Source organism: Yoonia sp. (genome assembly GCF_965660735.1).
GTDB lineage: Bacteria > Pseudomonadota > Alphaproteobacteria > Rhodobacterales > Rhodobacteraceae > Yoonia.
This window is the reverse complement of the sequence record NZ_CBFIBD010000016.1, coordinates 1-54,377: the sequence shown is the minus strand read 5'-3', so window position 1 is coordinate 54,377 and position 54,377 is coordinate 1. Positions and strand designations below refer to the sequence as shown.

Sequence of the window (54,377 nt, the reverse complement as noted above, 5' to 3'; positions counted from 1 at the left end):
CCTATCTTGAGGCCACGACAACACAGATCTTCGACCGGGCCGGATATATCGCGGCGGTTCTTGGCAATGGCGATGAGGGCTGACACATGATGGCACGATTACTCCCGCACCCCCTGCTCAGCGGCACGCTTGTGCTTGTCTGGCTTGGGCTGGTGAACTCTTTCTCGCTTGGGAACCTGATCCTTGGTGTTGTCTTTGGGCTGGCGATCCCGATGCTCACGGCGCCTTACTGGCCCGACCGGCCCCGCATCGGAAAACCACTGCGCATCGTGGAATATCTGCTGATTGTGCTTTGGGACATTATCGTTGCCAACGTTCAGGTTGCTGCCATCATCATGTTCAAGCGCGAAAAAGATATTCGATCGCAATGGATTGCTGTGCCCGTCGAACTGACCTCTGCCGAGGCGATTACCGTGCTTGCGGGCACGATCACCATGACCCCCGGCACCGTTTCGGCAATGCTTGCTGCCGACGCCGGCAGCATCCTTGTGCATTGTCTGCACACGGATGATCCCGATGGGGTGCGCGACGGGATCAAGTCGCGCTATGAACGCCGCCTGAAGGAGATTTTCCAATGATCGAAGCCGCGCTCGTCTTCACCGCAACGTGCTATGGTCTCGGGCTTCTTTTGAACCTTTGGCGGATCACGGTCGGGCCGAACGCGGCTGACCGGATCCTTGCGCTGGATACCATGGTGATCAACATGATCGCGCTACTGGTTCTTTATGGCATCTGGCGTGGCACAGCGATCTACTTCGAGGCCGCGATGCTGGTTGCGATGGTCGGGTTCGTATCAACCGTTGCTTATTGCCGCTTTGTGCTGCGCGGCGACATTATTGAATGAGGTGACGATATGAACTTTGTCGCAGAGCTTTTGATCGCTGTCTCGCTGGTAATCAGCGGCGTATTCGGGTTTGTCGGCTCTTACGGGTTGGTCAAATTACGCCAGACCACCCAGCGCCTGCATGCACCGACGAAGGCAACGACACTGGGTGTCGGGGGCGTGCTGATCGCGTCGATGATTTTCGCCTTCGCGACGCACGGCAGGATTTCCGTGCATGAATTGTTGATCACGCTTTTTCTGTTTCTGACTGCTCCGATCACCGCGCATTTCATTGCGAAAACTTACATTGCACGAAATCTGGGCCGCCCCTCGCTGCCTGCAAGCAAGAGCGCAAGCGGTTGGTCCGTATTTGACGATCCGCCATCACAAGAGCCCGACAGCTAAGGATGCAGACCTACCACCCCACAAGCGCAAGGGTGATCGCGGGGAACGCGACAAGGATCGCAACACGGACCAGATCGGACGCCACAAAGTAAGTGACCGCCTTGTAGGTCTCTACCATTGGGGTCGTTCGGTCCATCGCGTTGATCACAAACAGATTCATGCCCACGGGTGGTGTGATCAACCCGACCTCGACCACGATCAGCACAAGAATACCGAACCAGATCGCCGTTTGTTCGGTATTGATCCGGTTCAATGCACCATCCGACACGCCGCGCAGCCCCAGTTCGCGCGTCATGTCACGGGTCAGTTCCTGCCCGCCGGCCAGCAACGCCTGTGCCTCTGCGATCAGCGCGGCCGGAATATCTGCACCGCTTGCGATCAGTTCAGACAGGCGCACGGATTGCAGATCAATCATGGTTACAAATCCGAAATCAAGTTCCTGCATGATTGGCCAGAATATCGGGACCGTCAAAAGGATCATCGACAGGCTGTCCATCAGGCAGCCCAGCAAAAGATAGAACACAAGGATCACAACCAGGATCATGATCGGGCTTAGCCCGCTTTGCCCGACCCACAGCGCGGCCTCTTGTGGCAATTGGGTCAGCGCCAGAAACCCGTTATAAAATGCAGCCCCCAGAACGATGAAAAAGATCATGGCCGATGATCGTGCCGTCACATAAAAACTTTCCGCCAGAGAAGACCGGGTCAGCCCGCCGGAAAACCATGCGATGACGCCGGTGCCAAAGGCCCCGACAGCCGCGCCCTCGGTCGGGGTGAACCAGCCCAGATATATTCCTCCGACGACAAGGCTGAACACCACCAGCACCGGCCACACGGCGACAAGTGCGACCAGCCGTTCCCGGTATGGCACCCGCGCCCGGGTTCCCGCCGCATCCGGATTGATCCGCACATAAACCGATATCGCGATCATATAACCGATGGCGGCAAGGACACCGGGCAGAAAGGCCGCCAGAAACAGCTTTGCGATATTCTGTTCGGTCAGGATCGCATAGATCACCAACACGACCGACGGCGGGATCAGAATGCCAAGCGTGCCACCTGCTGCCAGCGTTGCCGTCGCAAATCCGCCCGCATAGCCATAGGTTTTCAGTTCTGGCAGGGCCACACGGCCCATCGTCGCCGCAGTCGCCAAGGATGACCCGCAGATCGCGCCGAACCCCGCACAAGCCCCGACCGCCGCCATTGCCACCCCGCCGCGCCGGTGGCCCAGCCATCCTTCGGCGGCCTTGAACAAGGCCTGGCTCATGCCGCCCAGGGTTGCGAAATGTCCCATCAGCAAGAACATCGGCACGATCGACAGGGCGTAGTTGGAAAAGGTCGTGTAGGTTTCCGATTTCAGCCGCGCAAAGGGGACCGTCGTATCGCCGGTCACGATGACCAGCCCCGCCAAACCGGCAAGAAACATCGCCAGCCCGATTGGAACGCGCAGAAATATCAGCACCAGCAGGGCCGGAAACGACAGCACCCCAATCACAAGATCGTTCAATGTTCTGCCTCCGCATCCGGGGGCAGCAGGCGCTTGCCGGTGATCATCGCGACAAGCCGGGCAAGCGCAACATAGACCCCGATTATTGCGGCAGCCACCGCACCTGCCAGGCTGGCGGCATAGGCCCACCACAGCGGAAGCTCTAACAGAAAGGTCGTCTGGCCCGCGCTTTTCTTGCTCAGCAGCCCCAGAAACAGCTGCCACGCGATCAGGATCAGTGCTGCGGCAAAGGCAAATTCGATCACCATGTGCAGCATCTGGTTTACCCGCTCTGGCAGTTTGGCGGTAAAGATATCGACAGAGGCGTGTGATCCCCGCAACTGACACAGCGGAAGAAACGCAAAAATCGTGAACGCCATCCCTGCCTCGACCAGTTCAAAGTCACCCGTGATCGGGCCAACGCCAAGGCCAAGCAGCGCATTTGCAGCACCCGGCGCAATCGACTGCACAAATTCCCCATGCAAAATGGTGTTGAGCGACCGCCCCGCAATGGAAAGGCAGGTCAGGATGATCAGACCAGACAGGACACACCCGCCCAAAATGGCAAAGCCGCGCGCAAGTTTGTCGAAAACGCCGTGCATCGATCCCCCTTTACACCACCGCAGCACCTGGGACGGATGCAGCCTTGGCCAGGGCGCGGCTATTGCTGCGCGCCGGCACCCTTGCAGTCTCCGTCCATCAGGCTCCGGGCTTCGGCGATCAACGCCCGACCAGCCAGCCCGTTGGTCTCGACATCCGCGATCCAGCTCTCATAAATCGGACTGACCAGGGCCTTCCAGTCGGTGTTGTCGGTCACGGTGATGATCATGTTGCCGTTTTCGATGGCAAGTGCGCGGGCCGGCGCATCGGCATCGGCCTGCGTGCCACCGGCAAAGATCGAAAATTCCAGCCCGGAATTATCGTCGATGACCTGCTGCAAATCGGCAGGCAGGCTTTCATATTTTTCCTTGTTCATTGCCAGAACAAAGGTCAGCGTATACAGGCCCGGGCCCTCAAATTCGGTGTGGTTGCCAACCAGATCGGCGATTTTCAGCGAGGTCGTCACCTCCCACGGGATCGTGGTGCCGTCGATGACACCTTTGGACAAACCTTCGGGCACAGCAGGCACGGGCATCCCCACCGGCGTGGCCCCTGCCGCCGTCAAAAGGTCATTCACCAGGCGGGATCCGCCTCGGATCCTCATCCCTGCGAGGTCAGCCGGTGTTGTCACCGGATCGGTGGTGTGGATCATGCCCGGTCCATGCACCCATGTGCCAAGCACTTTGACATCCTTGAATTCGCCATCCGCCATATGCGCAGCGGCGATTTTCCAATACGCGCAAGAGGCGGCGCGCGCATCCGATACCATGAAGGGCAATTCGAAGACTTCGGTCGTCGGGAACCGGCCGGGAGTGTATCCGACGACCGTCCAGATCACATCGGCAACGCCATCAATCGCCTGATCCATCAGCTCGGGTGGGGTGCCACCCAGTTGCATCGACGCGAAACGGTCGATCTTGATCCGGCCTTGCGATGCCTCTTCGACATTGTCGGCCCAGACATCCAGCACCAATTTGGGAACATTCGCCTGCGCAGGCAAAAACTGATGCAGTTTCAGCGTGACATCCTGCGCAAAGGTTCCGGTTGCCAGCCAAAGGGCGGCAGCCCCAGTCAGCATCGTCCTCGTGTATCGTGTGTTCAGCATGATGGCGGTTCTCTTTGTGCGTGCGCGCCCCGTCCGCCGCCATGTTCCGGGCACTGTCATGGCCACGGACAATCGCAAGGCGGAGCGTCAGGGCGCAGGGTTCGCACAGCAAGGAATAATTGTCATCAGATTTGTGGTTTTTGCGACAAGATTTCGCGCCGCGCACGTCACAAGACGCCGCGGGCGCTACAGATCGGACAGCACCTGTTCGATCCGGGGCACCGGCAGGTTGGTCAGATCCTTGGCGATTTCCAGCAAGATCCTGCCTTGCAGCTTGTCGCCATACTCTGCGCGCAAGGCCCCAAGCGTTTGCGGGTCAGCCACAACAACCAGTTTCTGGAACCTGTCAGCAGCGGCCCAATCCAACAGATGTTCAGCCAGTTCCTTGGCAAAACGCCGTTCTTCAACCACGTGCCAATCTGTTTCCTGCAACGCGCTTTTACCGCGGGCAGCATACGCACCCTGCACTTTCACACTGTCATGCATCCGGCCCGGCCGATCCGAGGATAATTCATGCGCGGGCGGGTTTTCCATTTCCGCTTTCTGCAAGACGTGCAGATCCATGAATTCCTTGTCGCCCTGCTGGCGCAGCACAAGATATTTCGTGCCATCCGCAACGACGACCCATGTGTCAAATGTCAGTTCCAAGATCGCGATCCTTTCGGGTTTTGTCGGCCTTGTCCGGGGCGGCACCCGGACGGTTGTTTCTTTTTCAGTGTCTTTTCTTGACCTTGGGGTCATAATTCAGCGCGCCTATCTTGCGCACCGTGCTGGCCTGCGGGCCAATGTCGCTTTCATCGGTCTGGACCACCAATTCGACCGTATCGCGCGGTTCCAAAGCGTCAAAACTGCCATCGACCACGCTGTTCTTGTGGAAATAAACCAGGCGGTGATCGGTGGCGATGATCTGCCCATAGCCTTCGTCATGATGAATTTCGACCACGCGGCCCTGCAACGGGCCATCATGCACCTTGACCTCTCCGGCGACGGCATCTTTCCAGCGTTTCACCTTCCGTGCCATCGCGCTGAACGCATCGCGCAAGGCCACGCGCAAGTGCTCGTGTTCGGCCACGTCATGCTGATTGTGGCGCACGGCCAATTCTTCGCCCGGCACAAGAACATAGATTGTCACTTCAAACAGGTTACCCTGTTTCTGGCTTTGGTGGGGGGCCTGAATGATCACATGGCAACTGATGATGCCGTCATAGAAGGTTTCAAGATGCCGGACCTTTTCGGCGACCAACGCCTTGATTTCATCCGAAGGCGTGACATCGCGAAAGGTGATTTCCAGAGGTGTCTGCACGATCGGTTCCTTTCCTTGCCTTGGCCCCTTTTCCGTGAAAATCCGGACATGGGCGCTGAACCTGTCCTGCCATTTGTGCCGGTATCGCGGCGCCCTGCATTGACCGCTGTCAATTGTGATACCCGCGATCACCGATGGGGGGCATGACCAAGGGCAGCCCCGCCCCTTGTCATGCCCTGCAACCATCAGCCCATCGGCTGATCATCTAGCAGAAAAGTGATGTTCGCGTTCACCCGGTAGCTTACGATCTTGTCGCCTTCGACCTGTGCATTCATTTCCTTGATGTAGATGGATTTGATGTTCCGCACGCTTTTTGCAGCCTGCGCGACAGCGGCGCTTGCTGCGGCCTCGAAGCTCTTGTCGGATTCGGCCAGTACCTCGATCACTTTGAGCATGGACATGGTGTGTCTCCTTTCACGTTGCTTGTGATGCATGACTGCATCGACACCTGAGCAGGCTGACCGATCCGGCATTCGCGCGCATTTACCGCTGTTAATCGATACACCCGGCCAGGACCTAGCCGCTGCGCGCCGTATCACTCATGTTCTGGGCGATGAACGTCGGCTCGCCCATGCGTTCCAAAAGGGCCAGTTGCCGTGTCAGCCAATCCTGGTGGCCTTCCTCATCCAGCACCAGTGCCTCGAACAGCATCCTTGTGCCCACGTCCATGTCATCCGAGGCGGCGCGGGCGGCGGCGGAATAAAATGCAATCGCGCTCATCTCATCCTCCAGGTCGGCACGAAACATGTCCTCGAGCGTATCTGCCCGTTTCGGGGTCTTGGCCGGTTTCACTTTCGGATCGCCGCCCAGAAACAGGATACGGTCGATGAAACGCCCCGCATGTCCCAGTTCTTCGGTCATTTCCTGGCGCATCTGTCGCGCCAGAACATCAATCCCCCAATCGTCAAGAACATGGGCGTGCAGCAGATATTGCTGGACCGCCGCCATTTCCATGCTCAGGGCCTCTTGCAAGTTATCAACGCTTTGCGTTTGGTCAGACATGAATTTTCCTTTCGTCTTGACGCTGTGGCAACCTTCAGGAAAAACGCCCTACGGCCTGCCGGACAGATTTGCCCAGATCATCCCATGCGCTTTCGATCCCGGATTTGAGATCTTTCCAGGCAGCGCCTTGCGCATCGCGCAACTCGGCCAGCTTTTTCTGTGCCTCCCGCTGTTTTTCGTGAAGCTCATCAAGTTGTTTTTCATATTTGATCTTGGCGTCGGCTGTGGCCTCATCCGCCTTGGCCTGAAGCTTGTTTGTTTCGGCGCGCCACTGGTCAAGCTTTGCCTGAAGTTTTTCGGCATATGCGTTCTTGTCGTCCATCCGTCTTTCTCCTGTCTTGTGCGGTCGTGTTGAAAACTGCAGTGGTCACACCGGCATGGCGTGCTTTTTGGTGCTTGCCTTCAATTGATCGGCAGTTTTTTCGATGGTCTCTTTCTCGACTTCGAGTTCGGCACTTAGCGTATCACCGGTGCAATGCGCACAAAGCTCGATCCATTCGCGGGCATCCTCGGACATGCGCTGCATCGACCCGTGCATCCAATCCGCCATGGCGGATGTCACCGCCGATGGATCCGACGCGCCATTCCCTGTCATCGCGTCGACCACATCCAGCGCGGTATCCACTGCATCATGCCGCCGTGCGAACCACCCGGCCGTAAATGTTTCAGCCTCTTGCAGGAATTTTTCCTGCGCCGTCCAGAACTGGACAATCTGCGGGTGGATCATCGGGTTGACCACCATCACCGCCCGCACCTGTTGCACCAGATCGGTAAACAGGGATTCTTCTGACTTGGTCATCGTGCGATCGCCTTTATGAACATATTCGGTCACGGACATGGTGAAAGCCTGCAAAGCCCGCCGCATTAACCCCGAGCAAACATCAGGCATTGTCGCACCCGGCGATTGAGCCGCATCAACCGCGACCGCATCACACCTGCTATGTCGAAGTTGCGTCATCAGACGTGAAACTGATCAAACAGGGGCTATCGATGAATAAAATTGTCCGTCCGATCATAGCGGCTCCACCCGGTGCACAGCCGCTTTGGCAGCTTCCCGACGTTGCGGTGAACACCTCTTTGGAACAGCTTTTGAAAACCTACAAACGCGGCTATCAGGCCGGCAGCCTGATCGAGTTGGACAGTAGCGGAACCAACGTCACCTACTGTGTGCTGTCGGGATGGGTGTCGCTGTCCAAATCAATGCCGGACGGGCAGCGCCAGACAATCGACTTTGCGCTGCCTGGCGATATTCTCAGCCAGATTTCGGCCCATATCGCAACACGCGCCTTGCAGATGGAAACGGTCACCTATGCCACCATCGCGATGATCCCCGGTCCGGTGTGGGCCCGTCTTGGCAAGGAATTTCCACAGCTTGCACAACTTGAAAACCGCCGCGCCGCCGAAGCGCTTTCGCGCTTGTCGGACCGGATGCTGCGGCTGGGCAAGTGCAGCGCCGAAACCCGCATTGCGCATGCGCTGATCGAACTGTGCAGCCGCTTGCGCAGCATCGGACAGGGCAGCAGCCTTGGTTTTCAGTTGCCCCTGACCCAACAGCAACTGGGCGAATTTACCGGCCTGTCGTCCGTGCATGTCTGCCGCACCCTGCGGCGGCTATCCCAGCACGCCGTGATCAAGATGGGTGACCACATGACCATCGAGATTACCGACATGGACGCCCTGGCCGATCTCGCGGGGGTTGAACCGACAACCCTTACCGAAAGGTGTCATTGATCGCCCGATGGCTGACTGCGGGTTTTTATCTGCGTACCTGCGCGCCCTTCCAGCAAGGCGCAGGCATCCTCCAGCTTACCGATGACAGCCACCCGATCAGGGTGGCTGTCGGCAAACCGGCCCCCGGCAGCCACCTTTGGCCCCATCGACCCCGCAGGCAAGTCCATGTCAGCCGCTTGCTGCGGCGTCATTTGGTCGATCAGTGCCGCATCCGGCGTGCCGAAATCGCGAAAGACACCGGCCACATCGGTCAGCAACAGCAACCTGTCAGAACCCAGCGCCAGCGCCAGCAACGCGCTGACCGCGTCCTTGTCGATCACCGCCTCGACGCCTTTCAGGCTGCCATCAGATCGCGCCATGACCGGGATGCCGCCGCCACCACCGCAAATCACGATGGTGCCATGCAACAAAAGTTGCCGGATCACCTTGAGATCGGGAATATCCTGCGGCGCGGGCGATGCGACGACCCGCCGCCAGTGGTCGCCATCCTGCGCGATCTGCCAGCCATGGTCGGCTGCCAGTGCGTCGGCCTTGGCCTTGTCATAGACCGGACCTACGAATTTCGTCGGCTTCTGAAACGCCGGATCGTCAGGATCGACGCGCACCTGCGTCAGCAGCGTGGCAACGGTGCGGCTGTGATCCAGCGCGTTTTCCAGTTCCTGTTCGATCAGATAGCCGATCATGCCTTCGGTTTCGGCCCCCATGACATCCAGCGGATAAACCTCGTCCGGCTTGTAGGCCATCCCCTGCAAGGCCAGCAGCCCCACCTGCGGGCCGTTGCCATGCGTGATCACCAGATCATGCCCGGCACGCACGATATCCGCCAGCGATGCCGCCGCAACCCGCGCATTTTCGCGCTGGTTTTCCGCCGTCAGCGCCTGCCCGCGCCGGAGCAGCGCATTTCCCCCCAAGGCGGCTACCACGATCATGGCTATCCCCCCAGGGTCGCGACAAGCACGGCCTTGATCGTGTGCAACCGGTTTTCAGCCTGATCGAACACGATCGATGCGTGGCTTTCGAACACGGCATCGGTGACTTCCATTTCAGAAATCCCGAATTCCTTTTCGATCTTTGCGCCAAATTCCGTCTCCGCGTTATGAAAGGCGGGCAGGCAATGCATGAAACATGTGCGCGGATTGCCGGTGTTGACCATCACATCGGACGTCACCTGAAAGGGTTTCAACTGTGCGATCCGTTCGGCCCATTTTTCAGCCCCCTCGCCCATCGACACCCAGACATCAGTATAGATGAAATCGGCACCCAGTGTCGCCTCGTCGATGTTGTCGGTGATCAGTATGCGCGCGCCGGTGTCCTGCGCGATGGATCGGGCCTCGGCCTCGACCAGCGTTTCGGGCCAAAGGTCGCGCGGGCCGCACAGGCGCACATCCATCCCCATCTTGGCCCCGCCGATCAGCAGGCTGTCACCCATATTGTTGGACACATCGCCCATAAAGGTGAACGCAACCTCGCGCAGGGGTTTTTCGGCATGTTCCTGCATGGTCAGAAAATCGGCAAGCACCTGTGTCGGGTGAAATTCATCGGTCAGCCCGTTCCAGACCGGCACTCCGGCATATTGCGCCAGTTCCTCGACCACGGTCTGGCCAAAGCCGCGGTATTCGATCCCGTCGAACATGCGCCCCAGCACGCGCGCGGTATCCTTGACGGTTTCCTTGCGGCCCAGATGCGTGCCCGACGGCCCCAGATAGGTGACGGTCGCGCCCTGATCATGGGCGGCCACCTCGAATCCCGCGCGGGTGCGGGTGCTGTCCTTTTCAAAGATCAGCGCCAGTTCCTTGCCTTTCAGCACCGGCTGTTCGGTGCCCGCGCGTTTCGCGGCCTTCAGATCGGCGGACAGACGCAACAGATAGGCGATTTCAGCCGGCGCAAAGTCACGCAAACTTAGAAAATGGCGGTATTTCAGATTATAGGCCATGACGGTTTCCTTTCATGCCGGATCACGGATGGTGGGGCAGCTCATGCAATGGCTGCCGCCCCTGCCCCGGCCCAGTTCCGCGCCGGGAATGTCCAGAACCGTGATCCCTTCGGCACGCAGAGCGGCGTTGGTGTCATCGTTGCGGTCGTACCCCATGACCACGCCGGGACGCAGGGCCAGCACATTGTTGCCATCGTTCCATTGCTCGCGGGCGGTCTCGAACGTGTCATTGCCACCTGTGGCGACCACGCGCAGCGCCTTGTAGCCCAGTGCATCGGCAATCACATCAAACACAGGCTGGTCGATCCGGCGGATATCCAGCGGCAAGCGCCCCTCGCCCGGGCGCAGATCATAAAGCGACATTTCGCCGGCGACCTCGGTGAAACTGGTCACCACGTCATCGCCGCAAAAGGTCAGCACCGTGTCCAGATGCATGGCGGCACGCGATTTGGGCAGCTGGCAGGCCAGCACGCGGGTGGCGCGGCCCTGATCGAACAGCGCCTCGGTCAGCAGGCCCACGGCCTGCGGCGACGTGCGTTCGCCCATGCCGACCAGAACCAGGCCATCGCCAACGGGCATCACATCGCCGCCTTCCAGCGTGGCAAGGCCATGATCGCGGGTCGGATCGCCCCACAGGACATCGGCGCGGCCCGCGAATTTCGGATGGAACCGGTAAATCGCCCCCGTCAGCAGGGTTTCCGGCCGCCGCGCCTGCCAATACATCGGGTTCAGCGTCACACCGCTATAGATCCATGCGCTGTTGTCACGGGTAAAGATGGAATTTGGCAAAGGCGGCAGCACGAACCCCAGCCCCCCCAGATACGATCCGAACATGCCCCAGGGCGCGAACGGCAGGTCATTCACCGTCAGCCCCCCGATCAGGAATTCCGCCAGTTGCGCGCCGGGCAATTCACCCAGCCATTCGCGCAAATCACTCAGCATGCCGACACCGACGTCTTGTGGCGTGATACGTTGATCCAGCACCCAATTACGCGCGTCGGGCAGATCAAGGATGTCCGCCAGCAGATCGCCGGTATCCAGCACCTCGACGCCCTCGGCGCGCATCTGGTCACAGAACACGCCATGATCCTTGATGGCCTCTTTGACCCAGAACACATCGTCAAACAGCAGATCATCGCAGTTATCCGGCGTCAGCCGCCGATGCGCCAGCCCCGGCTTGCACACGATCACCTGTCGCAGCCGCCCGGTTTCGGAATACACACCCAAATCGGTCATAGCGCACCTCCGCCCGCTTGCAGCATTGCGACCACGGCCAGCGTGCCCATGATGAACACCGTCAGAATGACCAGCAGCGGCCAGATGAACACGATCCAGCGGTCATAGCCGACCCGCCCGATGGCCAGCCCGCCGATGACGACCGCAAAGGTCGGGTTGATCAGGTTCACCAGCCCGTTTGCCGATTGATAGGCCGTCACGACCAGATCGCGCCCCACCCCGGCAAAATCAGCCAGAGGTGCCAGAATGGGCATCGACAGCACCGCAAGCCCGGAAGACGACGGCACGAAAAAGCTCATCGCGACCTCAATGGCGAACATCGTGGAAATAAACGCGATATGGGACAAATCGCCCAGCGTTTGCGCGGATGCGTGCAGGATCGTATCGGCAATCAGCCCCTGTTCCATGACCACGACAATGCCGCGCGCCAGCCCGATCACCAGCGCCACCCCCAAAAGGTCGCGCGCCCCGTCGATATAGGCCCCTGTCAGGCGTTTTTCGCCCAGCCGCCCGATCAGGCCGATCAGGATCGCCGCCCCCAGAAACAGCGCGCCCATCCGCGCCATCCACCAGCCCTGACTGGACACCCCCCAGATCATCACCGCAAATGTGGCGCCAAAGATGATCAAAATGACCTTCTGAGTGCCGGTCAGCGCATCGTCGGGAGTGTCACTGTCGGATTGTTTCAAGAAATGCCGCTCATGTGCCGACCACTGTCCCGAGACAACGGACCGGTCGCGGTCGTCCTTTACGCGGGCGGCATAGCGCATCACATAGGCGATACAGATCGCCAGCCCCCCCAGCAGAATGACGAACCGCGGGATGATCCCGTTCGTAAACGGGATTTGCGCCGCATCGGATGCGATGATCGTGGCAAAGGGGTTGATCGTGGACCCCAGCACCCCGATCCCCGCCCCGATCAGGATGATCGCCACCCCGGTGACGGCATCGTATCCCGCGCGCAGCACCACGGGCAGCAGAATCGCGTAAAACGCCAGGGTTTCCTCGGCCATGCCATAGGTCGTCCCACCGGCGGCAAACAATGTCATCAGGATCGGGATCATCCAGATTTCGCGCCCCTCCATGGCGCCCATGGCCGCCCGGATCCCCGTATCAATGGCACCGGTGGCGTTCACGACCCCCAGAAACCCGCCCAGCAGCAGCACGAACAACGCGACGTCGATCGCATTGGCAGCATAGCTGTCAGGGTCGTAGAACCCCCCGATCGGGGCCATCAGCACATCAATCGGACCTTGCGGGTTCGAGGGAACGGTCTGGTATGTGCCGGGCACCGCGACTTCGCGGCCGATCTCTTCGTTCATGGCGCGGTCGTATTGCCCGGCGGGAATGATCCAGGTCAGCACCGCGACCAGCACGATCAGCAGGAACAGAATTGTATAGGCCGTGGGGAAACGCGATTGCAGGTCAGCCTCCGCATTCTCATCGTCATTTTCAGTTTGTGCCTTTGTCATGGTTATCGATCCGATCCTGTCTGATGTGCCCCGGGGCCCTGCCCAGAGTGTTTCGGCTTGGACCCGCGGGCGCATTAATCTGCGTTAACAAAAGGGTTGCCGGATTTCTTGGCGGCATTTGACGGGGATCAATGCCTTGGCGGCCCCCTGCCCTAGGCTGCGTCCAACCGAACGAATGAAAGCAGGTTCCAGATGTCGGCATCGGATGCGCATATCGGCCATATCACCGCCATTCTTGGTGGCATCGCTGATGTGCGTTTTGACGATCACCTGCCGACAATCGGCACCCGTCTGGTGACCCTGACAGACCCCGAAATCGTGATCGAAGTCGCAAGCCTGCCAGACGCCAACACCGCCCGGTGTTTGGTGCTGAACCCGACACCGGAACTTCGACTTGGCCTTGCAGTGCGCGACACAGGCGGGCCGATTACCGTGCCGGTTGGTGATCCGGTGCTGGGGCGGATGTTCAATCTGTTTGGTGACACGATCGACGATGGTCCCCCGTTGAAAGACGCCCCACGGCGGCCGATCCTGCGCGCGCCTGTTCCGCTGTCACGGCGGCGTGCCGAAGGGGCGATCTTTGCAACCGGAATCAAGGCGATTGACCTTCTCAGCCCGCTGGAGCGGGGCGGAAAAGCGGGGTTATTTGGCGGCGCGGGCGTGGGCAAGACCGTGCTGATCACGGAAATGATCCACAACATGGTGGCTGAATATGACGGCATCAGTCTGTTTTGCGGCATCGGTGAACGCTGCCGCGAGGCCGAGGAACTTTACCGCGAAATGCGTGATGCGGGTGTGCTGCAAAACACTGTCATGGTCTTTGGGCAGATGAACGAAAGCCCCGGCGTCAGGTTCCGGGTCGGCCATGCGGCACTGACAATGGCGGAATATTTCCGTGATGAACGACAACGCAATGTGCTGGTGCTGATCGACAATATCTTTCGCTTTGTGCAGGCCGGATCCGAGGTGTCGGGCCTTTTGGGCCGCATCCCCAGCCGTGTCGGTTATCAGCCGACGCTGGGCACCGAACTTGCCGAACTGGAAGAACGGATCTGTTCCACCGATAGCGGCGCGATGACATCGATTCAGGCGGTTTATGTGCCCGCAGATGATTTCACCGATCCCGCAGCAACCCACACCTTTGCGCATCTGTCGGCATCCATTGTGCTATCCCGCAAGAAAGCATCAGAGGGGCTGTATCCCGCAATTGACCCCCTACAGTCTTTTTCCAAGATGCTGACGCCCGGCACCGTCAGTGCAAAGCATTATCGTGTCGCGCGCGATGTGCGCAACACCTTGGCCGAATACGAAGATCTGAAGGATATCATCGCAATGCTGGGCCTTTCGGAGTTGTCCGAAAATGACCGCGCAACCGTACGCCAGGCGCGCCAGATCGAAAAATTTCTGACCCAGCCGTTCTTTTCCACCGAAGGCATGACCGGCAATGCGGGGGCTTTCGTGCCACTGGACCAGACGGTTGACAGCTTCGCACGCATCCTGTCGGGCGAGTTCGGCGACCGTGACGAAGGTGATTTCTACATGATCGGTGCGGTTGACGATCTGGACAGAAAAGACAGCAAAGATGCAGCTTAGGATCGCGACACCGCAGGCCATCTGCATCGACCGTCCGATTGTCCGGCTGGTGGCCGAAACACCGGGCGGCTTTCTGGGGATTCAGCCACATCATGGCAGTTTCGTCACACGGCTGGTGCCGGGTATCCTGGTCTATGCGGCGCAGGACGACGACACCGACCGCTTCGTCGCGATCAATTCGGGCACGCTGGTCAAATGCGGTGAACAGGTCCGGGTGGCCGTGCATGGTGCAATCGAAGGGGGTGATCTTGGTCTTTTGCAGCAACGCGTGGAAACCGAATTTCGCCGTCAGGACGAAAGTGAAAGGGTCGCGCGCTCGGCCCTCGCTCGGCTGGAAGCGACGATGATCCAACGTTTCCACGCGTTGGAAAAGGCCTGACCATGGGGCAACGCGATCCGGACGAAACCGATACGATCACGCGCAAGGCCGCGCAGATGGCCAAAGCGCGCAAGCAGCGCCAGCAAAGCGCATGGTATGGACTGGGTATGTTCGGTCTGGTGGGGTGGTCCGTCGCGGTGCCGATCGTTGCGGGCGCGGCACTTGGGATCTGGATCGACGAACGCTGGCCAAACGATACCTCTTGGACGCTGATCCTGCTTTTGGCAGGGGCCGCACTTGGCTGTCTGAACGCCTGGTATTGGATTCAGCGCGAGGCGCACCATGACTGACGCGGCGCATGACAACGGCATGTTGATGCTGCTTTTAGGGGCGGTTGCCCTGCTGGCGATCCCCCTGCGATCACTTCTTCGGCGCATTTCCTTGCCGGGGTCGGTGGCGTTCATCCTCTTGGGTGTTCTGCTGTCTTTCGTGGATCACAACAATGCTGTCCTGCCCCCCGGCAAAAGAGATGCGATCGCGGTTTTTGCCCAGATCGGCATCGTGGCGCTGCTGTTTCGCGTCGGGCTGGAAAGCGACCTGGGCGCCCTGCTCGGTCAATTGCGCCGCGCCGCATTGATCTGGATTCCAGATGTGACAGTCTCTGCCGCTCTGGCATTTACCGTGGTGTGGTTCTGGCCCGGTCTCGGGCTGATCCCGGCCATCATCACCGCAATCGCCGCCAGCGCCACAAGCATCGGGGTCTCGGTCGCGGCATGGGAAGACGCGCGCATGATCAACACGCCCGAAAGCGCCTTGCTGCTGGATGTTGCCGAACTTGATGATCTGTCAGCGGCGTTGTTGCTGGGCGTGGTCTTTGTGATCGCCATTCAACTGAAAGGCGATACAGGCACCTTTGACGTCAACGCCGCCACTGTCAGCGCGGCAATCCAGATCGCAAAGATCGTCGCCTTCTGCGCAATCTGCTTTGCCTTTTCGCGTCTGGCAGAACGGCGTTTGTCGCGCATGTTTGCCGGGTTTGACCGCGATCTGGGGCCATTCATGTTTGCGGCCGGGATGGTTTTCGTGATTGCGGCGCTGGCCGATGCGCTGGGGTTCTCGATGGCGATTGGCGGGTTGTTTGCCGGGCTTGCCTTTAGTCGCGATCCGGTCGAGCGGCGTATCGATATGGCGTTTGGCTATGTCTTGGCGCTCTTCGGTCCGTTCTTTTTCATCTCGATCGGGCTATCGGTGACAACGCAGGGGCTCATGGCGGCGCTTCCACTGGCAGGCGCCTTGCTGGTGGTGCTGTCCTTGGGAAAACTGCTCGGCGCCGGACTGCCCGCAGCCTTGCTGGCTGGGCAGCGCAGCGGTGCTCTGCTCGGTGTCAGCATGATCCCACGGGCTGAAATCTTTCTGATCGTTATGCTGGGTGGGTTGCAGTTGGGCGAATGGGCCGTGCCGCACTCGCTTTATATGGCGGCTGTTCTGGCCAGTCTTGGCACCTGCCTGCTGGGGCCATTTCTGGTGGTCAGGCTGCTTGCGACACATAAAAGAAAGGAGCAGGAAGCATGATTTCAAACATCGGAAACCTTGTCGCAGGGCTGGTAATCGGTGCGGCGTTTGGCGGTGTATACCTCGCCCTTTTATGGGTTGCGGTGCGGCGGCTGCCTGCATCCGGGGGGGGGCTGCTTTTCATGCTGCTGGCCCTGTCACGGGCGGCCTTGGTCATCTTGGCGCTTTGGCTTGCCATTTCGCTGGATCTGGCAGTGCCCGCAATGCTGGGCGCCGTCGCGGGGTTTGTCGCGATCCGGGTCATTGCGACGCGCGCGGCCGATTTGCAGACAGGACATGCGACATGGAAATAAGTCCGGACAACTGGGTCATTCTTGCGTGGAACGGATGGCGGCTGAACGCGACGATCGTTTTCACCTGGGCGGTGATGGCGCTGATGGTGGCAGGCGCATGGTTGGTCACAGCCCGGCTGAGCGGCGGCGAAACGGTGTCGCGGTGGCAGGTCATGCTCGAGGTGGTCGTCACCACGATCCGCGACCAGATCGCCGAGGTGGGTGCCGACGATCCGGACAGATACCTGCCCTTCATCGGCACGCTGTTCCTGTTTATCGCCACAGCGAATATTCTGGGCGTCGTGCCCGGTTATCAGCCACCTACCGGGTCGCTGTCGACCACGGCGGCACTGGCGATGTGCGTACTGATCGCAGTGCCGCTTTTTTCGATCACGAAACGGGGGCTGCGCGGCTATCTGAAAACCTATGTGCAGCCCAGCCCGATCATGCTGCCCTTCAACGTGGTTGCGACGATGTCGCGCACCATCGCACTGGCCGTGCGCCTGTATGGCAACGTCATGAGCGGGACCGTGATTGTCGGCATCCTGATCAGTATCGCCCCGTTTTTCTTTCCGGTGCTGATGCAGTTGCTGGGGCTGCTGACGGGGCTGATCCAAGCCTACATCTTTGCCATCCTTGCGATGGTTTACATCGCCTCTGCCAGCCGGGTCAGCCACGACAGCCCGGCCGATACCGACACCCAAAACGACAAGGGAGACTGATCATGGATCCGTCAACATTGATTGCCATCGTATCCATCCTCACGGCGGGGCTGACGATCGCCATCGGCTCGATCGGGCCGGCGCTGGCCGAGGGGCGCGCAGCCGCACAGGCGCTTCAGGCGCTGGCGCAACAGCCCGACGCGGCGAACATGATCACGCGCACATTGTTTGTCAGCCTTGCGATGATCGAATCGACGGCGATTTATTGCTTTGTCGTTTCGATGATCCTGATCTTCGCCAATCCGTTCCTGAATTTGGTGCAATAAACCGCGCAAAGGAGAACAGGATGCAAATCGACTGGCTGACCGTCGTGGCGCAGATCGCCAATTTTCTTGTTCTGGTCTGGCTGCTGCAACGGTTTCTCTACCGTCCGATCACCGACGCCATGAAACAACGCGAGGAGGTAATCGAATCCCGCCTGGCAGAGGCCCGGTCAGCCCGCAGCAAAGCCGAGGAAGAGGCCGAAAAACTGCGCGACGAACAAGACGCGCTTGACGCTTCGCGCGACGACATTCTGGACAAGGCCCGTCAGCAGGCGCAGGACCTGCGCAAGAAGCTGGAGGATGACATCCGGACCGAGATGGAAAACCGCCGCGACACATGGCGTGAACATCTGGCCCAGGAACGCGACGATTTTGCCGATACCCTGCGGCGTCGCGCCGGGCATCAGGTGATCGCCATCGTGGGTGACATGCTGGAAAGCTATGCGCAGACTGATCTGTCGGACGCCCTTGCCACAGGTTTCGTCAACCGAATCGAGGACCTTGATGACAAAATGCGCAAGACGCTGTCCGATGCCGCCGCAAATGCCGATGGCGCCGCTCTGGTCGAGACCAGTATGGAATTGCCCCCTGCCGTGCGCAGCAAGATCACCCGCGCCGTGCACAAGGTATGCGACACCGATATCGACACCCGTTACGCACAAGATGCAGACGTGGTTCTGGGGGTGCGGCTGACAATCGGGGAACAGACACTGGAATGGTCCGCCGCGCAGCACCTGCGCCAGCTGGATACGGCACTTGATGAAGCAATCGACAGTGCCGGCCCCGCACCGACCATGCAGGGTGGATGATCATGGGCGTCTTCAATACGCTGTCCGACACCGTTTTCGCCCCGCTTGAAACCGCGCGCCGCAACATCAAGGCAACGGTCGAAATGGCCGAAATCGCACATATCCTTTCGGTCGGGAACGGCGTTGCGCAGGTGGCCGGGTTCACCGACCTGCACGCAGACGAACTGGTGGCCTTCCCCCAGGGTGTCATGGGCATTGCCGCCAATCTGCAGAAGGGGCGGATCGGTGTCATCGTGCTGGGCGAAACCGACCAGTTGCGTCCCGGTGACAGGTTGCGACGCACCGGTCGCGTCGTGGACGTGCCTGTGGGGCAGGCGCTTTTGGGGCGGATCGTGGATGGTCTGGGCCGGCCGCTGGACGGCGGCGGCCCGATCGAGGCCGATGACCGACTGCCCGTCGAACGCCCCGCCCCGCCGATCATGCACCGCGCACCTGTCGACGTGCCGCTTCAGACCGGGATCAAGGCCATCGACGCGGCCATTCCCATCGGGCGCGGGCAGCGCGAACTGATCCTTGGCGACCGGCAGACCGGCAAGACCACGATCGCGGTCGATACGATCCTGAACCAGACCGACGGCGATGTCATCTCTGTCTATTGCGCGATCGGACAGCGCGCGTCGGCGGTGGCACAGGTGATCGCCAGCCTGCGCAACCATGGCGCGCTTGACCGCACCATCGTCATGGTTGCAGGCGGTGACGACGCGCCGGGTCTGCAATTCATCGCGCCCTATGCCGCAATGACCATGGCCGAATATTTCATGGCACAGGGCCGCGATGTGCTGATCGTTTTTGATGATCTGACCCGCCATGCACGCGCCTATCGCGAATTGTCGCTGCTCTTGCGCCGCCCGCCGGGACGCGAGGCGTATCCCGGTGACATTTTTTATATTCATTCCCGCCTGTTGGAACGCGCAACGCATCTGCGAGATGAACACGGAGGCGGATCGCTGACGGCGCTGCCGGTGGTCGAAACGCAGGCGCAGAATATCTCGGCCTACATCCCGACCAACTTGATCTCGATCACGGACGGGCAGGTGTATCTGTCGCCCGACCTGTTCGAAAAGGGGCAACTGCCAGCCATCGACATCGGTCAATCCGTCAGCCGGGTCGGCGGAAAGGTGCAGCGTCCGGCGTTCCGGGCCGTCGCGGGCAGTCTGCGGCTGATGTATGCGCAGTTCGAAGAACTGGAAACTTTCGCCCGCTTTGGCACCCAACTGGATGAGGAAACCCGGCGCAAGCTGACACGGGGCCAACGCGTCCGCGAGGTATTGAAGCAACACGAACACCACCATCTGGATGTTCCCGCACAGATCGCGGTGCTCTTGGCGGCCACCGAAGGGCTGTTTGACCAGATCGCACCCGACGATCTTGCGGACGCCCAAGGCGTGGTCCAAGAGGCCGTGCGCCAGCAGAAACCCGACCTTTGCGACGACATGGCCAAGGGAAAGGAACTGACCCCGGACGACCGCGCGGGCCTGATCGCGACGATGCGCGACGCCTTGAACCCGGATCAGAACGAGGCCACAGATGGAAACGCTTGAAACCCTCTCGGACGCGCTGCGCACCGCAAAGGACATCCAGTCAATCGTGCGCACAATGAAGACCCTGTCCGCGGTCAGCATCCACCAATACGAGCAGGCGGAAGAAGCCCTTGGCGATTATGCCCACACGATTGATCTGGGGCTGACGGCGTTGTTGCAGCAGCGGCGTGCGCTGGGAATGGCCCCACCCGAACTGAACGGAGGCCAAAGCGGGGCCCGCGCGCTGATTGTCATCGGGTCTGATCGCGGGCTTTGCGGCCAATATAACGAAGTGATCAGCCGCCGCGCCATTGAGGCAATGTCTGAGACCGATCCGGTGCTGGGGGTATTGGGGGTTCGGGCCGCCGCGCGGCTGGAGGCAGCGGGTCACACGCCGGACAAGATATTGGGCGTCCCCGGTTCGGTCGATGGGTTTGACGCGACGGTTCAATCGGTCATCATCACGATAGACCAATGGCAAGAGACAGACCGCGTGCAGCGCGTCGATCTGCTGCACAATTGCCGCAAGGCCCACAACACCGCCCAGCCCGTGATGCGACAGGTGCTGCCGATCCCGCCCGAATATCTGGCCCGGCGCACCGGTGCCACATGGCCCGCCCGCGGCCTGCCCTTCTTTCGGATGGACCACGACGCACTGATGTCCTGGTTGATCCGCGAACGGCTCTTCGTCATGCTTTATCGCGCCCTGGCCGAGGCATTGGCCAGTGAACATGCCACGCGGCTGGCGGCCATGCAGAACGCCGCGCGTAATTTGGAGGAACGGCAGGACGATCTTAATACCGCCTTTCGCCAGAAGCGGCAGGAAACGATCACAAGAGAACTGCTGGATCTGGTTGCGGGGTATGAAACCGCGCAATCCGAAAGATGAAACGCGCAGGGAAGGTGAAACATGGCGGGCGACCCGGAAAAAACGATTGCACGGCTGCTTGCCATGCATGGCACGCTGTTTTCGGCCGACCTGGGCATCGACCTGACACAAAACACGCCTTCGCCACTTTTTCGCTGGCTCTGCGCGGCGCTGCTGCTCAGTGCGCGGATCTCGCATAAGGCAGCGATGAATGCCGCACGGGAGTTGGCGGATGCAGGGCTGACAACGGCAGAGCATGTCGCCAACAGCACATGGCAAGACCGGGTCACCATACTGAACCGCGCAGGGTATGGCCGATACGATGAAAGCACGGCCCGGATGCTGGGTGATACCGCCCGGCTGTTGCTGCGCGCATATGACGGGGATCTGCGCAAGCTGCGCGATGCCACGGACCATGACCCGAACGCCGCGCGCGCCGCTTTGAAAGACTGCAAAGGGATCGGTGATGTCGGTGCCGATATCTTTTTGCGCGAAGTCCAGACTGTCTGGCCCGAACACTACCCTTTTGCCGATGAAAAGGCGCGCAGAGCCGCCCATCGGCTGGGCCTGCCGGACACGGCCGACGCACTGGCACAATTGGTGGACCAGTCGCGTTTTGCCTTGCTGGTCACAGCGCTGGTGCGCGCGGAACTGTCGGGCACGACCCGCGACGACCTGACCAAAGGGGACGAAACATGATGCCGTGCGCAAAACCCTGCCGGCTGACCCAGATCAACAGCCCGCCGGACGCAAAGGTGCAGGATCGGCTTGATCCATGCACCGCAGGGGAAGGCCCGCAAGATGGAACCAAAGCACAGGTTCAACCTTGGCTACATCATTTTTGTCTTTCTCATCATTCTGGCTCTACAGGTGTGGATTGGGGGACAGACCGTTGCAGCCATCGATTATAGCACCTTTCTGACCTATCTGCGCGATGGCATGATTACAGAGGTCACGGTCACCGAAAGCCGGATTCAAGGCACTTTCAAATCCCCTGTCGATGGCAAGGATCATTTTGTGACCCAACGGGTCGCGCCCGAATTTGCACGCGATCTGCAGGATGCCGGCGTCCGGTTCACCGGCGCGTCTGACCAGAACTGGTTCACCACGCTGTTGTCATGGGTGGTGCCGGTGCTGTTCTTTTTCGGACTGTGGGCGTTTTTCTTTCGACGGATGGCCGACCGTCAGGGCATGGGCGGGCTGGTCAACATCGGAAAATCCCGCGCCAAGGTCTATGTGGAACGCGACACCGGCGTCACCTTTCGTGATGTTGCCGGCGTGGACGAGGCCAAGGCCGAATTACAGGAAATCGTGTCGTTTCTGGCCGACAGGGACAAATACGGGCGTCTGGGCGCGCATATTCCAAAGGGCGTTCTGCTGGTCGGGCCACCCGGAACAGGCAAGACATTGCTGGCCCGTGCCGTCGCAGGCGAGGCCGGCGTGCCGTTCTTTTCGATTTCGGGGTCGGAATTTGTCGAAATGTTCGTGGGCGTGGGGGCCGCGCGGGTCCGCGATCTGTTCGAACAGGCCCGCAAGGCAGCCCCATCCATCATTTTCATTGACGAACTGGACGCCTTGGGGCGGGCGCGCTCGGCCATTTCGGGCTTGGGCGGCGGCGATGAAAAGGAACAGACCCTGAACCAGCTTTTGTCCGAACTGGACGGGTTCGACCCCCGTGTCGGGATCGTGCTGCTGGCTGCGACCAACCGCCCCGAAATCCTTGACCCGGCGCTGATGCGCGCGGGCCGTTTCGACCGGCAGGTCGTGGTTGACCGCCCCGACCACAAGGGGCGCACCGCAATCCTGAAGGTGCACGCCCGCAAGATCAAACTGGACCCAAGCGTCGATCTGGACAAGATCGCCGGCATTACCACAGGGCTGACCGGCGCCGATCTGGCCAACCTGATAAACGAGGCCGCGATCATCGCCACCCGCCGTGATGCAAAATCGGTCACAGAAGACGACCTGACCGCCGCCCTTGAACGGATCGTCGCAGGATCGGAACGCAAGACCCGTCTTCTTACCCCTCAAGAGCGTAAACGCGTCGCCTATCATGAACTTGGCCATGCGCTTGTCGCGACATCGCTGCCCGGTGCCGATCCCGTCCACAAGGTGTCGATCATCCCCCGCACCATCGGCGCGCTTGGCTATACGATGCAGCGGCCCACCGAAGACCGTTTCCTGATTACGTTCAGCGAGCTGAAAGACCGGATGGCCGTGCTGTTGGCGGGCCGCGCATCAGAGGAAATCGTCTTTGGGGAATTTTCGACCGGCGCTGCCGACGATCTGGTCAAGGTCACCGACATTGCCCGCGAATGTGTCACGCGCCACGGCATGAGCCCCGATCTGGGACAGCCCGTTCTGGAAAAAAGGCGGATGCAATGGCTGGAAGACCGGCAGATCGAAACAGGTGAAAAAGACTATTCCGAAGCAACCGCCCGCGAGGTCGATCTGGCTGTGCGCAAGCTGATTGATGAAGCCTACAACCGCGCCCATGACATCCTGACCCGGAAACGCGCGGATCTGGATGCGGGCGTCACGCTGTTATTGGAACAGGAAACGATCACGCCGGACGATTTCGCACCGTTGCGCAAAAAGGCCGGTCAGGCGCAGACACGCGAGGACAAACAGGCCGCCGGTTGAGCAAGGCTCAGCGCGCCCGCTGGCGGTGCAGCCAATCCAATGTCGGTTCCGTTGCACCGTTGGTGCGGTATTCCGCCCCCAGCGGAGCCTGCCAACCCAGCGCCGCAACGGCATCAAAGACAAAGCTGTAATTCACCTCGCCCCGGTCGGGGGGGCCACGGTCGGGCACGGCCGCAAACTGGATATGCCCGACGATGGGCAACAGATCGGCCAGCCGTGTGACGATGTCGCCCTCGGTCCGGCCCACATGGTAGCAGTCGAACATCAGTTTCAGATTGCGCTGGTCCGCGTCCGCAATGACCGCGCGGGCCTGATCGGTTGTTTGCAGGAAATACCCCGGCGCATCGTGGCGGTTCAGCGGCTCGATCAGGATCGTGATGCGATGCGGGGCCGCCTGCGCGCAGGCATAGATCAGGTTGTCCACGAATGTTGCATGCGCTGCCTCCCCTGCGGCAAACCCGGCCATCACATGCACCGCACCAGCACCGATGGCCACCGCATAGGCCAATGCCTCGTCGATGGCGGCGCGGGCGTCCGCTGCGCGCCCCGGCAAGGCGGCCAGCCCGTTTTCGCCCATCGCCAGATCGCCGCGGCGGGTGTTCAGCCCGCACATCGGCAGGCCGGTTTCCGTCAGCGCCGCCAGCACATCGGCGGCGCGTGTATCATAGGGCCAGTGACATTCGACTGCGTCAAACCCGGCAGCCCGGGCGGCGTGGATCGCATCGGGTAATGGCAGATCGGCCCAGAGGAAACCCAGATTGGCGGAAAACCTCATGCGTCCCATTCCACATCGAACCGGCGGACCACCGACTGCACCTGCGCGTCCGTCAAGCCCCGCACCGGCAGGCCACGGGTCATCAGCGCCAGCTTTGCCGTGGCTTCCAATTCTTCGATGGCATTGCAGGCGGTCTCTAGCGTCTTGCCGGCCACCACCGGCCCGTGATTGGCCAGCATCACCGCTGCGCGCTTGCCCGCCAGCCCCCGGATCGCGTCGCCCATGGCGGGATCGCCCGGCATAAAGAACGGAAGCAGCTTGACCCGACCCAGCTGCATTATGCCGTAGGGTGTCAGCGGCGGCAGGAAATTGTCCGCATCCGCGTCGGCCATCATCGACAGGGTGACGGAATGGCAAGGATGCAGATGCACCACTGCCCCGGCCGTGCCGCGCGTGTCGTAAAACGCCGTATGCAAGGGCATTTCCTTGGTCGGTGCATCCCCCCCGATGTGTCTGCCCTGCGCGTCAAACCGACTAAGGCGCGCGGGATCAAGCCTGCCGAAACTGGTGCCCGTCGGGCTGACCAGCAGACCGCCATCGTCTGTCCGGGCCGAGATATTGCCAGTAGACCCATGGGTCAGCCCTCGATCAAACAAAGACCCGGCCAAGTGACACAGTGTTTCGCGCAGCGCGGTTTCGGTCATGGCTGCTCCAGTCTGGCAAGCGCATCGGCAAAGAACGTCTGCGCACCAAAATTCCCTGACTTCAGTGCGATCGCGATGCGTTCGCCCGCGCATTCGGCGGCGCACCACGGCACGCCCGGGGCAATTTCCGGCCCGATATCCAGTGCCGAAACACCCAGCGCGCTGGTCACCGCCCCCGATGTTTCGCCCCCCGCCACCACGAACCGGCGGATGCCGGCATCGCGCGCGGCGACGGCAATGCGGGCCAGCGCGTCCTCGACGATTGCGCCGGCGCGGACACGGCCCAGCTTGTCTTGCGCGTGGCGCACCGCGTCGGGGTCTGCGGTGGCATACAGGATGGGTGTTGCATCTGCGGGCTGACTGGCCAGCCATGTCAATGCGGCATCAGGGCCGGCCGTGGCCAGTTCCACAGGGTTCAATTGATAGGCCGGATGATTAGCGGCAAAGGCAGCCACCTGCGCACGGGTCATCGCCGAACAACTGCCGGACAACACAATCGCAGGACCGTCAGGAAAAACGACCGGCACGCGTGCAGCAGCATCCGCCCCCTGCGGCCAGAGCGCTGGCAACGGGGCGGCGACCGCGCTGCCCCCCGTCAAAAGCGGCATGTCGGCACAGGCTGCGGCAATCACCGCCAGATCGGCATCGGCCACCGCATCGACGACCACATGTGCCACGCCTTGCGCGCGCAGTTCCGCCAGTCGCGCGGCCAGTGGACCCGCCCCCTGCGCCACGCATAGCCGGTTCGCCAGCCCGACGGGCCGCGTCACCTGCGGGGTCAGCAGGCGCATCAGGTTGCTGTCGCGCATCGGTGTCAGCGGATGGTCCCTCATCGGGCTTTCTGCCAGCGGCTGTTCGCCCACAAACAGGTTGCCCATATAGATGCTGCGCCCGTTTTCGGGAAAGGCCGGGCAATAGATCGTCTGATCCGTGCCAAGTGCATCCATCAGCGCCTCGGCCACCGGACCGATATTGCCCTCGGACGTGGAATCGAAGGTGGAACAGTATTTCCAGAATATCTGCCCCGCCCCTGCCGCACGCAGCCAGTCCAGCGCCGCCAGGGCACCCTCTACCGCCTGCGCCACAGGTGTTGTGCGGATTTTCAGTGCGATCACCTCGATCGTGGCCGGATCGGTGGGCGGGTCATCAGGCACGCCAATGCGCAGCGACACCCGCACGCCTGACCGTGCAAGCAGCCCCGCCAGATCGGTAGCACCGGTGAAATCATCTGCGATACAGCCCAGTCGCGTGGTCATTGCGCCATCCCCGGTGCATCATCTGCGCGATAAACCGCGATCAGCTCATCCACTGTGGTTTCAGCCCTGAAGCCCAGCGCCAGCGCGCGGTCGGGCGCAAAGGATCTGGGCCATGCGGTGATGATGCCGGCAATCGCGGGATCAGGCGTGCGGTCGATCAGATCAAGCGCGCCCGGCCCCGCCGCCCGTTCCAGCGCGGCAAGCTGATCGGCGACGGTCGCCGCCACGCCGGGCATGTTCAGCGTGCGGCGTGGCCCGATGGCGGCCCCGTCAAGTGTCGCGGCATGGATCAGGAAACCCACTGCGGATCGCGGACTGGCCAGCCAATGCCTGACCGTATCATCCACCGGCAGCACCGCGCGTTGCCCCGCCAACGGTTCGCGCAGGATGCCCGAAAAGAACCCTGATGCGGCGGCATTGGGCGCGCCGGGCCGGATCACGATGGTGGGCAGGCGAATGCCGACCCCGTCGAAAAACCCGCGCCGCGTGTAATCATCCAGCAGCAGTTCGGTGATCGCCTTTTGCACTCCGTAACTGGTCTGGGGCGCACGGATATGATCGTCGGGCACCGGGTCGGGCAGCGGCGCGCCATAGACGGCCAGCGACGAGGTAAAGACCAGACGCGGACAATAATCGTCAGCCAGGCGGATCGCCTCGAACAGGGCGCGGGTTCCGTCCAGGTTGGTGCGATAGCCGGCTTCGAAATCCTGCTCTGCCCCGGCGGAAACGACAGCGGCAAGGTGAAAGATCACATCGGCGCGCAGGTCCACCAGTGATGCGGCAACAGCGGTGTCGGCCAGATCGGCAACCAGCGTATTGACAGGCATGCCAGCCCCCGCAGGCGGCACGGGGGCCACGATATCCGCAAGGGTCAGCCGCTGCATTTCGCGCCCGCCCAGCGTGCCGCGATCGACCAGCGCTTTTGCAAGCTTGGCGCCGATCATGCCGGCGGCCCCGATGATCAGAACGTGCATGGGTTATTCCTTTTCGCCGGGCAGCGTGATCGCGGCCTGCCGGGCATAGACCTTGGCCACTGCGGCATCGTCCTGCGGCCCCAGACCCATATCGACAGCAGCCTTGTATTGATCCAGCGCGACGGTGGTGATGGGGGCGTTGAAACCTGCGCCCTTGGCGATGTCCAGCACGATACCCAGATCCTTGGGCCAGATATTCACCTGACTGCGGGGGGCGTAATCGCCCGACGCGATATGTGGCGCGCGGTTTTCCAGCATCCAGCTGGTGCCGGCGCATTGCGGGATCACCTGCAAGAATTGATCGGGGCTGATGCCTTGGGTCATGGCAAAGGTCACGGCCTCGGCCATGGCGGCGATATGCACACCCGCCAATAGTTGGTTGACCGCCTTCATCGCCGATCCGGCCCCGGCGTCATCGCCCAGCGAAAACACCGTCGCGGCTGTTGCGTCCAGAACGGGCTGCGCCGCCGCGAATGCCGCAGGATCACCCGCCGCCATGATCGACAAATCCCCGCTGGCGGCCTTGGCGGCCCCGCCCGATATGGGCGCATCAAGGTAATGCAGGCCGCACGCAGCACAGCGCCCGGCCATGTCACGCGCGAAATCGGGCGGCACGGTGGCACACACCATCACGACCGCCCCCGGTTTCATGCGCGGCGCGACCCCTGCATCGCCGAACAGCACCGCCGCAACCTGCGCGGCGTTCAGCACGACGACCACGGCAACATCAATGTCACCGGCAACGGCATCCAGATCAGGCGCATCGCTGGCATGAAACTGCACCACACGCGCAGCATCCGTATCAAACCCATACGTCAGATGCCCGGCCTTGCGCACTGACGCGGCCATGCCGCATCCCATCGACCCCAGCCCAAAGACCGCCACGGTTTTCTTGTCCAACATGTCGGAACCTCCACAGTTGTCGTCCAGTCTTGGCCCGCTTTGGGAGCGGGCGCAAGGCTGTGGCCCTAGAAGTTGCGCACATGGATATCGCGCATCGTCATGGCGGACCGGCGCACAATGTCTGACAGTAAGGTCAACTGTTCGGACAGCGGATTGGCCTTGCGCCAGATCATCCCGACAGTGCGCGCAGGCGGCGGATCGGGAAAGGCCGCGACACAGACAGGGGCCGAACTGGTTTCGACCGGCACCGCCATTTCGGGAATCAGGGTGACCCCGATACCCGCGCCGACCATCTGCACCAGCGTCGCCAGCGAACTGCCATCCAGACCTTCGCGCGGGACCGCCCCGCCCATCTTGCAGAACGACAGGGCCTGATCGCGGAAACAATGCCCTTCTTCCAGCAGCAACAGCCGCATCGTGCGCAGGGTTTCGCCATTCGGCACGGGCTTGCCCGCATCGGCGGCCGGTCGGACAAGCATGAAACTTTCTACAAACAACGGCACTTCGGTGAAACTCGGCTCTGACACCGGCAGGGCGACGATGGCGGTGTCGATCCGGCCTTCGGACAATTCCTGGATCAGGCGGGGCGTGACGGTTTCACGCACGTGAATATCAACGCCCGCATGGGCGCGATCCAGATCACCGATCAGCGTGGGCAGCAGATAAGGCGCGATGGTCGGGATCACCCCAATCCGCAAACGCCCCGCCAGCGGATCGCCCGCCATGCGCGCCAGATCGTCCAGCGCTTCCGCCTCGCGCAGGATGGCGCGGATCTGCTGGGCGCATTGTTCGCCAAAGCCGGTCAGGCGCACCTGCCGCGGTGTGCGGTCGAACAGCGCCGCCCCCAGTGCGCTTTCCAACTCTCGGATCTGCACCGACAGCGCGGGCTGCGAAATCGCGCAGGCCTCGGCGGCGCGGCCGAAATGGCCATGGCGGGCGACGGCCTCGAAATAGCGCAATTGCTTCAGGGTGAAGTTTATCATAACAAAAAACTATCGAAGTAATTTGAAATTGCAACTTAAACCTATCAGTTAATTCTGTTATGGAATCGTTCTAAGCAAGCTGTGACGGTGGCATCATGCTGCTTTACTTGCGTGAAACAACGGGCGGGCGGTGAAGTGGACCGGCCGGAACGACAGAAACAACATTCGGAGAAACAGATCATGGACGGTAACAACATGGGCAAATGCCCCGTCATGCACGGCGGCAACACGGTTGTCGAAAATACGGCGATCGGTTGGTGGCCCAAGGCGCTTAACCTCGACATCCTGCACCAGAATGACACCAAGACCAATCCGCTGGGCCCTGATTTCAACTATCGCGACGCGCTGAAAAAGCTGGACGTCGATACGCTGAAAAAAGACCTGACCGCCCTGATGACCGACAGCCAGGACTGGTGGCCCGCGGACTGGGGCCACTATGGTGGTTTGATGATCCGTCTGGCATGGCATGCCGCCGGCTCTTACCGGTTGGGCGACGGTCGCGGCGGTGCGGGCACCGGCAACATCCGCTTTGCGCCGCTGAATTCCTGGCCCGACAACGCCAGCCTGGACAAGGCGCGCCGCCTTTTGTGGCCGATCAAGAAGAAATATGGCAACGCGCTGTCATGGGCCGACCTGATCATTCTATCGGGCACCGTCGCCTATGAATCGATGGGGCTGAAAACCTTTGGCTTCGGCTATGGCCGCGCCGATATCTGGGGCCCGGAAATCGACATCAACTGGGGCAACGACGAAGAACTGATGGCCCCCTCCGACATGCGCACCGAGGATGTGAGCAACCCCGACACGATGTATGATCCGCTGGCCGCATCGCACATGGGGCTGATTTACGTGAACCCCGAAGGCGTGAACGGCAACCCCGACCCCGCAATGACAGCCAAATACGTGCGCACGACCTTTGCGCGGATGGCGATGAACGACGAAGAAACCGCCGCCCTGACCGTGGGTGGCCACACCGTGGGCAAATGCCATGGCATTGATGCCGACATTGGCCCCGCCCCCCAAGGCGCGCCAATTGCCGAAGCCGGCTTTGGCTGGCACAACCCCAAGTTTGCCGGCACCGCGAACACGGCGCATACCTCCGGCCTCGAAGGGGCATGGACGACGAACCCGACGCAGTGGGACAACGGCTATCTCAAGCTGCTGTTCGGATATGAATGGGAGGTCACGAAATCCCGCGCCGGTGCATGGCAATGGGAACCCATCGATATCGCCGAAGAAGACAAGGTGCCCGATGCGACCGATCCGTCGATCAAGCACAATCCGATCATGACCGATGCCGACATGGCGATGAAGGTCGATCCGGTCTACCGCGAGATCTGCGAACGCTTCCACAAGGACCCGGCCTATCTGTCCGAAACCTTTGCCCGCGCATGGTTCAAGCTGACCCACCGCGACATGGGCCCCAAGGCGAACTATTTCGGTCCGGACGTTCCTGCCGAAGACCTGATCTGGCAGGATCCGATCCCTGCAGGCGCAACCGAATATGATGTGGACGCGGTAAAGGCCAAGATTGCCGACAGCGGGCTGAGCCTGACCGACATGGTCAACACTGCGTGGGACAGTGCGCGCACCTTCCGCGGGTCCGACAAACGCGGTGGTGCCAATGGCGCGCGCATCCGTCTGGCGCCGCAGAAAGACTGGGAAGGCAACGAACCTGCCCGTCTGGCCCGCGTTCTGGGTGTGCTGGAAAGCATCGCCGCCGACACCGGCGCAAGCGTCGCGGACGTGATCGTGCTGGCAGGCAACGTGGGCATCGAAAAGGCGGCCAAGGCGGCCGGTTACGATATCACCGTGCCTTTTGCGCCCGGTCGTGGCGACGCCACGGACGACATGACCGACGCCGACAGCTTTGACGTGCTGGAACCAAAGGCAGACGGTTTCCGCAACTGGCTAAAGCATGACTTTGTCGTCAGCCCCGAGGAAATGCTGCTGGACCGTGCGCAACTGATGGGGCTGACAGCCCCAGAAATGACCGCCCTGATCGGCGGGATGCGGGTGATGGGCACCAACCACGGCGACACCAAGCATGGGGTGTTCACCGATAACGTCGGCGCGCTGACCACGGATTTCTTTGTCAACCTGACCGACATGGCGAATGTCTGGCAGCCGGTTGGCGAAAATGCCTATGAACTGCGCGACCGCAAGTCGGGTGACGTGAAATGGACGGCGACCAGTGCCGATCTGGTGTTCGGGTCAAACTCGATCCTGCGCGCCTATGCAGAAGTCTACGCACAGGACGACAGCAAGGAAAAATTCGTGCACGATTTCGTCTCCGCCTGGACCAAGGTGATGAACGCCGACAGGTTCGATCTGGCGGCCTGATCCGGCCCTGACGGCAAATTGAAACGGCGCCGCAGAAACCTGCGGCGCCATTTTTCGTTACAGCAGCACCGCCTGCCCGGTTGTCGCACTTTCCTGTGCCGCCAGCCCGATGGCAATCGCCTTTGCGCCATCGCTCAGCGTGACCTCGACGTCGCCTTCCCCGCGCAACACCGCGTTGAACCGCTGGTGCTGGTAAAAGGTCGATCCGTTGTGATCGCCCGCCTCCAGCAAGGTAGGATCAACGGGAATTTCCGACACGAACGGCCCCTTGGGGCTGCGCGGGCTGATGATCAGCTGCGGTACCGGCGGATCACCCAGCAGTTTCGGCCAGAACCGGCCCGGCCCGGGCACCAGCGCCTCGATCTTGCCCTTGGGGCCAACCGCGCTGATTTCTTCCTGATACTTTGATCCTTCGGCGAACATGCACAGTTCCAGCATGGCCTTGGCCCCGCTGTCGAAATCCACGATGACATAGCCATGATCCCAGATATCGGGCGCCTGTCCGTCATAGCGTTCGTCAATGTGGTTCAGCGCCTGCCCGGCACTGGCCATCACACGCACCGGTTCAGCCTGTAGGATCAAGCGCATCAGATCGAAGAAATGACAGCACTTTTCCACCAGCGTGCCGCCGGTTTTCGCGTTGAACCGGTTCCAGTCACCGATTTTGGGTAGAAAAGGAAAGCGGTGTTCGCGGATACTGAGCATGCTGATCCCGCCGGTCGCCTGCTGGGCCTGTGCGATCAATGCGGCGACGGGCGGCATATAGCGGTATTCCATCGCAACCCAGACAGGGTGCGGATAGCCGGCAAACAGATCGTCCAGCAACGGCTTGTCTGACGGGTTTGTATAAAGCGGCTTTTCGCACAGGATCGGCAGGGGACGAGTTTCGACGATCTCGCGCAGTTGCGGCACATGCAGGTAATTCGGGCTGACGATCACGACGGCATCCAGCGTGTCATACGCCAGCAATTCATCCAGCGACCCCGCCACATGCGCATCGCCCGCCAGCACCGCCGCCGATTGCGCCAGTTCCGTCACCGGATCATAGACCACTGACACCCGCCCATGCGGCAACAGATTGATATTCTGGATATGTTCGCGGCCCATCATACCGCAGCCAATCAGGCCATAGTTCACGATTTTCAACTTTTCTAACCTTTTCCCATCCGAGAGATATAAACGGCCCGGTTTGCATCGAACCATGTGCGCGAAAATTCGACCGGGGTCTGCGCACCGGTGCGCCCGACCCGTTCGACATAGCCAACCGTCTGACCGGGGCGCAGCTGAAACACCGCCGGCGTCCAGTCGGGCAAGACATTTACCCCGATCCGGTCCGTGGCCGACGCGATCACCAACCCCAGTTCATGGCGGTAAAAGTGATAAAGTGATTCCGACAAATCGCTGACAGCGATGACGGCGCGCTCTGCCCCGTCCAGCCAGATTTCCTCGACCGCGATCATTATCCCGTCCAGCGACCGCAACCGCCTGATGCGGTGGCCTTGCGCATCCGGCCCGAAAGGGGGCGCGTCGGCCGGTTTTGGCAGGCGATCAACAGACAGGACCTGTGCCGTGGGCAGCCCGCCCCCGCGCAGAAGTTCCAACCGGAAAAACGCATAGACCGAATCCACCACCGGCCTGTGGCGCACATAATTTCCCGATCCCTGCACCCGTTCCAGCAGGCCCTTCGCCTCTACATCAGCAAGCGCCTTGCGCAGTGTGCCGACGGCCAGGCCCAGCTCCTCGGCCATCTCGCGTTCGGGCGGCAGGCGCGCGCCATCGGCCAGATGCCCGGCGGCAATCTCGCGGATCAGCATCTCGCTGACTTGAATGTATTTGGGCAGGGCCGATGCAGTGGCCATGGCAGGCCTCCTCGCACCCGCAGAATTGATACACTATTGTTGCACATAAAATCCCGTGCTACGCAAGAGGCAAGAATGACGAGGGGAGAGAGAATCAATGAGCATCGTGCCGGTCACAAGCGCCGATCTGGACGCTGCCGAAGTCAGCTGGTTTTCAGCGCTTTGTTCGGATGATTACCAGTTCCTCGGCGTGCCCGACGGCGATCTGCGCAGCAGCTGGGAACACTGCCGCGACATCGCGCTGACGGCAGAACAGCAGGGGTTCCGCAATATCCTTGCCCCGTCATCCTATCAGGTCGGGCAAGACACGCTGTCGTTCGTCGCAGGGATGGCGCCGCTGACCGAAAAGATCAATTTCCTTGCCGCGATCCGCTGTGGCGAGGTGCAACCGATCATGCTGGCGCGCACCATCGCGACGCTGGATCACATGCTCAAGGGGCGGCTGACGCTGAACGTCATCAGTTCTGATTTCCCCGGTGAAGTGGCCGAAAGCGCCTATCGCTATCAGCGCAGTCACGAGGTGGTGCAGATCCTGCGGCAGGCCTGGACACAGGATGAAATCAACCACGAAGGCGAAATCTACCAGTTCAAGGGCGTGCCCACCGACCCTGCCAAACCCTATCAGCAGAACGGGGGCCCGCTGCTCTATTTCGGGGGCTATTCCCCGGCCGCACTGGAACTGTGTGGCGCGCAATGCGATGTCTATCTGATGTGGCCCGAAACAGTGGACCAGCTGGAACAACGCATGAAAGACGTGCACGCGCGGGCCGCCGCACATGACCGCACGCTGGACTACGGCCTGCGCGTCCACATGATCGTCCGCGACACCGAGGCCGAGGCCAAGGAATACGCCGATTACATCGCCAGCAAGCTGGACGACGAATACGGCAATCTGATCCGCGACCGCGCGCATGACAGCATATCGCTGGGCGTCTCGCACCAATCGCGGGCGCGCGAACTGGCCGATAAATTCGGCTATGTCGAACCGGGTCTCTGGACAGGCGTCGGGCGCGCGCGTTCGGGCTGCGGGGCCGCCCTTGTCGGGTCCACCGATCAGGTGATGTCGAAAATCGAAACCTATCAAAAGATGGGCATCCGCGCCTTCATCTTTTCCGGCTACCCCCATATCGACGAGGCCGAACATTTCGGCAAACACGTGATGCCGCAGTTGAAAACCTGCTCGCTGCCCCATGCTTATGGGCGTGTCCCATCGCAGACACCCACAACGCCACTTGGCACAGGAATCCGCCGTTGACCCGTATTGAAATCACTGAAAATCTGTCTTTCAGCCGCATTGTCTATGGCATGTGGCGGCTGTCCGACGACACCGACACCAGCCCCGCCCATGTGCAGGCCAAGATCGAGGCGTGCCTTGAACAGGGCATCACCACGATGGATCAGGCCGACATCTATGGCGGCTATCAGGCCGAAGAGGTGCTGGGCGATGCCCTGCGCACCGCCCCCGCCCTGAAAGACCAGATCGAAATCATCACCAAGTGCGATATCGTGGCCCCGGCCGGCCGCTATGCCGATGCGCCGATGAAATACTATGACACCAGCCGCGGACATATCCTGTCATCGGTCGATCATTCGTTGCGGCTGATGGGTGTGGACAAGATCGACACACTGCTGATCCACCGCCCGGACCCGATGATGGACGCCACCGAAACCGGTGCGGCACTGGACGCGGTTGTCGCATCCGGCAAGGTGCGCAGCGTCGGTGTCTCGAACTTCAAACTGCATGATTGGACACTGCTGCAATCGGCCATGCAAACCCCGCTGATCACCAACCAGATCGAACTGTCACTGGCGGCCCATGACGGGTTCACCAATGGCGATGTGGCCTATCTTCAGGAAAGGCGCGTGCCGGTCATGGCATGGTCGCCGCTGGGCGGTGGCGCGCTGATGACTGGCGCCGGCCCCGTGCAGGATGCGTTATCTGCTGTCGCCGCTGAAAATGGCGTGGACAACAGCGCGGTTGCCGTCGCATGGTTGCTTGCGCATCCCGCGCGGATCATGCCCGTCATGGGCACGAACAACATGACCCGGATCAAGGCACTATCAGATGCCTTGCGGGTCAAAATGGACCGGCAGACGTGGTTTGCACTCTACACCGCCGCTCTGGGAAAAGAGGTCCCTTGATGAACACAACAGCGCCCGCCACCTTCGACCCCGGCACCGACTCTGACAGCTTTCGCGCGGCCCTTGGCAGCTTTGTCACCGGTGTGACCGTTGTCACCACCGACAGTCCCGAAGGCCCTGTCGCCATCGTCGCCAACAGCTTTGCCAGCGTGTCGCTCGATCCGCCGCTGGTTCTGTGGTCCCCCGCCAAATCGTCGCGCCGGTTCGAACATTTCGCGGGCTCGCGGCGTTTTGCCGTCCATGTGCTGGCCGCCGATCAACGCGATATCTGCGAGGCCATCATCGGATCGAAAACCGCCATTACCCAGGTGCCGACCCATTTGTCACATTGCAGCATGCCGATCATAGAAGGCGCGCTTGCCACCTTCGAATGCAGCCTTGATGCGACCCATGACGCCGGCGACCACGTCATCATCGTCGGCCGTGTAACCAAGGCCCACCACAAGGGCGGTGAACCGCTGGTTTTTCACGGCGGCAAATATGGCGCCTTCAACGAAGGCTGACCCCAGCCTTCTTTTGTTCAAAAATACCTTGGGGGAGGCCCGGACACCGTCCGGGACGGGGGCAAAGCCCCGCATCATCGGGGCGATAAGCCCGGCACATAAACAGGGGAGGAGCCGCATGTCGGTCCTGTTTGGCCTATTATGGCCGCTTGAGAGGTTCAACACCGTGGTCCTTGCCATCGGCAAGGCGATTGCGGTCACGGCGCTGGCGATCATGGTTTGCCTGATCCTGGGACAGGTGTTCTTTCGCTACGTCCTGAACGATGCCCCGAACTGGACAGAAGAAGGCGCACGCTTCGGCATGTTGTGGATGACCGGGCTGATGGCGCCGCTGGCCTACCGGATGGGCGGATTTGTGGCGATCGACATGGTCGAACGCGCCCTGCCCCGCCTATTGTCGGGGCTGTTGACGCTGGTGTTGATGGCCATCGCGATGTGGGTGCTGTTCGTCGCCTGGGATCGCGGGTTGAATAATCATGTCGACACGTTGTCCGGACGCGGGTGTTCATCGTCGCTGCGCTGGCCCTTCGGGATTGAAATCGGCAAATGCGGCAACAAGTTCCAGAATAGCTATCAGTATGCCTCGCTCTGGGTCGGGGTGAACCTGCTGATCCTTGTCAATTTTGAACTGATGATCCGCCAGATCATCAAACTGGCCGGGCACGGCGACCGTTTGACGCCACTGAATAGCGGCGATGTGGTGGGGGCTGACTGATGCTGCTTTGGTTCCTTCCGATTTTCCTTATCCTGATCATGGTCGGTCTGCCGGTGGTTTTCGCCTTGCTGGCCAGCCCCATCGCACTGATCATGCTCGAGGGCGACCAGCGCAATGTCGTCGCCGGGCTTTACCGCAACCTTTACAACGGCATGGACAGCTTTCCGCTGATGGCCCTGCCCTTCTTCATGCTGGCAGGTGAAATCATGAACCGTGGCGGGATCACGCTGCGGCTGGTGGAATTTTCGCAGGCGTTCATGGGCCACCTGCGCGGCGGGCTGGCGCATGTGAACATCCTGTCATCGATCCTTTTCGCGGGGCTTTCCGGTTCTGCCGTCGCGGACACCTCTGCGCTGGGGTCCACGCTGATCCCAGCGATGGAAAAGAACGGCTATACCCGCAAATTCGCCGCCGCCATTACGGCTGCGTCATCCGTCATCGGCCCGATCATCCCGCCGTCAGGGATCATGATCATCTACGCCTATGTCATGGGCGAAAGCGTCGCTGCACTGTTTCTTGCCGGGATCGTGCCCGGGATCATGGTCGGCGTCGGCCTGATGGTTATGGTGCGCCTGCTGGCCGACCGTTATGACCTGCCCAAGGCGGAACGGATCGTCCAGAAGAACCAGTCGATCAGCCCGACAGAAAGCGTGGTCAGCTGGGCCTTGTTGCGGATCAACATCGGCGGGCTGCTGTTCGCGATTTCCGGCCTGATCACGCAGTTCCTTGACACGGCACCCAACAACTGGCTGATCTTTCTGATCACGCTGCCCATCGCCCACGCAATCGCCGAGGCGGTCAAGGCCCGCGTCAGCCATGATTTCCGCATCGTCTGCAAAAAGGCCATCGCGCCGCTGCAAACCCCGATCATCATCCTTGGCGGCATCCTTGTTGGGGTGTTCACGCCAACCGAGGCCTCGGCCGTCGCTGTCGCCTATGCGCTGATCGTGTCGTTCTTTGTGCTGCGGTCCATGAAGGTCCGCGACCTGGCCGATGTGCTGACGCGGTCCGCACTTGCCACCTCTGCGGTGCTGTTGCTGGTGGGTGCCGCCGTTGCGTTCAAAACCGTCGTATCGCTGTCATACGCGCCGCAGATACTGTCGGATTATATCTTGTCGCTGTCGGAAAATCCGCTTGTCCTGCTGTTTCTCATCAACATCCTGCTGTTCATCGTTGGCATGTTCCTTGATGCGGGACCTGCGATCATCATCCTCGGGCCGATCCTTGGCCCGATCTTTGTCGATCTGGGCGTGCATCCGGTGCATTTCGCCATCATCATGAGCGTGAACCTGACAGTGGGTTTGGCGACGCCGCCCATGGGGCTTGTGTTGTTCGTGGCCTCGACCGTGTCAGGTGAAAAGGTCGAAACTATCGCCCGCGCAATCCTGCCGTTTCTTGCGGTGGAAATCCTTGTTATTTTCGTGATCACCTATGTGCCTGCCATTTCAATGACAGTGCCTTACCTGACCGGTTTCCTGGGCTGCGGCCCAGAGGTCGGCTTCTCGGCTTGCATAAGCCCAACACCATAGGTCGGGGCCCAACCCCGCCTTTTCTTGAAAGACCACAAAGGGAGAGAAAGACATGCTCAAACATCTGACCAAAGTAGCCGCCACTGCGGCGCTTCTGGCCACACCGCTGGCCACATGGGCGGCAGGGCACACGGAATACACCATCCGGGCCACCGCCAATTCCAACGAAAACGACGAAGACTATGACGGTCTGGTCGTGTTCAAGAACTACGTCGAAGCGGCCTCTAACGGGCGCATCGCGGTAGAGCTTTTCATCGGCACCCAGCTTTGCGCGACAGGCGCGGAATGCCTTGAAGGCGTGTCCGAAGGATCGATCGATGTCTATATCTCCACCTCTGGCGGGGCGGCGGGCATTTTCCCCTATGTGCAGGTGCTTGACCTGCCCTATCTGATGGCGAACGATCGGGTTGCAGAACATGTGCTGACCGGCGATTTCACACGGACCATGCGCGACATGGCGTTGGAAACATCAGACAATACGATCCGTCTGATGACCATCGGCAACACGGGCGGCTGGCGCAACTTTGCCAACACACAGCGCCGGGTTGCACAGCCATCCGATCTGGAAGGTCTGAAAATCCGCACCGTGGTCGCAGATCTGCCACAGGAACTGGTCCGCGCTTTGGGTGCATCGCCCACGCCGATCCCATGGCCCGAGCTGTTCACTTCGTTCCAGACCGGCGTTGTCGAAGGGTCCAAGAACGGGATCACCGACATCATGGGCATGAAATTCCCAGATGCGGGGCTGCAATACCTGACGCTGGACGGGCACGCCTACATGGGCGCGCTGTGGTGGATGAGCAACGAAAACTTCATGGCCATGCCAGAGGACCTGCGCCGCGTTGTTGTAGACGGCTTTGCCGAACTGCAGCAGGCGACATTCGCGTCGCCCAAGCGCAAGTCGATCGCAGCCTATGAGGAATTCGTGGCAGGTGGCGGCGACCTTTACGTGCCAACCCCCGACGAAAAGGCCATGTTCGCCGAAGCCGCCGCACCTGTGCAGGACTGGTTCCGCGCCAACGTGGACGGCGGCGACCAGATCCTTGACGCGATGATCGCAGCTGTGGCCGCGGCCGAGGCCGAGATCAATGCATCCTACGAGGCCGATCTGAACTAAGGGGGGTGCCCCGACTGCATATGTGACAGAAGGGGCGGCGCGTTTATCATGCCGCCCTTGGCGATCAAGCGCCTTAAAGCGCGCGATCCTCCAGCAGGTCCGCAAGGATCGGATTGGGAAAGCGCCGTGTCAGCGTGACGGCAAAAAAGGTTTCCCCGATGCCCGGCAAGCGGTCCGCTTCGATCAACCTGCCAGTGCTAAGCTCGTCCTGAACGACGATGGGCGGCAGCACCGCCAACCCCACACCTTCGCGCGCCAACAGGCGCATCATCGCCATGTCCTCGACCTCGGCCGCGATTTGGGGCCGGATCCCCAACCGTTCGGTCAGGGCGTCGAATCCGACGCGCACACCCGTGTCCGCGGTGGGCAGGATGATCGGTTGGGTCGCCAGCAGCGCATGCAGACCCGATGTGTCGCGCAACAGATCCGGCGTGCCGACAAGGCTGACAGGCTGTTCGGACAAGCGATGCGAGATGAAAGGCGTCACGGCATCACGCGCTGGGGGGCGGTTGATCAGCACAATATCGAGTTTCAATGCCTCGAGCGCGCGCAACAGGTCCGCACTGGTGCCGGATCGCAGAATGATTTCCACATCTGAGCGGCCAAGGATCGGGCGCAGAAACGCCATGTGAAAGTTGCGCGACAATGTGGCCAGCGCGCCGATACGGATGGCCTGCCGGGGCCTGCCCTTTTCCTGCAGGGTGCCGACGAGTTCGCGCCCCGCCGAGAAAATCGCATCCGCGTGATCAAGCGCGATCCGCCCGGCCTCTGTCAGCCGCAACTGGCGCCCCTGCCGCGCAAACAGTGGATGCCCCAACGACGCTTCAAGTTGCTTGATCTGAACGGAAACGGCGGATTGCGACAGGTTGAGCCGCTGGGCCGTGCGCGTGAGGTTGCCGTCATGGGCAACCGCCCAGAAATAGCGCAAGTGATGGTAGTTGAGTTCAGCCATAATCAATTTATTTAATAGAACGTTATCGATCAAACAATGAATTTTTTTGTCTTTGGCAGAACTGATACCTGTGCGGAAAGCTGCACTTCAGTCAGAGGGAAATCCTGTCTTGTTCATCACCTTCCTGCCCGTCCTTGCACCGCTGGTCTTTTTTGCGGCATCCGTTCTTGCCTTTCGTGGCGCGCCACTGCGTCCTGCGGCTGTCTTGCGCCTTGTCGATGGTGCCGCGCTTGTCGCTTTGGCCGTGGCGGCGGTTTCCGCGCTGGTTTTGATCATGAACGGCCCTGCGACCAGCCCGCTGATCGGAGCAAAGGGCATTGGCCTGTCGGTCCGGCTGGATGCCGTCAGTGCGGTCATGTTGCTGTTGGTGTCTTTCGTGGGCTGGGTGGTCGTGCGGTATGCCGCAACGTATATGGACGGCGAAGCGCGGCAGGGGCCGTTTACCGGCTGGCTGTGTCTGACGTTGGCCGCTGTGCTGCTGCTGATCATGGCGGGCAACATCGGGCAACTGGCCATCGCCTGGATTGCAACCAGCCTGACGCTGCACAAGCTGCTGCTTTTCTATCCCGAACGTGCTGCGGCCCGGCGCGCGGCTCGCAAGAAATGGATCACCGCGCGGATCGGCGATCTTGCCCTGCTGCTGGCGATGGGTCTGATCCTGTATCAGTATGACACCGGCGATCTGGGCGCGATCCTGGCGGCAGCCCGGACCGGGCAGGCCGGTGACGTGACGACGTGGATTGCGGCCAGCCTAGCGCTTGCGGCCATCATGAAATCGGCACAGTTCCCATTGCATGGCTGGCTGACCGAGGTCATGGAAACGCCAACGCCCGTGTCCGCCCTGTTGCATGCAGGGGTGATCAACGCGGGCGGTTTCCTGTTGATCCGTTTTGCCGATGTCATGCTGTTATCGCCCGCTGTGCTGGCGGTGCTGGTGATGATCGGCGGCTTCACAGCGCTGTTTGGAGGTCTGGTGATGCTGACGCAGTCGGCGGTCAAGACGTCGCTGGCCTGGTCAACCGTGGCGCAGATGGGCTTTATGATCCTGCAATGCGGCCTGGCGCTGTTTCCTCTCGCGCTGCTGCATATCGTGGCACATTCGCTTTACAAGGCGCATGCCTTTCTGGCCTCGGGTGGCGCTGTCGAAGGGGTGGCCGCGATCCGACGGCCCGGACCGGTGGCGATCCCCGATGGCCGTGCGGTCGGGCGCGCGTTCCTGATTGCGTTGCTGATCTATACAGCGATCGGGTTCGCCTTTGGGCTGACTGACAAGTCCCCGCAGGCCATCGCCCTGGGCGCGATCCTGATTTTCGGCGTGGCCTATCTTTTGGCGCAGGGCCTTGCGGACGCCGCACCGCGCGTTCTGACCCAGCGCACCGCAGCGTTGTCGGTGGCTGCGGCGGTGGGATATTTCGCCCTTCAGACAACCGCCGAGTGGATGATGCAGGGCACCTTGCCCGCAACACCCGCCCCCGGGCCGCTGGAATGGGCACTGATCGTGCTGGCCTTGTTAAGCTTCGGGGTGGTGGCGATTGCCCAAGCAATGTTCCCGCTCTGGGCCTATCATCCTGCCTCTGCCGGATTGCGGGTTCATTTGTCAAACGGGCTTTATGCCAATGCAATCCTCGACAGGCTGCTTGGCGGCTGGTCGCACAAACACATCCCCTGATCGCCAAAAGGAAATCTCCAATGCCCCATGCTTCCTTGCTTTCGCCGTCAATCATGACGCAGGCGAGCGATATCGCTGCACGTGCGATCCCGCCGGTTTGGCCGCTTGTTTCTTCGGTTGCCGTAAACCCCTATCTGGGCCAGACCACACAGACGCTTGCGCAGGTTGGCGCAAGGCTGGGCCGTGTCGGCGGCGTGCCGGTCACTTTGCCAAGGGCGCATTATCACGCCCTGCTGCAGGATGGCACGATCACGGATGCGGACATTGCGGCGGCGCTTGACGCACAGCGCGCCGATGACATGCCGGGTCTGGCCGAAATCAGGCGGTGCGCCGGACGCCCGGCCAAGACACCCACACCCCAGCCCACGATTGCCGATCTGGCGGCAAAGCATTCCGGGATCGACTGGCCACGCATTCTGGCGGATCGGTTCGGTCACTGGGCGGCAGGTTACTTTGATCAGGGACAGGCGCTTTGGGCGGCGCCGCGCAGGCGGGGCGCATATGAGGCGTGGCGGCAAAACGCCATCCATGACCTGACGCCGGAAATTGCGGGGCTGAAGGGTTTTGCCCGGTTTGTCAGCGAAACGCCGGATGCGGCCGACAAGGCCCGCGCAGGATCGGCCAGACGGCTGGGTCTGGCTGACAAAATGCTGGACACCTATTTGCACCAATTGTTGTTCTCGCTTGGCGGCTGGGCGCAATTCGCGCGCTATCACCTGTGGCAGGCGGAACTGGCGGGCAGGTCGGATCAGACGATCACTGACCTGCTAACGATCCGGCTTTTGTGGGAAGAGTCGCTTTTTTTGCAATACCAAGACCAGATCGCAGATGAATGGGATGCGGTCAAAGCCACACATGCGCAGCCTGTCGAAGCAGACATGGACCTGAAAATCGACAGCATCCTGCAAGAAGCATGGGAGCACGCGGTGCAACGCGATCTGGCGCAGACTTTTGCGGCCCCCGAAACCGTGCCGGTTCAGGACCGCCCGTTCCTTCAGGTGGCCTTTTGCATCGATGTGCGCTCCGAGGTGTTCCGCCGCGCGCTTGAGGCCGTCAACCCCGGCATCCAGACGCTTGGCTTTGCGGGGTTCTTTGGCCTGACCGCATCGCACAACGGCTTTGCCTCTGACGTGGACGAACGGCGCTTGCCGGTACTTCTGAACCCCGGTGTGACCGCAACGTCCAAAGGTGAAAACAAGGGCGCGGAACAGACTGCACGGCTCAAGGCCCGCGCCAGCCGCGCATGGGGGCGGTTCAAGCTGGCCGCCGTGTCGTCCTTTGCCTTTGTCGAGGCGACAGGGCCGATCTATGCGGGCAAATTGTTCAAGGAGGCGCTGAATATTTCGCCCAAGGTTGCCATTGACGGCCCTGCCCCACGTTTTGAGCCGCCTTTGGCGCTTGATGCGCAGATAGACGCGGCCGAAACGATCCTGCGGGCGATGTCCCTGACGACGGGTTTTGGCAGGTTGGTAGTGCTGGCCGGGCATGGAGCCAATGTGGTCAACAACCCCTTTGCCAGCAGTCTGCAATGCGGCGCCTGTGGCGGTTATGCGGGCGACGTGAATGCACGGCTGCTGGCCGGATTGCTGAACCTTCCGGAAGTCCGCACAGGGCTGGCTGCACGCGGCGTCGCAATCCCTGACGACACCCTGTTTCTGGGTGGGCTGCATGACACGACAACCGATGCGATCACGCTCTTTTCAGCAGACCACACCTGTGCGGCACATGATGCGGTAATCAGACAAGCCAAAGACTGGTTCGCACAGGCCGGTATCGTCACCCGGTCTGAACGTGCCTTGCGCCTGCCGCGTGCCGACGGGGGGGACACGATCGATTTGCGCAGTCGGAACTGGGCGGAAACGCGGCCCGAATGGGCATTGGCGGGGTGCAAGGCCTTTGTTGCGGCGCCACGCCAGCGGACGGTAGGCAAAAACCTTGAAGGCCGCGCTTTCCTGCATGATTACGATTGGAAAGAGGACAGCAGTTTTGGCGTGCTGGAACTGATCATGACGGCCCCTGTGGTCGTCGCAAGCTGGATCAGCCTGCAATATTATGGATCAACCGTGGCACCGGATGTCTTTGGCTCTGGTAACAAGCTCTTGCACAATGTCACCGGCGGGATCGGCGTCGTCGAGGGCAACGGCGGCACCCTGCGCGCAGGTCTTCCGTGGCAATCCGTGCATGAGGGCGAAACCTACGCCCATGACCCCCTGCGCCTGTCAGTCTACATCGAAGCCCCGCGCGACGCGATGATCGACATTCTGCGGCGGCACGATGAGGTGCGCGCACTGTTCGACAATCGCTGGCTGCATCTGTTCGCGCTGGATGAAAACGGTCAACCGGCCTGGCGCTATGCAGGCGGGCTGGAATGGTCCAAATCTGTTGAGGAGGTCGCGCAGAGGGGACAAAAAGCCGAAGCGGTGACGGCATAGGGTTGCCCGCCACTCCGCTGCAATACGCAAGGTCGCCCTAGCGGTTTGCCCGCGCCAAAAGGGCCACGGCGGCCAGCCCCACCAGCGTAATGATCAGCGCGGCGGGGGCGGCCTCGGCGATGTTTTCCAGCGATGCCTTGGCATGCACGCGCGTTGCCAACGTGTCGTAATTGAACGGGCGCAACAGCAGCGTCGCAGGCAATTCCTTGACGCTGTCGACAAAGACCAGCAGCAGCGCCGACCCGACCGAGGCACGCATCAAGGGCAAATGCACCGCCCTTAGCGTGCCACCGGCCGTGCGCCCCAAGGCCCGCGCCGCCATTGGCAGGCTGGGCGATACCCGGCCAAAGGCCGCGTCCGCCGTCCCTTGGGCAATGGCAAAAAACCGCACCACATAGGCAAGCGTCACCGCAGCCGCACTGCCCGTCAGGATAAGGCCAGGATCGGCGAACCCCAACCAGACAATGAAATCGGCGAATGCATTGTCGAAGGCCGCCAGCGGCACCAGCACCCCCAGCCCCAGCACGGCCCCCGGTGCCGCATATCCGATGGCCGTGATCGGCATCAGCAGGCGCGGCAAGCGGCGGTTTGACAAGCGCACGCCATAGACCATGAACACACCGCCCAGAACCGTCAGGAAGGCAGCGATCCCACCCACTTGCAGCGTATGCCACAACGCCCGCCGCAGCCCCGGTGCGATCCATTCGCCCGCGTCAAAGGCATGGCTTGCCAGAACCGCGACGGGCATCACGAACCCGACAAGCACCGGGAACAGGCACAACGCCGTCGCCATCGCCCCGTGCCAGCCGTGCAATGCGGCCGGCGTCACAGGCCGCATTCCGCGGGCCGAGCCAAAGAACTTGCTCCTGCGGCGGCTGAGCTTTTCAAGCGTCACAAGGATGATGATCAGGCCCAGCGCAACAGTGGCCAGTTGCGCCGCGCCGCCAAGGTTGCCCCCCTGCAACCAGATCGAAAAGATCCCCGTAGTCAACGTTTGCACGGCGAAATAATCGACCGTGCCGAAATCATTGACCGTTTCCATCATCACAACCGCGACCCCTGCCGCGATCGCGGGGCGCGCCAACGGCAGGCCGACCCGCCAGAACCGTGCAAAGGCCCCCGCACCCAGCGCGCGGGCGACCTCATAGGCGGCACCCGATTGTTCGCGAAACGCCGCCCGCGCCAACAGATAGACATAAGGATAGAGCGCAGCACTCAGCACCATGATCGCGGCCTCGCGGGTGCGGATCGCCGGAAACCAGTAGTCGCGCGCCGTCTGCCAGCCCATCATGTCACGCAATGCCGATTGCACAGGCCCTGCATATTCCAGAAAATCCACCAGCGCATAGGCGCCCACATACGCGGGCACGGCCAGCGGCATCAGCAAGGCCCATTGCAAGATCGCGCGCCCCGGAAAGCGATACATCACGACGATCCACGCCGCCCCCGTGCCGATGGCGGCGGTCAGCAGCCCCACGCTAAGCATCAGCACGACCGTGTTGCCCAGATAACGCGGCAACGTCGTGCGCAACAGATGTGGCCAGATGTTTTCCGTTGGTGTCATCGCAAACCAGAAGACCGCAACAATCGGAACCAGCACCACCGCAGCAATCAAGACAGCACCGGCCGACCACGGGTCAATCCGCAATCGTGCCTTTCGGGCCTGAAATATCTGACTAGTTTGCTCGGACATGCTCGGTGAATTATCCGAAACTGGTTTAACTGTCCAGAAATCCAACTATGTTAAGGACACTCAAAAGCAAAAAGGCCCTCATGCAGATCGCATTTCACATTGGCGCACACTGCACGGACGAGGACAGATTGATAAAATCCCTCCTCAAGAACGCAAATACCCTTTGCCAGCAAGGGATTGCGGTTCCAGGGCCAAGCAAATACCGCGTCCTGATCCGCCAGACGATACAGGCGCTGAACGGGGCCAGTCCCCCGCCGGATGCGCGCGATATACTGATCGATGCGATTTGCGAAAATGACGGCATCGACCGGATCGTGATGAGCAACGATAACTTTATCTGTGTGCCCAACCGTATCTTTGAAAACGGGGTATTCTACGGCCAGGCAGAACCGAAAGTCCGTGCCTTGCACCAGTTGTTTGCCGAAGACGAGATTGCCCTGTTTCTTGCGATCCGCAACCCGGCCACTTTCCTGCAGTCGGTGTTTACACGTGCGAATGCGACCTCTCTTGGCGGGTATTTGGGTTTGCTGCACCCAGACGATATTTCATGGGCCGATGTTGTTCGGCGCATCAGACAAGTTGCGCCGGGCACGCCGCTGACGGTGTGGTGCAACGAAGACAGCCCACTGTTATGGGACCAGTTGATCAGGCGCATATCCGGTGCGCCCTCCGGCACAGCAATGACAGGCGGGCTGGATTTGCTGGCGTCGATCATCACCGACGAAGGGATGGCCGCCCTGTCTGAACAATTACGCCAGACGCCCCCGGCAACGGATGCCGCACGCCATGAGATGATCGCCGATATCTGGGCCTTGCATGCAAGAACAGACCAACTCGAAGACGTCATCGAACTGGCCGAACTTGACGCGGACCTCGTTAAGACACTGACCGAAAACTACGAAGAAGACCTTGCAGAAATTGCCCGGATGGACGGTGTGACGCTACTGATGCCATTCAGCTAGCACGTGCATACCCTGTGCCGCCATATCCATCCCACAGACGGCACCATTTCCGGCACTCAAGCAAGCGCGTCCCTGAGCGAAACGGCCAACGTGTTGATTGTATATGGCTTTGCCAACAGCTTGGGATGGCCCTGCGTGTCGGCAACAGACTGGCTATAGCCGGACGTCAACAGTATCCTGATGTCGGGCCTGTTTTCGGAAAGCCACGCTGCCAGACCAAATCCTGACATTTCCCCGGGCATGCTGACGTCACTAAAGACGAGTGAGACAGGCTCATCCTTCTCCAGAATCTGCACTGCTTCGGCGGCAGTTCCTGCTGTGATAACCTTGTATCCCAGCCTTGCAAGGCGCGCGCGGTTGATCCGCAACAGCGCATCGCTATCCTCTACCATCAGCACCAGTTCACCCTTCCCCATGGGCATATCTGCATTTGCCGAAACCGGCATCCTGCCATTTGATTGCGCAGGCGCACGGGGCAAATAAACATCGATCGTTGTGCCTGCACCGACAACACTATCGATTGTCACAAAGCCACCGGACTGATTGGCAAATCCAAAGACCGAACTCAGGCCAAGCCCGCTGCCTTTTCCGGGGGCTTTCGTCGTGAAGAATGGTGTCATTGCCTTGTCTCGGACTTCGGGTGTCATGCCCACACCTGTGTCGGAAATCGAAAGCTGAACGTAGTCACCGGTTTGTGTCGATGGAATTGTGCCGCCAGCACCAGTCTTGAGTGTGCGGTTGCGCGTCGCAATGCGTAATTTGCCACCCGATGGCATCGCGTCACGGGCATTTATGCATATGTTCAACAGGGCGCTGTCAAATTCGCCGGGGTCGATAAATGTTTCCCATTCGGTGTCCGAAATATCTATTTCAAGCGCAATATTCTTGTCCAGCGACCTTTCAAGAAGCATCTTCGAATACCGGATGCGGTCACCTATGCTGAGCCGTTCTGAACACAGAGATCGCTTTTGTGCAAAGGACAACAAGCGCTGATTGAGGCTTGAACCGGCCTCTACGGCAACCAGCGCATCCTTTATCAACGCGATGACATCGTCGTCCTTTATCTTCATCGCGGCAATTTCAAGATTTCCACAGATAACGGCCAGAAGGTTATTGAAATCATGGGCCATACCCCCGGCAAGTTGGCCTATGGCCTCCAGGCGGAGGGCGTGTGACAGCGCCTCCTGTGCTTTTTGCCGTTCCTGCATTTCCTGTTCAAGGTCGCGTGTGCGTTCGGCCACACGTGCCGTCAGATCCTGATTGATTTTCGCCAACGCGAATTCTGCGTTCTTACGATCAGTGACATCATAGTTGACCCCGATCATCGACGCGGGCTTGCCATTTTCGTCACAATGAAGCGGCTTTCCCCGTGCAACGACCCACCGTATTTGTCCATCCGCGCGGATCACACGGAACTCGTCGCGGTAAGACACGCTGTTTTCAACCGATTGCCTGGTCAGTGCGACCACGCGGTCGCGGTCCTCGGGGTGAATACTGGCAATCGCTCTTTCAAAGGTCATCTGCCCAGAGGTTTTGGCGATCCCGAACAGGTCGAATTGCTGATCGCTCCAATGCAGCCGGTTGGTGGCCAGATCCAAATCCCAACTGCCGATCTCGGCTGCATCATAAGCGAAACTCAACCGGGCCTCGGTGTCGTAGAGCGCATTTACGGCTTTCTTGATTTCTGTAATATCTCTTGCTTCCGGCACCAAAAAATCGACGCCACCGGCCTTGCCAAAGATCGGTGTGAGCGAAAAATCAACGTCTATGATCTCGCCATTTTTGCCCGAATGCCGGGCTTCGAAACGCGAGGGCGTGCCAGATGCACCCCTGCGCACCGCATCTTTGACAGCGTCCTGAGATGTCTGGCAATCGCGCCACCATGGTGTCTGAAAAAACGGGGTGGCCACAACATCTTCCAGTTCCATGCCTATGAAATCAAGCGCGCTGCGATTTGCATGAAGCAGGATACCATCGGGCGAAATCAGGCCGATGAAGCTTTGCACGACATCATAAATCGCACGGTTCCGGTCATCATCAAAGCTGACATCTATTGTTGAAGGCATAAGCCTTTCCCCTTTCAATGCTGCGCCTTTGCATCGGTCTCAATGAGATTCGAGAGGTAATCGCGCCCAGGTGACACACGGTTTGAATATAACCGGAATCTTAATACATCCATTGGCATAGTCCACGCCCAATCCGCTGACCGTATTTATCAGCCAAACTGATGAGGAAATACCGCACAATTCACGCAAACCTGCGCCAGTTTGCCATCAGGTCATCGATATTCAGTCCCGTTCGAAATCTGGGCCGAACAGGTTTTACAAGTCACTTGGGGTCGTGATGTGGCGTTGGCCGAAAGAAAGGTTGCGCCGCGGGCGACACTTTCACAGTGGTCAAATTCTCAAAAACAGGTTTTCACAACGCCGTTTCAGGCCCTGCATCAAAATCATTTCTCTTTGTAAATCGGCGCTTCAGGCTGTCCTTTTCACATTCCAAGTGCCGACTTGTACATCTCGAGAACAGCTTCTTCCTCTGCCAGATCATTGGCGTCGCGCTTGCGGATGGCGATGATCTTGCGCAGCACCTTGGTGTCGTAGCCGCGGCCCTTTGCTTCGGCCATGACTTCTTTCTGGGCGTCGGCAACATCTTTCTTTTCCGCCTCAAGCCTTTCAAACCGCTCAACAAACTGGCGCAGCTCCTGCCCTGCTACGGTGGATGATGTATCGGTGACTTGGTCGCTCATGCTGCTCTCCTTGCGGGCCTGTCTCTCACTAGCGGGTGGCCTGCGCCGCCGCAACCCTTGCGCAGCCACGCAGGTCACGATAATCCGCCCGCAAAGACAGGAGGAACAGATGGAGAGTGTCATCTGGATCGGCACCGCATTGTCGGTTATCGGACTGGTCGGGATCGGCTATAGCATCGCCGCAGTTGCGCGCGCGAAACGCGCCGGCCTGACAGACGAAGACCTGCGCGCGCGGATCGCACGGATCCTGCCTGTAAACCTGGTTGCGCTGTTCGTGTCGATGATCGGGCTGATGGCCGTCATCATTGGCGTCATCCTGGGCTAAGGCGTCACCGCATCGAAACCACCTGCAACAAGTGCGGCGCGCAGCAACAGCGGTGGCGGTTGCCAGACGGGATCATCCGCAGACCATTGTTTCATCTGTTCGGCCAAGGGCAACAGCCCGGCCAGTTTGGCCGCCATCATCGGCCCGCCCTGCGCGCGCGGATAGCCCAGACCATGCACCGCCAGCACGTCGATATCGGACGCGCGCGTCACGACACGTGATGCCGTCAGCCTTGCGCCTTCGGCCACCAACGCAGCCAGCACGCGGCGCTGGATATCTGGCCCCTGCTGCCCTGCGTGGCCGTCGCGGCCACCAAACGGCCCACGTTGAAATCCACTATCCAGATGGGCACGATCAATCGCGCCTTCCGATATGCCCATTTCACGCAGCGCGGAAATTGACCGACGCCAAGCCCGATTAAGCGCATCAACCACAGCTGCACCCAAAGGCGAGGCCACCTGCCAGCCCTGGCTTGACCGGCCTAGCAATTCAGGTGAAATCTGCCTTTCAGCCAAAAAGACATGCCGCAGTGCTTGCGACTGTGGGTGCCTTTCGCAGCGGGCAAAGGCATCTGCTTCGAAGGACAGACCGGTGTGGAACGGCAGCAAGAGAGCGGCCTCGACACATTCCAGCGCCCGGATCGACGCGAACCGCCCGGTCGCCAGGACAGCTTGGCGGCGTGTGGCGATTTCATCAAGATATGCGCCGCCGTCAGCCAGCATGTCCCGGCGGGCAAAGGTCGGGCGCGGGCTGTCCAGTTGCTGCGCCAGCGCCACCGCGTCAAACGCCAGATCATCGGCAACGACCCCGTCGTATAAACCCATTTGTAGGGCGGTCTCTGCCATGATGGTCCGGCCGCCAAGGATCATGTTCAGCGCATGTTTCGGCCCAACCAAACGCGGCAACCGCTGCGTGCCGCCCGCGCCGGGCACAAGACCCAGCGTCACCCCGGGCAGGCCGATCACGGCATCTGGCGTCGCAATGCGATAGTGGGCGGCCATCGCCAGTTCCGCACCACCCCCCAATGCCGCCCCCTGCAACGCCGCCACGACGGGGATCTTGCAGGACTCGATCAAGCCACAGACTTGCGACAGGGTCGGGCCGTCGACCAGTTGGCCAATTTCCTTGATATCCTCACCGGCGCTGAAAACCCGACCCTGCGCCAGGATCACCACCGCCTTGATTTCACTGTCGCTTTTTATGCGTTTGAAGATAGCCCACAACCGCAGCCGCAGTGCCGAACCCAGCGCGTTCACGGGTGGCATTTCCAGCCGCACCAGTGCGACACCGTCAATGATCCGCAAGGTGGCAGGATTATCCATCCGGTCCCTCCCGGATCACGCCGATGGCCAACCCTGCCAGCACCGGCACCGCAGCCCCATATTTGCGGGCCATATCCGGGTTCGATGCATTGCCCGCCGCCGCCCGCGATGCCACGCCAGCCAGAATCGCGGCCAGCCGGAAGAACGCAAAGACCAGATAGAACGGCCAGTCTTCGACGGTATCGAGCCCACGTCGCCGGGCATAGGCCGCGATGTATTCAGCCTCGGTCGGCAGGCCAAGAATGGCACGGTCCACGCCGCCCAAACCACGCATGTCGCCCTGATTTGGCAGCCGCCACTGCATGCATTGATACGCCAGATCGGCCATGGGATGACCCAGCGTGGACAATTCCCAATCCAGCACCCCCGCGATCTGCGGCGCGTCGGGCAAAAAGATCATGTTGTCCAAACGCCAATCCCCGTGCACCAGCGCCACCTGACCGTCATCCGCAGGCATCTGTCCGCCCAACCAGTCGATGATGGCCACCATCGCAGGGTCCGGTGTGCTCACCGATGCAAGATACTGCAGGTGCCACCGGTCAAGCTGGCGGGCGAAATAGTTGCCCGGTTTACCGTAGTCGGCCAGACCCACAGCCGCCACATCCACGTCATGCAAGGCGGCAAGGGCCGCATTCATCACGTCATAGATCGCGGCCCGTTCATCCGCGGCCAGTTCAGGCAGTGCCGGATCCCAGAAAATGCGCCCGGGCAGATAGCGCATCACGAAAAACGCCCGTCCGTTCGGGGATGCGGCGCCATGCGCCAGATGTAACACCTGCGGCACCGGCACCCCGGTGTTCGCCAGCGCCTGCATGACCCGATACTCGCGATCGACCGCATGGGCCGACGGCAACAATTTACCCGGTGGTTTGCTGCGCAGGACATAGGTGCCACTGTCCGCCTCCAGCTTGTAAGTGGGATTTGACTGGCCGGTGCCAAACTTGGTCACAGTCCGAAGATGCGCAAATTCACCAATCGCACCGGACAGGTAGCTGTCCAGGTCCGCCAGGGTCATCCCGAGTGCTGTTGCCGCTTCCGTCATGCCAACATTTTGGGGCAAGCTGTGCGGATTGTGCAAGCCATTGATTGACACCCGGCCCACCCGATGCACGATAGTCCCAACAAACGGAGGATATTTCATGGATCTGGGGCAAACAGCACGGCTGAAACCGGTTCTGGCGGCGGTCAAGGCGATGATCGCGGATGACATCGCGCCGCTGGACGCGGAATTTCTGGCCGAGGTCAGCATCGGCGACCGCTGGACATTCACCCCCCGCCAGACCGAAATTCTCGAAGGGCTGAAAACCGCCGCCAAGGATCGCGGTCTGTGGAATTTCTGGGATACGTTCCGCGACGGCCCAAAGCTGAATACCGTCGAATATGCCTATCTGGCCGAGGAAATGGGCAAAAGTCACCTTGCCGCCGAGGTGTTCAACTGCAACGCCCCCGACACCGGCAACATGGAGGTCTTTGCCCGCTACGGCACGGACGCCATGAAAGACCGCTGGCTGAAACCGCTGATGGCCGGTGAAATCCGGTCGGCCTATCTGATGACGGAACCGGATGTGGCCAGTTCGGACGCGACCAATATCGCGATGACCTGCGTGCGTGACGGCGACGATTATGTGCTGAACGGAGAAAAATGGTGGGCGACCGGCGCGGGCGATCCACGCTGTGCGGTGCATATCGTGATGGTGCGCACCAGCGACGACGCCCCGAAACACCAACGGCATTCGATGTTCGTGGTGCTGGCAGATACCCCGGGCATCACGAAACTGCGCGCGATGGAGGTTTACGGGCACGACGACGCACCGCACGGGCATATGCATTTCCGCTATGACAACGTGCGCGTACCCGCCGAAAACCTTTTGCTGGGGGTCGGGCGCGGGTTCGAGATTGCGCAGGGGCGTCTGGGACCGGGACGCATCCACCATTGCATGCGCGCCATCGGGCAGGCCGAAAAGGCGTTGGAGCTGATGTGCAAACGGGCGCTGTCGCGCGAGGCATTCGGCAAGCCACTGGCGCAACTGGGTGAGAATTTCGACCTGATCGCACAGGCACGCATGGAGATTGAACAGGCGCGTCTGTTGTGTCTGAAAGCGGCTTGGATGATGGATCAGGGCGACAAACGCGCGGCCGCGCCATGGATCAGCCAGATCAAGGTCGTCGCCCCCGAAATTGCGCTGCGGATTACGGACATGGCCGTTCAGATGCACGGTGCGGCGGGCGTGTCGCAGGATACGCCACTGGCCCGGCAATGGACCCATTTGCGGACGCTGCGGCTTGCCGACGGGCCAGACGCGGTGCATCGCAGACAGGTGGCGCGCGCCGAACTGGCCCGCTATACCAACAGCTAAGCAAACCCGCCACAAGCCAAGGACCGCACCCGATGGATATTCGCCAGATTACCCCCAATTACGCCGTCTCATCCCAGATTGACCCCAGCGATATTTCCGCCATCGCCGCCGCCGGGTTCACGACGATCATCTGCAACCGCCCCGACACCGAAGTGCCCCCCAGCCACCAGTCAGCCGTAATGGCAGAGGCCGCCAGTGACGCCGGATTGACCTTTGTCGAAATCCCCGTAACGCACCAGGGGCTGAACATGCAGATGATCGACGCCCAGAAACAGGCGATCACCGACAGCACCGGCCCGGTGCTGGCCTATTGTGCGTCCGGCACGCGGTCGTCCATTGTCTGGTCGCTGGCCAGTGCAGGCACGATGCCCACTGATGACATCATCGCGGCCACCGCTGCGGCGGGGTATGCTCTGGGCGGGATGCGTTCGCAACTTGACGCCTTGGCCGCAAATGGCTGATCGCGCTGTCTCAGTCTGTCAGGGATAGCGCATCAATG

Annotated in this window: 56 protein-coding genes; 29 read left to right on the top strand and 27 right to left on the bottom strand. The window is 60.8% G+C overall.

Annotated elements, in window-relative coordinates; translation table 11 throughout:
* Nucleotides 1-86: 86 nt before the first annotated feature.
* Genes ACTG4B_RS08130 through ACTG4B_RS08120 form a run of 3 tightly spaced genes read left to right on the top strand, consistent with a single transcriptional unit; the run spans nt 87 to nt 1,228 of the window.
* Nucleotides 87-578: a Na+/H+ antiporter subunit E gene (locus ACTG4B_RS08130; RefSeq protein ID WP_439155196.1), complete on the top strand. Its 492-nt coding sequence runs from the start codon at nt 87-89 to the stop codon at nt 576-578.
* The gene (locus ACTG4B_RS08125; RefSeq protein ID WP_439155195.1) at nt 575-844 is read left to right on the top strand and encodes a K+/H+ antiporter subunit F; all 270 of its coding nucleotides are present in this window, start codon (nt 575-577) and stop codon (nt 842-844) included. Before ACTG4B_RS08130 ends, ACTG4B_RS08125 begins: the two co-directional genes overlap by 4 nt.
* A gap of 9 nt (nt 845-853) precedes the next feature.
* Nucleotides 854-1,228 (top strand): Na+/H+ antiporter subunit G, encoded by a 375-nt coding sequence (locus tag ACTG4B_RS08120; RefSeq protein ID WP_439155194.1) that lies wholly within the window; start codon nt 854-856, stop codon nt 1,226-1,228.
* Between the two features lie 10 nt (nt 1,229-1,238).
* Here the strand turns inward: ACTG4B_RS08120 and ACTG4B_RS08115 are convergent, their stop codons facing one another.
* The 9 genes from ACTG4B_RS08115 to ACTG4B_RS08075 form a co-directional block, all read right to left on the bottom strand.
* Nucleotides 1,239-2,735 (bottom strand): TRAP transporter large permease, encoded by a 1,497-nt coding sequence (locus tag ACTG4B_RS08115; RefSeq protein WP_439155193.1) that lies wholly within the window; start codon nt 2,733-2,735, stop codon nt 1,239-1,241.
* On the bottom strand, nt 2,732-3,316 hold the full coding sequence (locus tag ACTG4B_RS08110) for a TRAP transporter small permease (protein WP_439155192.1): 585 nt from the start codon (nt 3,314-3,316) through the stop codon (nt 2,732-2,734). Before ACTG4B_RS08110 ends, ACTG4B_RS08115 begins: the two co-directional genes overlap by 4 nt.
* A gap of 59 nt (nt 3,317-3,375) precedes the next feature.
* Nucleotides 3,376-4,419, bottom strand: coding sequence for a TRAP transporter substrate-binding protein (locus tag ACTG4B_RS08105; RefSeq protein ID WP_439155191.1), 1,044 nt, complete (start codon nt 4,417-4,419; stop codon nt 3,376-3,378).
* Nucleotides 4,420-4,605: 186 nt separating this feature from the next.
* Nucleotides 4,606-5,067: a baeRF12 domain-containing protein gene (locus ACTG4B_RS08100; RefSeq protein ID WP_439155190.1), complete on the bottom strand. Its 462-nt coding sequence runs from the start codon at nt 5,065-5,067 to the stop codon at nt 4,606-4,608.
* A gap of 64 nt (nt 5,068-5,131) precedes the next feature.
* The gene (locus tag ACTG4B_RS08095; RefSeq protein ID WP_439155189.1) at nt 5,132-5,722 is read right to left on the bottom strand and encodes an HPF/RaiA family ribosome-associated protein; all 591 of its coding nucleotides are present in this window, start codon (nt 5,720-5,722) and stop codon (nt 5,132-5,134) included.
* Nucleotides 5,723-5,907: 185 nt separating this feature from the next.
* Nucleotides 5,908-6,123, bottom strand: a complete 216-nt coding sequence (locus tag ACTG4B_RS08090; protein WP_439155188.1) for a dodecin family protein — start codon at nt 6,121-6,123, stop codon at nt 5,908-5,910.
* Between the two features lie 115 nt (nt 6,124-6,238).
* The gene (locus tag ACTG4B_RS08085) at nt 6,239-6,724 is read right to left on the bottom strand and encodes a bacterioferritin (RefSeq protein WP_439155187.1); all 486 of its coding nucleotides are present in this window, start codon (nt 6,722-6,724) and stop codon (nt 6,239-6,241) included.
* Nucleotides 6,725-6,758: 34 nt separating this feature from the next.
* Entirely contained in the window at nt 6,759-7,046 is a 288-nt protein-coding gene (locus ACTG4B_RS08080) for a coiled coil domain-containing protein (protein ID WP_439155186.1), read from the bottom strand.
* Nucleotides 7,047-7,091: 45 nt separating this feature from the next.
* Nucleotides 7,092-7,523, bottom strand: a complete 432-nt coding sequence (locus ACTG4B_RS08075; RefSeq protein WP_439155185.1) for a hypothetical protein — start codon at nt 7,521-7,523, stop codon at nt 7,092-7,094.
* A 191-nt stretch (nt 7,524-7,714) separates the two neighbouring features.
* Between ACTG4B_RS08075 and ACTG4B_RS08070 the strand changes: the two genes are divergently transcribed.
* Nucleotides 7,715-8,455 (top strand): Crp/Fnr family transcriptional regulator, encoded by a 741-nt coding sequence (locus ACTG4B_RS08070; RefSeq protein WP_439155184.1) that lies wholly within the window; start codon nt 7,715-7,717, stop codon nt 8,453-8,455.
* Here the strand turns inward: ACTG4B_RS08070 and arcC are convergent.
* From arcC to ACTG4B_RS08050, 4 genes are read right to left on the bottom strand one after another with little or no spacing between them, the layout of a single operon-like run.
* Complete coding sequence (gene arcC / locus ACTG4B_RS08065) at nt 8,449-9,384, bottom strand: carbamate kinase (protein ID WP_439155183.1); 936 nt, start codon at nt 9,382-9,384, stop codon at nt 8,449-8,451. The two genes, ACTG4B_RS08070 and arcC, sit on opposite strands and share 7 nt — an antisense overlap.
* 2 nt (nt 9,385-9,386) lie before the next feature.
* On the bottom strand, nt 9,387-10,388 hold the full coding sequence (gene argF / locus ACTG4B_RS08060) for an ornithine carbamoyltransferase (protein WP_439155182.1): 1,002 nt from the start codon (nt 10,386-10,388) through the stop codon (nt 9,387-9,389).
* Nucleotides 10,389-10,400: 12 nt separating this feature from the next.
* Nucleotides 10,401-11,624 carry an arginine deiminase gene (locus tag ACTG4B_RS08055; RefSeq protein WP_439155181.1) on the bottom strand — a complete coding sequence of 408 codons (1,224 nt, stop codon included), beginning with the start codon at nt 11,622-11,624 and terminating at the stop codon, nt 10,401-10,403.
* Nucleotides 11,621-13,096 (bottom strand): YfcC family protein, encoded by a 1,476-nt coding sequence (locus ACTG4B_RS08050; protein ID WP_439155180.1) that lies wholly within the window; start codon nt 13,094-13,096, stop codon nt 11,621-11,623. Before ACTG4B_RS08050 ends, ACTG4B_RS08055 begins: the two co-directional genes overlap by 4 nt.
* Before the next feature lie 192 nt (nt 13,097-13,288).
* On the opposite strand from ACTG4B_RS08050, the gene atpD reads away from it, so the two are divergent.
* The 12 genes from atpD (at nt 13,289) to ftsH (ending at nt 23,677) form a co-directional block, all read left to right on the top strand.
* Complete coding sequence (atpD, locus tag ACTG4B_RS08045; RefSeq protein ID WP_439155179.1) at nt 13,289-14,689, top strand: F0F1 ATP synthase subunit beta; 1,401 nt, start codon at nt 13,289-13,291, stop codon at nt 14,687-14,689.
* A complete protein-coding gene (locus ACTG4B_RS08040) occupies nt 14,679-15,068 on the top strand; it encodes a hypothetical protein (RefSeq protein WP_439155178.1) in 390 nt (129 codons plus the stop codon). The genes atpD and ACTG4B_RS08040 overlap by 11 nt, the downstream gene beginning before the upstream one ends.
* A gap of 2 nt (nt 15,069-15,070) precedes the next feature.
* Complete coding sequence (locus ACTG4B_RS08035; RefSeq protein WP_439155177.1) at nt 15,071-15,358, top strand: AtpZ/AtpI family protein; 288 nt, start codon at nt 15,071-15,073, stop codon at nt 15,356-15,358.
* Complete coding sequence (locus ACTG4B_RS08030; RefSeq protein ID WP_439155176.1) at nt 15,351-16,580, top strand: cation:proton antiporter; 1,230 nt, start codon at nt 15,351-15,353, stop codon at nt 16,578-16,580. Before ACTG4B_RS08035 ends, ACTG4B_RS08030 begins: the two co-directional genes overlap by 8 nt.
* Nucleotides 16,577-16,873 (top strand): N-ATPase subunit AtpR, encoded by a 297-nt coding sequence (locus ACTG4B_RS08025; protein WP_439155175.1) that lies wholly within the window; start codon nt 16,577-16,579, stop codon nt 16,871-16,873. Before ACTG4B_RS08030 ends, ACTG4B_RS08025 begins: the two co-directional genes overlap by 4 nt.
* The gene (locus ACTG4B_RS08020) at nt 16,864-17,574 is read left to right on the top strand and encodes a F0F1 ATP synthase subunit A (RefSeq protein ID WP_439155174.1); all 711 of its coding nucleotides are present in this window, start codon (nt 16,864-16,866) and stop codon (nt 17,572-17,574) included. The genes ACTG4B_RS08025 and ACTG4B_RS08020 overlap by 10 nt, the downstream gene beginning before the upstream one ends.
* Nucleotides 17,575-17,576: 2 nt before the next feature.
* Complete coding sequence (locus ACTG4B_RS08015) at nt 17,577-17,840, top strand: F0F1 ATP synthase subunit C (protein WP_439155173.1); 264 nt, start codon at nt 17,577-17,579, stop codon at nt 17,838-17,840.
* A 20-nt stretch (nt 17,841-17,860) separates the two neighbouring features.
* Nucleotides 17,861-18,646, top strand: a complete 786-nt coding sequence (locus ACTG4B_RS08010) for a F0F1 ATP synthase subunit delta (RefSeq protein WP_439155172.1) — start codon at nt 17,861-17,863, stop codon at nt 18,644-18,646.
* 2 nt (nt 18,647-18,648) lie between these two features.
* A complete protein-coding gene (locus ACTG4B_RS08005; protein WP_439155171.1) occupies nt 18,649-20,187 on the top strand; it encodes an alternate F1F0 ATPase, F1 subunit alpha in 1,539 nt (512 codons plus the stop codon).
* Entirely contained in the window at nt 20,174-21,055 is an 882-nt protein-coding gene (locus tag ACTG4B_RS08000) for a F0F1 ATP synthase subunit gamma (RefSeq protein ID WP_439155170.1), read from the top strand. Before ACTG4B_RS08005 ends, ACTG4B_RS08000 begins: the two co-directional genes overlap by 14 nt.
* 21 nt (nt 21,056-21,076) lie before the next feature.
* The gene (locus ACTG4B_RS07995; RefSeq protein WP_439155169.1) at nt 21,077-21,733 is read left to right on the top strand and encodes a hypothetical protein; all 657 of its coding nucleotides are present in this window, start codon (nt 21,077-21,079) and stop codon (nt 21,731-21,733) included.
* Nucleotides 21,734-21,802: 69 nt separating this feature from the next.
* Nucleotides 21,803-23,677, top strand: coding sequence for an ATP-dependent zinc metalloprotease FtsH (gene ftsH / locus ACTG4B_RS07990; RefSeq protein WP_439155168.1), 1,875 nt, complete (start codon nt 21,803-21,805; stop codon nt 23,675-23,677).
* 7 nt (nt 23,678-23,684) lie between these two features.
* On the opposite strand, the gene ACTG4B_RS07985 is transcribed toward ftsH, so the two are convergent.
* The 6 genes from ACTG4B_RS07985 to ACTG4B_RS07960 form a co-directional block, all read right to left on the bottom strand.
* Complete coding sequence (locus ACTG4B_RS07985) at nt 23,685-24,452, bottom strand: hydroxypyruvate isomerase family protein (RefSeq protein ID WP_439155167.1); 768 nt, start codon at nt 24,450-24,452, stop codon at nt 23,685-23,687.
* Nucleotides 24,449-25,096 (bottom strand): 3-oxo-tetronate 4-phosphate decarboxylase, encoded by a 648-nt coding sequence (otnC, locus tag ACTG4B_RS07980; protein WP_439155166.1) that lies wholly within the window; start codon nt 25,094-25,096, stop codon nt 24,449-24,451. Before otnC ends, ACTG4B_RS07985 begins: the two co-directional genes overlap by 4 nt.
* The gene (gene otnK, locus ACTG4B_RS07975) at nt 25,093-26,352 is read right to left on the bottom strand and encodes a 3-oxo-tetronate kinase (protein WP_439155165.1); all 1,260 of its coding nucleotides are present in this window, start codon (nt 26,350-26,352) and stop codon (nt 25,093-25,095) included. Before otnK ends, otnC begins: the two co-directional genes overlap by 4 nt.
* Nucleotides 26,349-27,326 (bottom strand): D-erythronate dehydrogenase, encoded by a 978-nt coding sequence (gene denD / locus ACTG4B_RS07970; RefSeq protein ID WP_439155164.1) that lies wholly within the window; start codon nt 27,324-27,326, stop codon nt 26,349-26,351. Before denD ends, otnK begins: the two co-directional genes overlap by 4 nt.
* A 3-nt stretch (nt 27,327-27,329) precedes the next feature.
* Nucleotides 27,330-28,229, bottom strand: a complete 900-nt coding sequence (gene ltnD, locus ACTG4B_RS07965; protein WP_439155163.1) for an L-threonate dehydrogenase — start codon at nt 28,227-28,229, stop codon at nt 27,330-27,332.
* 65 nt (nt 28,230-28,294) lie between these two features.
* The gene (locus ACTG4B_RS07960; RefSeq protein ID WP_439155162.1) at nt 28,295-29,212 is read right to left on the bottom strand and encodes a LysR substrate-binding domain-containing protein; all 918 of its coding nucleotides are present in this window, start codon (nt 29,210-29,212) and stop codon (nt 28,295-28,297) included.
* A gap of 180 nt (nt 29,213-29,392) precedes the next feature.
* Between ACTG4B_RS07960 and katG the strand changes: the two genes are divergently transcribed.
* The gene (gene katG, locus ACTG4B_RS07955) at nt 29,393-31,555 is read left to right on the top strand and encodes a catalase/peroxidase HPI (RefSeq protein ID WP_439155161.1); all 2,163 of its coding nucleotides are present in this window, start codon (nt 29,393-29,395) and stop codon (nt 31,553-31,555) included.
* A gap of 57 nt (nt 31,556-31,612) precedes the next feature.
* On the opposite strand, the gene ACTG4B_RS07950 is transcribed toward katG, so the two are convergent.
* Together ACTG4B_RS07950 and ACTG4B_RS07945 are read right to left on the bottom strand one after the other, a co-directional pair.
* Nucleotides 31,613-32,701 carry a Gfo/Idh/MocA family protein gene (locus ACTG4B_RS07950; protein ID WP_439155160.1) on the bottom strand — a complete coding sequence of 363 codons (1,089 nt, stop codon included), beginning with the start codon at nt 32,699-32,701 and terminating at the stop codon, nt 31,613-31,615.
* Nucleotides 32,702-32,706: 5 nt separating this feature from the next.
* Complete coding sequence (locus tag ACTG4B_RS07945) at nt 32,707-33,414, bottom strand: GntR family transcriptional regulator (protein ID WP_439155159.1); 708 nt, start codon at nt 33,412-33,414, stop codon at nt 32,707-32,709.
* A 97-nt stretch (nt 33,415-33,511) separates the two neighbouring features.
* Between ACTG4B_RS07945 and ACTG4B_RS07940 the strand changes: the two genes are divergently transcribed.
* The 6 genes from ACTG4B_RS07940 to ACTG4B_RS07915 all read left to right on the top strand — a co-directional run bounded on the left by ACTG4B_RS07940 (nt 33,512) and on the right by ACTG4B_RS07915 (nt 39,420).
* Nucleotides 33,512-34,669 carry an LLM class flavin-dependent oxidoreductase gene (locus tag ACTG4B_RS07940; RefSeq protein ID WP_439155158.1) on the top strand — a complete coding sequence of 386 codons (1,158 nt, stop codon included), beginning with the start codon at nt 33,512-33,514 and terminating at the stop codon, nt 34,667-34,669.
* Complete coding sequence (locus ACTG4B_RS07935; protein ID WP_439155157.1) at nt 34,666-35,556, top strand: aldo/keto reductase; 891 nt, start codon at nt 34,666-34,668, stop codon at nt 35,554-35,556. Before ACTG4B_RS07940 ends, ACTG4B_RS07935 begins: the two co-directional genes overlap by 4 nt.
* Nucleotides 35,556-36,059 carry a flavin reductase family protein gene (locus ACTG4B_RS07930; protein WP_439155156.1) on the top strand — a complete coding sequence of 168 codons (504 nt, stop codon included), beginning with the start codon at nt 35,556-35,558 and terminating at the stop codon, nt 36,057-36,059. The genes ACTG4B_RS07935 and ACTG4B_RS07930 overlap by 1 nt, the downstream gene beginning before the upstream one ends.
* Nucleotides 36,060-36,177: 118 nt before the next feature.
* Entirely contained in the window at nt 36,178-36,774 is a 597-nt protein-coding gene (locus tag ACTG4B_RS07925) for a TRAP transporter small permease (protein WP_439155155.1), read from the top strand.
* Nucleotides 36,774-38,303, top strand: coding sequence for a TRAP transporter large permease (locus ACTG4B_RS07920; protein WP_439155154.1), 1,530 nt, complete (start codon nt 36,774-36,776; stop codon nt 38,301-38,303). The genes ACTG4B_RS07925 and ACTG4B_RS07920 overlap by 1 nt, the downstream gene beginning before the upstream one ends.
* 52 nt (nt 38,304-38,355) lie before the next feature.
* Nucleotides 38,356-39,420: a TRAP transporter substrate-binding protein gene (locus ACTG4B_RS07915; RefSeq protein ID WP_439155153.1), complete on the top strand. Its 1,065-nt coding sequence runs from the start codon at nt 38,356-38,358 to the stop codon at nt 39,418-39,420.
* A gap of 73 nt (nt 39,421-39,493) precedes the next feature.
* Here ACTG4B_RS07915 and ACTG4B_RS07910 read toward each other — a convergent pair whose 3' ends face one another.
* The gene (locus ACTG4B_RS07910) at nt 39,494-40,372 is read right to left on the bottom strand and encodes a LysR family transcriptional regulator (protein ID WP_439155152.1); all 879 of its coding nucleotides are present in this window, start codon (nt 40,370-40,372) and stop codon (nt 39,494-39,496) included.
* 109 nt (nt 40,373-40,481) lie between these two features.
* Between ACTG4B_RS07910 and ACTG4B_RS07905 the strand changes: the two genes are divergently transcribed.
* Both ACTG4B_RS07905 and ACTG4B_RS07900 read left to right on the top strand, forming a co-directional pair.
* A complete protein-coding gene (locus tag ACTG4B_RS07905) occupies nt 40,482-42,041 on the top strand; it encodes a proton-conducting transporter transmembrane domain-containing protein (RefSeq protein WP_439155151.1) in 1,560 nt (519 codons plus the stop codon).
* A gap of 20 nt (nt 42,042-42,061) precedes the next feature.
* Entirely contained in the window at nt 42,062-44,473 is a 2,412-nt protein-coding gene (locus tag ACTG4B_RS07900; RefSeq protein WP_439155150.1) for a YbcC family protein, read from the top strand.
* A gap of 37 nt (nt 44,474-44,510) precedes the next feature.
* On the opposite strand, the gene ACTG4B_RS07895 is transcribed toward ACTG4B_RS07900, so the two are convergent.
* Nucleotides 44,511-46,166 (bottom strand): ABC transporter permease, encoded by a 1,656-nt coding sequence (locus ACTG4B_RS07895; RefSeq protein WP_439155149.1) that lies wholly within the window; start codon nt 46,164-46,166, stop codon nt 44,511-44,513.
* 80 nt (nt 46,167-46,246) lie between these two features.
* Here ACTG4B_RS07895 and ACTG4B_RS07890 point away from each other — a divergent pair, with 80 nt between their 5' ends.
* Nucleotides 46,247-47,128: a hypothetical protein gene (locus ACTG4B_RS07890; protein ID WP_439155148.1), complete on the top strand. Its 882-nt coding sequence runs from the start codon at nt 46,247-46,249 to the stop codon at nt 47,126-47,128.
* Between the two features lie 56 nt (nt 47,129-47,184).
* Here ACTG4B_RS07890 and ACTG4B_RS07885 read toward each other — a convergent pair whose 3' ends face one another.
* Nucleotides 47,185-49,194, bottom strand: coding sequence for a PAS domain-containing protein (locus ACTG4B_RS07885; protein ID WP_439155147.1), 2,010 nt, complete (start codon nt 49,192-49,194; stop codon nt 47,185-47,187).
* A 422-nt stretch (nt 49,195-49,616) separates the two neighbouring features.
* On the bottom strand, nt 49,617-49,874 hold the full coding sequence (locus ACTG4B_RS07880; RefSeq protein WP_439155146.1) for a DUF2312 domain-containing protein: 258 nt from the start codon (nt 49,872-49,874) through the stop codon (nt 49,617-49,619).
* Nucleotides 49,875-49,983: 109 nt separating this feature from the next.
* Between ACTG4B_RS07880 and ACTG4B_RS07875 the strand changes: the two genes are divergently transcribed.
* The gene (locus tag ACTG4B_RS07875) at nt 49,984-50,199 is read left to right on the top strand and encodes a hypothetical protein (RefSeq protein ID WP_439155145.1); all 216 of its coding nucleotides are present in this window, start codon (nt 49,984-49,986) and stop codon (nt 50,197-50,199) included.
* Here ACTG4B_RS07875 and ACTG4B_RS07870 read toward each other — a convergent pair.
* On the bottom strand, nt 50,196-51,521 hold the full coding sequence (locus tag ACTG4B_RS07870) for an enoyl-CoA hydratase-related protein (protein WP_439155144.1): 1,326 nt from the start codon (nt 51,519-51,521) through the stop codon (nt 50,196-50,198). The two genes, ACTG4B_RS07875 and ACTG4B_RS07870, sit on opposite strands and share 4 nt — an antisense overlap.
* Nucleotides 51,514-52,536, bottom strand: a complete 1,023-nt coding sequence (locus ACTG4B_RS07865) for a phosphotransferase (protein ID WP_439155143.1) — start codon at nt 52,534-52,536, stop codon at nt 51,514-51,516. Before ACTG4B_RS07865 ends, ACTG4B_RS07870 begins: the two co-directional genes overlap by 8 nt.
* Before the next feature lie 124 nt (nt 52,537-52,660).
* Here ACTG4B_RS07865 and ACTG4B_RS07860 point away from each other — a divergent pair, with 124 nt between their 5' ends.
* Both ACTG4B_RS07860 and ACTG4B_RS07855 read left to right on the top strand, forming a co-directional pair.
* Nucleotides 52,661-53,878: an acyl-CoA dehydrogenase family protein gene (locus ACTG4B_RS07860; RefSeq protein ID WP_439155142.1), complete on the top strand. Its 1,218-nt coding sequence runs from the start codon at nt 52,661-52,663 to the stop codon at nt 53,876-53,878.
* A gap of 32 nt (nt 53,879-53,910) precedes the next feature.
* Nucleotides 53,911-54,339 (top strand): TIGR01244 family sulfur transferase, encoded by a 429-nt coding sequence (locus tag ACTG4B_RS07855; protein WP_439155141.1) that lies wholly within the window; start codon nt 53,911-53,913, stop codon nt 54,337-54,339.
* Nucleotides 54,340-54,377 lie beyond the last annotated feature (38 nt).

Excerpts from the sequence above, each read along its gene's own strand:
- ACTG4B_RS08130 (WP_439155196.1), top strand. The coding sequence starts at position 87 with ATGATGGCACGATTACTCCCGCACCCCCTGCTCAGCGGCACGCTTGTG.
- ACTG4B_RS08125 (WP_439155195.1), top strand. The coding sequence starts at position 575 with ATGATCGAAGCCGCGCTCGTCTTCACCGCAACGTGCTATGGTCTCGGG.
- ACTG4B_RS08120 (WP_439155194.1), top strand. The coding sequence starts at position 854 with ATGAACTTTGTCGCAGAGCTTTTGATCGCTGTCTCGCTGGTAATCAGC.
- ACTG4B_RS08110 (WP_439155192.1), bottom strand. The coding sequence starts at position 3,316 with ATGCACGGCGTTTTCGACAAACTTGCGCGCGGCTTTGCCATTTTGGGC.
- ACTG4B_RS08105 (WP_439155191.1), bottom strand. The coding sequence starts at position 4,419 with ATGCTGAACACACGATACACGAGGACGATGCTGACTGGGGCTGCCGCC.
- ACTG4B_RS08090 (WP_439155188.1), bottom strand. The coding sequence starts at position 6,123 with ATGTCCATGCTCAAAGTGATCGAGGTACTGGCCGAATCCGACAAGAGC.
- ACTG4B_RS08085 (WP_439155187.1), bottom strand. The coding sequence starts at position 6,724 with ATGTCTGACCAAACGCAAAGCGTTGATAACTTGCAAGAGGCCCTGAGC.
- ACTG4B_RS08080 (WP_439155186.1), bottom strand. The coding sequence starts at position 7,046 with ATGGACGACAAGAACGCATATGCCGAAAAACTTCAGGCAAAGCTTGAC.
- ACTG4B_RS08075 (WP_439155185.1), bottom strand. The coding sequence starts at position 7,523 with ATGACCAAGTCAGAAGAATCCCTGTTTACCGATCTGGTGCAACAGGTG.
- ACTG4B_RS08070 (WP_439155184.1), top strand. The coding sequence starts at position 7,715 with ATGAATAAAATTGTCCGTCCGATCATAGCGGCTCCACCCGGTGCACAG.
- arcC (WP_439155183.1), bottom strand. The coding sequence starts at position 9,384 with ATGATCGTGGTAGCCGCCTTGGGGGGAAATGCGCTGCTCCGGCGCGGG.
- argF (WP_439155182.1), bottom strand. The coding sequence starts at position 10,388 with ATGGCCTATAATCTGAAATACCGCCATTTTCTAAGTTTGCGTGACTTT.
- ACTG4B_RS08055 (WP_439155181.1), bottom strand. The coding sequence starts at position 11,624 with ATGACCGATTTGGGTGTGTATTCCGAAACCGGGCGGCTGCGACAGGTG.
- ACTG4B_RS08050 (WP_439155180.1), bottom strand. The coding sequence starts at position 13,096 with ATGACAAAGGCACAAACTGAAAATGACGATGAGAATGCGGAGGCTGAC.
- atpD (WP_439155179.1), top strand. The coding sequence starts at position 13,289 with ATGTCGGCATCGGATGCGCATATCGGCCATATCACCGCCATTCTTGGT.
- ACTG4B_RS08040 (WP_439155178.1), top strand. The coding sequence starts at position 14,679 with ATGCAGCTTAGGATCGCGACACCGCAGGCCATCTGCATCGACCGTCCG.
- ACTG4B_RS08035 (WP_439155177.1), top strand. The coding sequence starts at position 15,071 with ATGGGGCAACGCGATCCGGACGAAACCGATACGATCACGCGCAAGGCC.
- ACTG4B_RS08030 (WP_439155176.1), top strand. The coding sequence starts at position 15,351 with ATGACTGACGCGGCGCATGACAACGGCATGTTGATGCTGCTTTTAGGG.
- ACTG4B_RS08025 (WP_439155175.1), top strand. The coding sequence starts at position 16,577 with ATGATTTCAAACATCGGAAACCTTGTCGCAGGGCTGGTAATCGGTGCG.
- ACTG4B_RS08020 (WP_439155174.1), top strand. The coding sequence starts at position 16,864 with ATGGAAATAAGTCCGGACAACTGGGTCATTCTTGCGTGGAACGGATGG.
- ACTG4B_RS08015 (WP_439155173.1), top strand. The coding sequence starts at position 17,577 with ATGGATCCGTCAACATTGATTGCCATCGTATCCATCCTCACGGCGGGG.
- ACTG4B_RS08010 (WP_439155172.1), top strand. The coding sequence starts at position 17,861 with ATGCAAATCGACTGGCTGACCGTCGTGGCGCAGATCGCCAATTTTCTT.
- ACTG4B_RS08005 (WP_439155171.1), top strand. The coding sequence starts at position 18,649 with ATGGGCGTCTTCAATACGCTGTCCGACACCGTTTTCGCCCCGCTTGAA.
- ACTG4B_RS08000 (WP_439155170.1), top strand. The coding sequence starts at position 20,174 with ATGGAAACGCTTGAAACCCTCTCGGACGCGCTGCGCACCGCAAAGGAC.
- ACTG4B_RS07995 (WP_439155169.1), top strand. The coding sequence starts at position 21,077 with ATGGCGGGCGACCCGGAAAAAACGATTGCACGGCTGCTTGCCATGCAT.
- ACTG4B_RS07985 (WP_439155167.1), bottom strand. The coding sequence starts at position 24,452 with ATGAGGTTTTCCGCCAATCTGGGTTTCCTCTGGGCCGATCTGCCATTA.
- otnC (WP_439155166.1), bottom strand. The coding sequence starts at position 25,096 with ATGACCGAAACCGCGCTGCGCGAAACACTGTGTCACTTGGCCGGGTCT.
- otnK (WP_439155165.1), bottom strand. The coding sequence starts at position 26,352 with ATGACCACGCGACTGGGCTGTATCGCAGATGATTTCACCGGTGCTACC.
- denD (WP_439155164.1), bottom strand. The coding sequence starts at position 27,326 with ATGCACGTTCTGATCATCGGGGCCGCCGGCATGATCGGCGCCAAGCTT.
- ltnD (WP_439155163.1), bottom strand. The coding sequence starts at position 28,229 with ATGTTGGACAAGAAAACCGTGGCGGTCTTTGGGCTGGGGTCGATGGGA.
- ACTG4B_RS07960 (WP_439155162.1), bottom strand. The coding sequence starts at position 29,212 with ATGATAAACTTCACCCTGAAGCAATTGCGCTATTTCGAGGCCGTCGCC.
- katG (WP_439155161.1), top strand. The coding sequence starts at position 29,393 with ATGGACGGTAACAACATGGGCAAATGCCCCGTCATGCACGGCGGCAAC.
- ACTG4B_RS07945 (WP_439155159.1), bottom strand. The coding sequence starts at position 33,414 with ATGGCCACTGCATCGGCCCTGCCCAAATACATTCAAGTCAGCGAGATG.
- ACTG4B_RS07940 (WP_439155158.1), top strand. The coding sequence starts at position 33,512 with ATGAGCATCGTGCCGGTCACAAGCGCCGATCTGGACGCTGCCGAAGTC.
- ACTG4B_RS07930 (WP_439155156.1), top strand. The coding sequence starts at position 35,556 with ATGAACACAACAGCGCCCGCCACCTTCGACCCCGGCACCGACTCTGAC.
- ACTG4B_RS07925 (WP_439155155.1), top strand. The coding sequence starts at position 36,178 with ATGTCGGTCCTGTTTGGCCTATTATGGCCGCTTGAGAGGTTCAACACC.
- ACTG4B_RS07920 (WP_439155154.1), top strand. The coding sequence starts at position 36,774 with ATGCTGCTTTGGTTCCTTCCGATTTTCCTTATCCTGATCATGGTCGGT.
- ACTG4B_RS07915 (WP_439155153.1), top strand. The coding sequence starts at position 38,356 with ATGCTCAAACATCTGACCAAAGTAGCCGCCACTGCGGCGCTTCTGGCC.
- ACTG4B_RS07910 (WP_439155152.1), bottom strand. The coding sequence starts at position 40,372 with ATGGCTGAACTCAACTACCATCACTTGCGCTATTTCTGGGCGGTTGCC.
- ACTG4B_RS07900 (WP_439155150.1), top strand. The coding sequence starts at position 42,062 with ATGCCCCATGCTTCCTTGCTTTCGCCGTCAATCATGACGCAGGCGAGC.
- ACTG4B_RS07895 (WP_439155149.1), bottom strand. The coding sequence starts at position 46,166 with ATGTCCGAGCAAACTAGTCAGATATTTCAGGCCCGAAAGGCACGATTG.
- ACTG4B_RS07890 (WP_439155148.1), top strand. The coding sequence starts at position 46,247 with ATGCAGATCGCATTTCACATTGGCGCACACTGCACGGACGAGGACAGA.
- ACTG4B_RS07885 (WP_439155147.1), bottom strand. The coding sequence starts at position 49,194 with ATGCCTTCAACAATAGATGTCAGCTTTGATGATGACCGGAACCGTGCG.
- ACTG4B_RS07880 (WP_439155146.1), bottom strand. The coding sequence starts at position 49,874 with ATGAGCGACCAAGTCACCGATACATCATCCACCGTAGCAGGGCAGGAG.
- ACTG4B_RS07875 (WP_439155145.1), top strand. The coding sequence starts at position 49,984 with ATGGAGAGTGTCATCTGGATCGGCACCGCATTGTCGGTTATCGGACTG.
- ACTG4B_RS07870 (WP_439155144.1), bottom strand. The coding sequence starts at position 51,521 with ATGGATAATCCTGCCACCTTGCGGATCATTGACGGTGTCGCACTGGTG.
- ACTG4B_RS07865 (WP_439155143.1), bottom strand. The coding sequence starts at position 52,536 with ATGACCCTGGCGGACCTGGACAGCTACCTGTCCGGTGCGATTGGTGAA.
- ACTG4B_RS07860 (WP_439155142.1), top strand. The coding sequence starts at position 52,661 with ATGGATCTGGGGCAAACAGCACGGCTGAAACCGGTTCTGGCGGCGGTC.
- ACTG4B_RS07855 (WP_439155141.1), top strand. The coding sequence starts at position 53,911 with ATGGATATTCGCCAGATTACCCCCAATTACGCCGTCTCATCCCAGATT.